50 protein-coding genes and 2 pseudogenes (2 of these 52 only partly in view) are annotated in these 57671 nt (G+C 65.5%); 31 read left to right on the top strand and 21 right to left on the bottom strand.

Going from position 1 to position 57671, the window contains the following annotated elements; translation table 11 throughout:
* From IEY07_RS15425 to IEY07_RS15390, 8 genes and pseudogenes are all read left to right on the top strand, one after another.
* A protein-coding gene (locus IEY07_RS15425; RefSeq protein WP_188896278.1) for an FHA domain-containing protein crosses the window boundary here: on the top strand, positions 1–367 show its 3' portion. The gene continues 362 nt to the left of window position 1, outside the view; the window shows 367 of its 729 coding nt (coding positions 363–729); its start codon lies off the left edge, out of view; its stop codon occupies positions 365–367.
* An 11-nt stretch (positions 368–378) separates the two neighbouring features.
* Positions 379–852 carry an FHA domain-containing protein FhaB/FipA gene (locus tag IEY07_RS15420; RefSeq protein WP_188896277.1) on the top strand — a complete coding sequence of 158 codons (474 nt, stop codon included), beginning with the start codon at positions 379–381 and terminating at the stop codon, positions 850–852.
* Between the two features lie 4 nt (positions 853–856).
* On the top strand, positions 857–2533 hold the full coding sequence (locus IEY07_RS15415; protein ID WP_188896276.1) for a PP2C family protein-serine/threonine phosphatase: 1677 nt from the start codon (positions 857–859) through the stop codon (positions 2531–2533).
* A 2-nt stretch (positions 2534–2535) separates the two neighbouring features.
* Positions 2536–3885 (top strand): annotated as a pseudogene (locus IEY07_RS15410) (FtsW/RodA/SpoVE family cell cycle protein); the annotation flags it as partial.
* Positions 3886–4022: 137 nt separating this feature from the next.
* A complete protein-coding gene (locus IEY07_RS15405) occupies positions 4023–5471 on the top strand; it encodes a peptidoglycan D,D-transpeptidase FtsI family protein (protein WP_188896274.1) in 1449 nt (482 codons plus the stop codon).
* A gap of 133 nt (positions 5472–5604) precedes the next feature.
* Complete coding sequence (gene pknB, locus IEY07_RS15400) at positions 5605–7488, top strand: Stk1 family PASTA domain-containing Ser/Thr kinase (RefSeq protein ID WP_188896273.1); 1884 nt, start codon at positions 5605–5607, stop codon at positions 7486–7488.
* A 58-nt stretch (positions 7489–7546) separates the two neighbouring features.
* Entirely contained in the window at positions 7547–8215 is a 669-nt protein-coding gene (locus IEY07_RS15395; protein WP_188896272.1) for an alpha-ketoglutarate-dependent dioxygenase AlkB, read from the top strand.
* A 138-nt stretch (positions 8216–8353) separates the two neighbouring features.
* The gene (locus IEY07_RS15390; protein WP_188896271.1) at positions 8354–9214 is read left to right on the top strand and encodes a sugar phosphate isomerase/epimerase family protein; all 861 of its coding nucleotides are present in this window, start codon (positions 8354–8356) and stop codon (positions 9212–9214) included.
* A gap of 106 nt (positions 9215–9320) precedes the next feature.
* Here the strand turns inward: IEY07_RS15390 and IEY07_RS15385 are convergent, their stop codons facing one another.
* A complete protein-coding gene (locus tag IEY07_RS15385) occupies positions 9321–9968 on the bottom strand; it encodes an aminodeoxychorismate/anthranilate synthase component II (protein ID WP_188896270.1) in 648 nt (215 codons plus the stop codon).
* 30 nt (positions 9969–9998) lie between these two features.
* The gene (locus tag IEY07_RS15380; RefSeq protein ID WP_188896269.1) at positions 9999–10799 is read right to left on the bottom strand and encodes a DUF881 domain-containing protein; all 801 of its coding nucleotides are present in this window, start codon (positions 10797–10799) and stop codon (positions 9999–10001) included.
* Positions 10800–11041: 242 nt separating this feature from the next.
* Here IEY07_RS15380 and IEY07_RS24480 point away from each other — a divergent pair.
* The 10 genes and pseudogenes from IEY07_RS24480 to IEY07_RS15335 form a co-directional block, all read left to right on the top strand.
* Positions 11042–11359, top strand: a pseudogene (locus tag IEY07_RS24480) (cell division protein CrgA); the annotation flags it as partial.
* Between the two features lie 15 nt (positions 11360–11374).
* A complete protein-coding gene (locus IEY07_RS24220; protein WP_268239227.1) occupies positions 11375–11605 on the top strand; it encodes a cell division protein CrgA in 231 nt (76 codons plus the stop codon).
* Between the two features lie 115 nt (positions 11606–11720).
* Entirely contained in the window at positions 11721–12887 is a 1167-nt protein-coding gene (locus IEY07_RS15370; protein ID WP_188896267.1) for a thiolase family protein, read from the top strand.
* A gap of 33 nt (positions 12888–12920) precedes the next feature.
* Entirely contained in the window at positions 12921–13688 is a 768-nt protein-coding gene (locus IEY07_RS15365; protein WP_188896266.1) for a 3-hydroxyacyl-CoA dehydrogenase, read from the top strand.
* Between the two features lie 5 nt (positions 13689–13693).
* Entirely contained in the window at positions 13694–15022 is a 1329-nt protein-coding gene (locus tag IEY07_RS15360; protein WP_188896265.1) for an MATE family efflux transporter, read from the top strand.
* A gap of 121 nt (positions 15023–15143) precedes the next feature.
* Positions 15144–16580, top strand: coding sequence for an Ig-like domain-containing protein (locus IEY07_RS15355; RefSeq protein WP_188896264.1), 1437 nt, complete (start codon positions 15144–15146; stop codon positions 16578–16580).
* Positions 16581–16645: 65 nt separating this feature from the next.
* Complete coding sequence (locus tag IEY07_RS15350; protein ID WP_188896263.1) at positions 16646–17551, top strand: aminotransferase class IV; 906 nt, start codon at positions 16646–16648, stop codon at positions 17549–17551.
* Between the two features lie 459 nt (positions 17552–18010).
* Positions 18011–18937, top strand: coding sequence for an ABC transporter ATP-binding protein (locus IEY07_RS15345; protein WP_229670155.1), 927 nt, complete (start codon positions 18011–18013; stop codon positions 18935–18937).
* The gene (locus tag IEY07_RS15340) at positions 18934–20520 is read left to right on the top strand and encodes an ABC transporter permease (RefSeq protein WP_188896261.1); all 1587 of its coding nucleotides are present in this window, start codon (positions 18934–18936) and stop codon (positions 20518–20520) included. The genes IEY07_RS15345 and IEY07_RS15340 overlap by 4 nt, the downstream gene beginning before the upstream one ends.
* 64 nt (positions 20521–20584) lie before the next feature.
* On the top strand, positions 20585–21085 hold the full coding sequence (locus tag IEY07_RS15335) for a GbsR/MarR family transcriptional regulator (RefSeq protein WP_188896260.1): 501 nt from the start codon (positions 20585–20587) through the stop codon (positions 21083–21085).
* A 16-nt stretch (positions 21086–21101) separates the two neighbouring features.
* Here the strand turns inward: IEY07_RS15335 and IEY07_RS15330 are convergent, their stop codons facing one another.
* On the bottom strand, positions 21102–22028 hold the full coding sequence (locus IEY07_RS15330) for an NAD(P)H-binding protein (RefSeq protein ID WP_229670154.1): 927 nt from the start codon (positions 22026–22028) through the stop codon (positions 21102–21104).
* A gap of 51 nt (positions 22029–22079) precedes the next feature.
* Here IEY07_RS15330 and IEY07_RS15325 point away from each other — a divergent pair, with 51 nt between their 5' ends.
* The gene (locus IEY07_RS15325; protein ID WP_188896259.1) at positions 22080–23060 is read left to right on the top strand and encodes a LysR family transcriptional regulator; all 981 of its coding nucleotides are present in this window, start codon (positions 22080–22082) and stop codon (positions 23058–23060) included.
* Here the strand turns inward: IEY07_RS15325 and IEY07_RS15320 are convergent.
* Positions 23014–24036, bottom strand: a complete 1023-nt coding sequence (locus IEY07_RS15320; protein WP_373288861.1) for an SGNH/GDSL hydrolase family protein — start codon at positions 24034–24036, stop codon at positions 23014–23016. The genes IEY07_RS15325 and IEY07_RS15320 overlap by 47 nt on opposite strands.
* 62 nt (positions 24037–24098) lie before the next feature.
* A complete protein-coding gene (locus IEY07_RS15315; protein WP_188896257.1) occupies positions 24099–25586 on the bottom strand; it encodes a sulfatase-like hydrolase/transferase in 1488 nt (495 codons plus the stop codon).
* A gap of 70 nt (positions 25587–25656) precedes the next feature.
* Here IEY07_RS15315 and IEY07_RS15310 point away from each other — a divergent pair, with 70 nt between their 5' ends.
* Positions 25657–27057: a sulfatase family protein gene (locus tag IEY07_RS15310; protein ID WP_188896256.1), complete on the top strand. Its 1401-nt coding sequence runs from the start codon at positions 25657–25659 to the stop codon at positions 27055–27057.
* A 40-nt stretch (positions 27058–27097) separates the two neighbouring features.
* On the opposite strand, the gene IEY07_RS24215 is transcribed toward IEY07_RS15310, so the two are convergent.
* The 6 genes from IEY07_RS24215 to IEY07_RS15280 form a co-directional block, all read right to left on the bottom strand.
* Positions 27098–28195, bottom strand: coding sequence for a glycoside hydrolase family 2 TIM barrel-domain containing protein (locus tag IEY07_RS24215; protein WP_229670153.1), 1098 nt, complete (start codon positions 28193–28195; stop codon positions 27098–27100).
* A gap of 764 nt (positions 28196–28959) precedes the next feature.
* Complete coding sequence (locus IEY07_RS15300; RefSeq protein WP_229670152.1) at positions 28960–30480, bottom strand: sulfatase family protein; 1521 nt, start codon at positions 30478–30480, stop codon at positions 28960–28962.
* The gene (locus IEY07_RS15295; RefSeq protein ID WP_229670151.1) at positions 30477–31373 is read right to left on the bottom strand and encodes a carbohydrate ABC transporter permease; all 897 of its coding nucleotides are present in this window, start codon (positions 31371–31373) and stop codon (positions 30477–30479) included. Before IEY07_RS15295 ends, IEY07_RS15300 begins: the two co-directional genes overlap by 4 nt.
* Positions 31370–32323, bottom strand: coding sequence for a carbohydrate ABC transporter permease (locus IEY07_RS15290; RefSeq protein WP_188896253.1), 954 nt, complete (start codon positions 32321–32323; stop codon positions 31370–31372). Before IEY07_RS15290 ends, IEY07_RS15295 begins: the two co-directional genes overlap by 4 nt.
* A 58-nt stretch (positions 32324–32381) precedes the next feature.
* Complete coding sequence (locus IEY07_RS15285; protein ID WP_188896252.1) at positions 32382–33836, bottom strand: ABC transporter substrate-binding protein; 1455 nt, start codon at positions 33834–33836, stop codon at positions 32382–32384.
* Between the two features lie 112 nt (positions 33837–33948).
* Entirely contained in the window at positions 33949–37884 is a 3936-nt protein-coding gene (locus IEY07_RS15280) for a glycoside hydrolase family 2 protein (protein ID WP_188896251.1), read from the bottom strand.
* Between the two features lie 349 nt (positions 37885–38233).
* Here IEY07_RS15280 and IEY07_RS15275 point away from each other — a divergent pair, with 349 nt between their 5' ends.
* Positions 38234–39238, top strand: a complete 1005-nt coding sequence (locus IEY07_RS15275; RefSeq protein WP_188896250.1) for a LacI family DNA-binding transcriptional regulator — start codon at positions 38234–38236, stop codon at positions 39236–39238.
* A 25-nt stretch (positions 39239–39263) separates the two neighbouring features.
* On the opposite strand, the gene IEY07_RS15270 is transcribed toward IEY07_RS15275, so the two are convergent.
* The gene (locus IEY07_RS15270) at positions 39264–40334 is read right to left on the bottom strand and encodes a zinc-dependent alcohol dehydrogenase family protein (protein WP_188896249.1); all 1071 of its coding nucleotides are present in this window, start codon (positions 40332–40334) and stop codon (positions 39264–39266) included.
* 164 nt (positions 40335–40498) lie between these two features.
* On the opposite strand from IEY07_RS15270, the gene IEY07_RS15265 reads away from it, so the two are divergent.
* Together IEY07_RS15265 and IEY07_RS15260 are read left to right on the top strand one after the other, a co-directional pair.
* A complete protein-coding gene (locus tag IEY07_RS15265) occupies positions 40499–40660 on the top strand; it encodes a hypothetical protein (protein ID WP_188896248.1) in 162 nt (53 codons plus the stop codon).
* A 146-nt stretch (positions 40661–40806) separates the two neighbouring features.
* Positions 40807–40974, top strand: coding sequence for a hypothetical protein (locus tag IEY07_RS15260; protein WP_188896247.1), 168 nt, complete (start codon positions 40807–40809; stop codon positions 40972–40974).
* Positions 40975–40979: 5 nt separating this feature from the next.
* On the opposite strand, the gene IEY07_RS15255 is transcribed toward IEY07_RS15260, so the two are convergent.
* Entirely contained in the window at positions 40980–42641 is a 1662-nt protein-coding gene (locus IEY07_RS15255) for a tetratricopeptide repeat protein (protein WP_188896246.1), read from the bottom strand.
* A gap of 104 nt (positions 42642–42745) precedes the next feature.
* Between IEY07_RS15255 and IEY07_RS15250 the strand changes: the two genes are divergently transcribed.
* A complete protein-coding gene (locus IEY07_RS15250; protein ID WP_188896245.1) occupies positions 42746–44233 on the top strand; it encodes an amidase family protein in 1488 nt (495 codons plus the stop codon).
* A gap of 33 nt (positions 44234–44266) precedes the next feature.
* Here IEY07_RS15250 and IEY07_RS15245 read toward each other — a convergent pair whose 3' ends face one another.
* From IEY07_RS15245 to IEY07_RS15235, 3 genes are all read right to left on the bottom strand, one after another.
* A complete protein-coding gene (locus IEY07_RS15245) occupies positions 44267–44719 on the bottom strand; it encodes a dihydrofolate reductase family protein (RefSeq protein ID WP_229670150.1) in 453 nt (150 codons plus the stop codon).
* A gap of 6 nt (positions 44720–44725) precedes the next feature.
* Entirely contained in the window at positions 44726–45295 is a 570-nt protein-coding gene (locus IEY07_RS15240) for a Uma2 family endonuclease (protein ID WP_229670157.1), read from the bottom strand.
* 87 nt (positions 45296–45382) lie between these two features.
* The gene (locus IEY07_RS15235) at positions 45383–46060 is read right to left on the bottom strand and encodes a GntR family transcriptional regulator (RefSeq protein WP_188896243.1); all 678 of its coding nucleotides are present in this window, start codon (positions 46058–46060) and stop codon (positions 45383–45385) included.
* 194 nt (positions 46061–46254) lie between these two features.
* Between IEY07_RS15235 and IEY07_RS15230 the strand changes: the two genes are divergently transcribed.
* The 6 genes from IEY07_RS15230 to IEY07_RS15205 are packed head-to-tail and all read left to right on the top strand — an operon-like array spanning position 46255 to position 53044.
* A complete protein-coding gene (locus tag IEY07_RS15230) occupies positions 46255–47973 on the top strand; it encodes a GH39 family glycosyl hydrolase (protein ID WP_188896242.1) in 1719 nt (572 codons plus the stop codon).
* 35 nt (positions 47974–48008) lie between these two features.
* Positions 48009–48848 carry an aldo/keto reductase gene (locus IEY07_RS15225; RefSeq protein ID WP_188896241.1) on the top strand — a complete coding sequence of 280 codons (840 nt, stop codon included), beginning with the start codon at positions 48009–48011 and terminating at the stop codon, positions 48846–48848.
* A 27-nt stretch (positions 48849–48875) separates the two neighbouring features.
* Positions 48876–49856, top strand: coding sequence for a carbohydrate ABC transporter permease (locus IEY07_RS15220; protein ID WP_188896240.1), 981 nt, complete (start codon positions 48876–48878; stop codon positions 49854–49856).
* Positions 49853–50773 carry a carbohydrate ABC transporter permease gene (locus IEY07_RS15215; RefSeq protein WP_188896239.1) on the top strand — a complete coding sequence of 307 codons (921 nt, stop codon included), beginning with the start codon at positions 49853–49855 and terminating at the stop codon, positions 50771–50773. Before IEY07_RS15220 ends, IEY07_RS15215 begins: the two co-directional genes overlap by 4 nt.
* A gap of 44 nt (positions 50774–50817) precedes the next feature.
* Positions 50818–52266: an ABC transporter substrate-binding protein gene (locus IEY07_RS15210; RefSeq protein ID WP_188896238.1), complete on the top strand. Its 1449-nt coding sequence runs from the start codon at positions 50818–50820 to the stop codon at positions 52264–52266.
* Positions 52267–52276: 10 nt separating this feature from the next.
* Entirely contained in the window at positions 52277–53044 is a 768-nt protein-coding gene (locus IEY07_RS15205; RefSeq protein WP_188896237.1) for an SDR family NAD(P)-dependent oxidoreductase, read from the top strand.
* Position 53045: 1 nt separating this feature from the next.
* Here the strand turns inward: IEY07_RS15205 and IEY07_RS15200 are convergent, their stop codons facing one another.
* The 3 genes from IEY07_RS15200 to IEY07_RS15190 are packed head-to-tail and all read right to left on the bottom strand — an operon-like array spanning position 53046 to position 56159.
* The gene (locus IEY07_RS15200) at positions 53046–54203 is read right to left on the bottom strand and encodes an ATP-binding protein (protein WP_188896236.1); all 1158 of its coding nucleotides are present in this window, start codon (positions 54201–54203) and stop codon (positions 53046–53048) included.
* A gap of 58 nt (positions 54204–54261) precedes the next feature.
* Entirely contained in the window at positions 54262–55119 is an 858-nt protein-coding gene (locus IEY07_RS15195) for a Gfo/Idh/MocA family protein (protein WP_188896235.1), read from the bottom strand.
* A gap of 2 nt (positions 55120–55121) precedes the next feature.
* A complete protein-coding gene (locus IEY07_RS15190; RefSeq protein ID WP_188896234.1) occupies positions 55122–56159 on the bottom strand; it encodes a Gfo/Idh/MocA family protein in 1038 nt (345 codons plus the stop codon).
* Positions 56160–56274: 115 nt separating this feature from the next.
* Here IEY07_RS15190 and IEY07_RS15185 point away from each other — a divergent pair, with 115 nt between their 5' ends.
* A complete protein-coding gene (locus tag IEY07_RS15185) occupies positions 56275–57039 on the top strand; it encodes a glucosamine-6-phosphate deaminase (protein WP_229670149.1) in 765 nt (254 codons plus the stop codon).
* 64 nt (positions 57040–57103) lie between these two features.
* Here IEY07_RS15185 and IEY07_RS15180 read toward each other — a convergent pair whose 3' ends face one another.
* Together IEY07_RS15180 and IEY07_RS15175 are read right to left on the bottom strand one after the other, a co-directional pair.
* Entirely contained in the window at positions 57104–57346 is a 243-nt protein-coding gene (locus tag IEY07_RS15180) for a hypothetical protein (protein WP_188896232.1), read from the bottom strand.
* 2 nt (positions 57347–57348) lie between these two features.
* A protein-coding gene (locus IEY07_RS15175) for a hypothetical protein (RefSeq protein WP_188896231.1) crosses the window boundary here: on the bottom strand, positions 57349–57671 show its 3' portion. Its footprint extends 55 nt past the window's final position; 323 of the gene's 378 nt are visible here — the last part of the coding sequence; the start codon falls outside the window, past its right edge; the stop codon is at positions 57349–57351.

Below are 57671 nucleotides of genomic sequence, written 5' to 3'. Positions count from 1 at the left end.
GGTCGACGCCCGTACGGATCCGGCGCCCCGCACCGCCGGCCCGGCAGCGGTCCCGGTGTCGCAGCTGCGCAGCCGGATGGTGCTGGAGGTCAACGGGATGCGGCATCCGCTGAAGCCACCGGGCCTGGTGATCGGCCGGGGCACCGATGCCGACCTGCGAATCAACGATCCCGGCATCTCGCGCCGGCACGCCGAGATCCAGGTGACCAACCGCGGTGGCGGCCTGGACCTGGAGATCATCGACCTGGGATCGACCAACGGCGTGCTGGTCGATGGCCGTCGGGTGCAGCGGGCCGCGATCGGCGAGGGGTCGCGGATCGAGATCGGCAACACCCGGATGCTGGTGCACACACCGGCCGGGGCCTGAGGTATCAGCCCATGTCCGAGATCACCCTCACGATCGTCAAGGTGCTGTTCCTGGCGCTGCTGTGGCTGTTCATCCTCTTCGTCGCCTCGGTGATTCGCAGCGACCTCTTCGGTCGTGCCGTTCCGTCCGCCGACGGGGCCCGTCAGCTGCAGACGCCGGACCGGCCACGCCGGGCCAAGCGGACGAAGGGCCAGCCGCGGGTGATGACGATCACCAACGGGCCGACCGCGGGCACCCAGGCCGAGCTCGCCGGCGGGACGATCATGATCGGACGCGGCGCGGACTGCCAACTGCTGCTCGACGACGATTACGTGTCCACCCGGCACGCGCGAGTCGTGGCAGGCGGCGAGAACGGCGTCTACATCGAGGACCTCGGATCGACCAACGGCACCTACGTCAACGGCATGCGGATCACCGCGCCGACATCGATCACGCTTCAAGACACCGTCCGCATCGGCAAGACGGTCTTGAAGCTGGAGACCTGAGTCGATGGCCACCGACGACAGCGCTCGGCGGCTGACCTGGGAGTATCTGGCCCACTCCGAGATCGGCCTGGTGCGCAAGAACAACCAGGACTCCGGCCTGGTCTCGGCCGATCTGCTGGTGGTCGCCGACGGGATGGGCGGGGCCGCCGCCGGTGATCTTGCTTCGGCGGTTGCGGTCGACACCATCGCCGATGTCGACCTGAGTGATCACCACGACTCGGAGTCGGGCGGGGAGGATTCCGAGCCTGAGGGTCCGGCCGAAGCCGACACCAAGCTGCAGCGACTGACGGCGGCGATCTCGGCGGCCAACACCAGGATCGCCGACCTGGTCACCACCGATTACACCCTGGAAGGCATGGGGACGACCGTCACGGCCGTCGTGCGCGAGGGCGACGGCATCGGGCTGGTACACATCGGCGACAGCCGCGGCTATCTCTTCCGCAACGGCCGCCTGGAGCAACTGACCCATGATCATTCCTGGGTGCAGTCGCTGATCGACGAAGGCAAGATCAGCGCCGAGGAGGCCGCGGCCCATCCGCACCGATCGCTGTTGTTGAAGGTGCTCAACGGACAGCCCTCCAACGAGCCCGACCTGAGCACCATCCCGCTGCACGCCGGTGACCGCTTGTTGTTGTGCAGTGACGGACTGTGCGGATTCGTGGACGACGACGAGATCGCCGACGCGCTGGATGGCACCAGCCGCCGGGAGGCGATGGACCAGCTGGTCGACGCTGCGCACATGGCGGGCGGACTGGACAACATCACGATCATCATCGCCGACCTGTTGGAGGCCACCGACGACGATCCGGAGTCGACGGCCATGCGCTCGCCGATCGTCGCCCGGCCGGTCGGTCGACGGGCCGCCGCGGGCCCTGCTGATGCCCGCGCCGCCGGTGTATCCGCTCAGGAGGCCGACGGCCCGCTGGACCATCCGCAGCGGCTCGGAGCGGCGTCCGACCGGGACGTCCCCGGCGAGGAGGAACAGATCCGCGAGCGGGCCAGCCGCCGCGCCGCCGATGCGGATGACGACGATTTCATCGACTCGGACTATGAGGACGCCGACGACGGCGAGGACGAAGATCGCTACGCACCGCAGCCGCCGGCCAAGCGCCGCTGGCGGCGTCCGCTGATCCTGACCCTGGTCGTCGTGCTGGTGCTGGCCGTCGCCTCTGGCGCGGGCTTCGCCTGGACGCGTACGCAGTATTACGTCGGAGCCGACAAGGACGCGGTCGCAATCTTCCAGGGCCTCAACGAGTCCATACCGGGCTTGCCGTTGTCGCGGGTCTACGAGGTGCAGCAACTCGCGGTCTCGGACCTACCCGCCTACTACCAGGGGATGGTCCGCGACGGGATCGAGGCCGGCACCCTTGACTCGGCCCGTGCCACGGTGTCGCAGCTGAAGGAGACCGCCGCGCGGTGCGCGCTGCCGACCGCCCCACAGACCCCGAAGTCCAGCCCGACGCCGACCCATTCGCCGTCACCGACCCACAAGCCGACCCACAAGCCGACCCACAAGGCCACCGGCGAATCGACGACCAAGCCGCACACGTCGCCCTCGCCGACGACGACCCATACTCCGACCGCGAAACAGACGCACAGCACCCCGGCGCCGACTGTGCTGGCCACGCCCACCCAGTCCCCGACGGCATCCGGTCAGCTGCCCGGCGACGGGAAGTGCTGATCATGAGCGCAACTGACAATCCGGCCATGGTCACTGTGGTGCCGCGCAAGCGCCGCACCGTCGAGATGTTCCTGGTGCTCTTCGCCTCGGCGCTGTCACTGGCCGCCTACGCCCAGGTCGACCTGAATGTGCAGGGCCATCTGCCGACCAATCTCACCCTGGTCGCGGTGATCGCGTTCGTCCTGCCGCTACTGGCCCATGCGGCGATCCGCTGGCGGGTTCCTTACGCCGATCCGGTGATCCTGCCCTGTGCGACACTGCTCAACGGGCTCGGCCTGACGATGATCCACCGGATCGACCTGATCAACGATCCGCCCAGCACCGGCGCCACCCAGCAGTTGCTGTGGACCGTCCTGGGCATCGCCTTGTTGATCGTCGTGGTGGCGGTGATCCGTGATCATCGGCCACTGCAGGGATTCACCTACACGCTCGGCCTGGTCGGCCTGGTGTTGTTGCTGCTGCCGCTGGTTCCCGGCATCTCCTCCGGCGATGTCGGTGGGGCCCAGATCTGGATCCACCTCGGCCCGCTGAGCTTCCAGCCTGCCGAGGTCTCCAAAGTGCTACTGGCGATCGCCTTCGCTTCTTACCTGGTGGAGAAGAGGGACGTGCTGGCGTTGGCCGGCTGGCGGGTGCTCGGCATCGATCTGCCGCGAGCCCGTGATCTTGGTCCGATCCTGTTGGTCTGGCTGACCACCCTCGCGGTGCTGGTCTTCCAGAATGATCTTGGTACGTCGCTGCTGTTCTTCGGACTGTTCGTGACCATGTTGTACGTGTCCACCCAGCGGCCCGGCTGGGCGGTGATCGGCCTGGTGCTGTTCGCGGCGGGAGCGGTCTTCGGCTATTTCGCCCGTGGCCACGTACGGATCCGGGTGGCCATCTGGCTGCACCCGTTCGCCAACATCAACGAGTCGTACCAGCTGATCCAGGCCCAGTTCGGCCTGGCCTGGGGCGGCCTGCTCGGCCGCGGGCTCGGCGAGGGGCGTCCCGGTCTGACCCCGTTGGCCCGCAGCGACTTCATCGCCACCTCGCTCGGCGAGGAGCTGGGCATGGCCGGGCTCTTCGCGGTGATCATGATCTACGGACTGATCGTCTCCCGCGGCCTGCGGACCGCCCTGGCCTGCCGGGAGCCGTTCGGGAAACTGCTCGCCGCGGGATTGTCCTTCTCCTTCGCGCTACAGGTGTTCTTGATCATCGGCGGTGTCACCCGGCTGCTGCCGCTGACCGGTCTGACCACGCCCTTCATGTCCCAGGGCGGTTCGTCCATGATCGCCAACTGGGTGGTGATCGGCCTGTTGCTGATCATCAGCCACCAGGTCAGGCGTCCGGTGGCGACCACCCAGGATGTCGACCCCGGCGGCGAGTTGATCTTCGAGCGTCCGGGCCAGGTCTCCGATTCCGAGGAGACGCAGGCGATCCCGGCAACCCGAGGCACGGGCGGTACCGCCGACGATGACCAGCCCACCCAGATCCACGTCCGAGGAGGCCACCGATGAACAAGCCGATCCGGCGAGTGTCGATCCTGGTGATGGCGCTCTTCGCGCTGTTGCTGGCCAACGGCACCTACATCATGGTCTTCGAGCAGTCGTCGCTGAATGCCAACCAGCTCAACCGTCGGGCACGCGACGAGGACTTCGCGCAGAACCGCGGATCGATCCTGGCCGGGGATACCGCGATCGCCTACAGCAAGCCGTCCAACGACCGCTTCAAGTACCAGCGGGTCTATCCCGACGGGAAGATGTACGCCCCGATCACCGGCTTCTTCTCCTACGACCACGGCACCACCGGACTGGAGAATTCCTACAACACCCAGTTGGCGGGCACCGACGACAGCCTGTTCGTACGCCGGATGGTCGACCTGGTGACCAACCAGCCGCCGCAGGGCGCCAGCATCCAGACCACGATCAACCCCGCGGTCCAGAAGGCGGCCTACAACGCCCTGGGCGACCAGAAGGGCGCAGCCGTCGCGATCGATCCCAAGACCGGCGCGATCCTGGCGATGGTCTCCAAGCCGAGCTTCGATCCGAACACCGTCGCGTCGCACGACATCGAGTCCGCGAACAAGGCGTACACGAAAGCCGTGAAGGACCCCGACAACCCGATGTCCAACCGGGCCGCGCGCGAGATCTATCCTCCCGGCTCGACGTTCAAACTGGTGACCACCGCCGCGGCACTGGAGAAGGGCGGACTGACCCCCGACAGCAAGGTCGCCTCGCCCAACCGGCTGTTGCTCCCGGGCACCTCGACCTATCTCTCCAACGAGAACGGCGAGTCCTGCGGCGGCGCCAAGATCACCATGACCCAGGCTCTCGACGTGTCGTGCAACACCGCGTACGCGGGCATCGGCCTGAAGCTCGGCGCCGACACGCTGAGCAACGAGGCGGGCAAATTCGGCTTCGGCTCCCGGCATCTGAGCGATCTCGGCGCTGCGGCCAGCGTCTTCCCCGACGACATCAACGAGTCCCAGCTGGCGTTGTGCTCGATCGGCCAGTACGAGGTCGCCGCGAGCCCGCTGCAGATGGCGATGGTCTCGGCGGCGATCGCCAACGACGGGGTGCTGATGGATCCCTACATCGTCTCCGAGGTCCGATCCCCTGATCTGCAGGTGCTGTCCCGGACCAAGCCGCAGGAGCTGGACCGCCCGCTGTCGGCGGACAACGCCAACAAGCTCAAGCAGATGATGGTCAGCGTCGTGCAGAACGGAACGGGTACTGCTGCCCAGATCCCCGGGATCGGCGTCGGCGGCAAGACCGGGACCGCGCAGTCCGACCCGACCCGCAAGCCGTACGCGTGGTTCACCGCGATCGCGCCGTCGGACGATCCGCAGATCGCGGTCGCGGTGTTCATCGAGGACGCCAACATCCCGCGCGAGGACATCGCCGGCGGCGCCCTGGCCGCCCCGGTGGCCAAGGCCATGATCGAGGCGGCGGTGAAGAAGTGACTGGCGGGATCAGCGCTCCGGTACGGGCCGCACGGCTGGGACGCTCAGCTCGACGGTTGTCAGCAAACCCGGACCCAATGAGACTATGGCCGCGAACAAGGCGTGACCGGCGCCGGCGAAAGGAAACCACCCGATGACAGAGTCCGAAACGCCCGCACACCGATTGGTGGGCGGACGGTACGAACTCGGTGAGCTTCTGGGCCGCGGGGGCATGGCTGAGGTACGCCGTGCCATCGATCAGCGGCTCGGCCGGCCGGTCGCCGTCAAGCAGCTGCGCACCGACCTGGCGACCGATCCGACCTTCCAGGCCCGGTTCCGCCGCGAGGCTCAGTCCGCAGCCGGCCTGAACCACCCCAACATCGTCGCCGTCTACGACACCGGCGAGGAGCCGGATCCGGTGACCGGCGTCCTGGTCCCGTACATCGTGATGGAACTGGTTGAGGGGCCGACGCTGCGCGACGTATTGCGCGAGGGACGCAAGATCCTGCCGGAGCGGGCTCTCGAGCTGACCGCGGGCGTGCTGGACGCGCTCACCTACAGCCACCGGGCCGGCATCGTGCACCGCGACATCAAGCCCGCCAACGTGATGCTGACCCAGGCCGGCAACGTCAAGGTGATGGATTTCGGCATCGCCCGGGCCGTTGCCGACACCTCGGCCACCATGACTCAGACCGCAGCGGTGATCGGCACCGCGCAGTATCTGTCGCCGGAGCAGGCCCGCGGCGAGACCGTGGATGCGCGGAGCGACCTGTATTCGGCCGGCTGCCTGATGTATGAGCTGCTGGTCGGCCGGCCACCTTTCACTGGCGAGTCCCCGGTCAGCGTCGCCTACCAGCACGTGCGAGAGGCGCCGGTGCCGCCAAGCCGGATCGATCCGTCGATCCCGCACGACATCGACACCATCGTGCTCAAGTCGCTGGAGAAGGAGCCAGACGACCGCTATCAGTCGGCACGGGAGATGAAGGCCGACATCAACCGGGTGCTGGCCGGCGAACAGGTCACCACAGCGCTGGCCGCCCAGACCACCGCCGTACGTCCTGCCGTTCCGGTCGGACCGGATCCGGATGCCACCCGGCTGGTGCCGGCGCAGGCCGCACCCGTGGCCCAGACCCCGAGCCGGATGCTGCCGGGATCCGGACCCGACGACTTCGACGAGGACGAACCGCCGCGCAAGAAGCGCACCGGGTTGGCGGTGCTGTTGGTCGTGCTGATCGTGCTGGTGCTGGCCGCACTCGGGGCCGGCGGCTACTACTGGTGGCAGAACCAGAAGCCGCAGGCCGCACGTCCGCCAGTCAAGATCACGGTTCCCAGCGTGCTCGGGATGGACCGCACCCGGGCCGAGACGGAGATCAAGTCCAAGGGCCTGACGCCCAACATCACCAGCGTCAACGGTCCCGACGACGACACCAAGAACACCGCGACCGACCAGGATCCGAAGTCGGGCGTGAAGGTCGACCCGAACAGCACCGTGAAGGTCGAGATCAACGTCGGGCCCAAGCAGGCGACCATCCCCGACGATCTTGTCGGTGAGAACGTCAAGAAGGTCGAGGCAGCGCTCAAGGACGCCGGCTTCAGCTCCGACGACATCACCCGTCAGGACGCCCAACAGCCGGAGCCGCTGGACGCTGAGAAGGGTGACGTGCTGGCCATCGATCCCGACGAGGGCACGACGGTGTCACTGGACACCAAGATCACCCTCACCGTTGCGACCGGCAAGTCCGAGGTGCCCAACCTGATGGGCAAACAGGCCGGGCCGGCTGAGGATGATGCCGCGGCCGCCGGGTTCAAGACCTCGACCAAGCAGGTCGTCAACAAGGACAATCCCCCGGGAATCGTGATTGCCCAGAGCTACGACGAGGGCACGCTGCTCAAGCGCGGCACGACGATCGTGCTCACCGTCGCCAAGGCTCCGCCAAGCCCGTCGCCGACCCCGACGCCTCCGGCCTCGACACCGCCGGCGACCCCGAGCAGCCCGACACCGGGCAGCAGCCCGACAGACACCCCGACCAAGGGGTAGCGTTCGGCTCCGGGGAACTATTCGAACAACTGTCCGATAGCGGTGTTAGGCTCGATGCATGAGCGCGATCACCGTAGCGACGACATCTCGTACCCGTAGTGCGGATCTGCAGGATTCGCTGCTGGACTTCGCCGAGGACATCGACCTCGCACCGCTGGACGGTGCGGTCGAGCGCCGGACACTGACCCGGGGCGCCTGGGTCGACATCCGGCCGGGGTGGCTCCAGGGTGCCGACGCATTGATGAGCAAGCTGGTCGAGGGGGTGGGTTGGCACGCCGAGCGCCGGCAGATGTACGAGCGGGTGGTCGACGTGCCGCGGATGCTCTGCTTCTACGACGAGGACGACGCGCTGCCCGATCCGGTCCTCGACCGGGCCAAGACGATGCTGAGCGACTACTACGGCGCCGAGCTGGGTGAGCCGTTCCGTACGGCCGGGATGTGCCTGTATCGCGACGGCCGGGACTCGGTCGCCTGGCACGGCGACACCATCGGACGCGGCAAGAGCGAGGACACCATGGTCGCGATCCTGTCGGTCGGTGCCGCCCGGGTGCTCTCGCTGCGACCGCGAGGCAGCACAACGACCTGGGCCAGATATCCGCTCGGCCACGGCGACCTGATCGTGATGGGCGGCTCCTGCCAGCGCACCTGGGAGCACGCGATCACCAAGACCGCCAAGCCGGTCGGACCGCGGATCAGCATCCAGTTCCGCCCCCGCGGCGTCCGCTGATCGCCGAGGGGTCACAAACTCCCTGATTTGTGCGGCGAGTCATGCGTTGGCGATCTGGCAATCGGTGGCAATCACTGGGCAGCTCACCGGCGGTCGGTCTAGGTTGACGGCACCGAAAATCGTGTGAGGAGACAGACCGTGGCCAAGATCGGCGTGCAGGCGATGATGCTCAAACAGCAGGTTGCCGACCGCGGGGCGTACGACGTCTGGAAGCAGCTGGCCGACATCGGCTTCAGCGTGGTCGAGGTCTCCCAGATCTCCCTGACCGACCAGACCCGCGACGACATCGCCCGCGCCAACGACGAATTCGGGATGAGCGTCGCGGCGATCTCAGCCGGGATGGGTGCGACCGGCGGCGGTGGCAACGACTCGCTGCGAGAGTCCTTCGACAAGATCGTTTCCGACTGCCAGGCTCTCGGCGCTAACCGGGTCCGGATCGGCATGCTGCCGATGGAGGCACTGGAGTCCAAGGAGACGTTGATCAACTTTGCCGCGGACGCCAACGAGATGGCCCGGCGGATGTCCGATCACGGCATCATCCTGAGCTATCACAACCACCACATCGAATTCGCCCGGGTCGACGGCGTCCACATCCTCGATCTGATCAAGGACAACGCTCCCGAGCTCAAGCTGGAGGTCGATGTGCACTGGGTGCAGCGCGGCGGGATGGATCCGGTCACCGTGCTCACCAAGTACGTCGGCCTTGTTGATCTTGTGCACCTGAAGGACTACCGGATCGCCGTGCCGCCGGCCGAGGCGTTCGCCGCCCTGAAGTCCGGCGATCGCGCCACCTGGCAGAAGCACTGGACCAACATCGTCCAGTTCGCCGAGGTCGGCAGCGGCAACCTCGACTTCGCCGGAGTGATCGAGGCCGGAATCGACGCCGGTGCCGAGTACCTGCTGATCGAGCAGGATGATCAGTACGGCCGCGACATCTTCGACTGCCTGACCGACTCCCGCGAGCACCTGATCTCGCTGGGCTACTCGGACCTCCTCTGACGCCGAGGAGTCAGTAATTCCCTGAAATATCCCGCGTGTCGCGAACGACCGCGACAACACACCGCAGAGATCAGGGAATAAGTGACCCCTCGGCGATGGGGGGAGATCAGGACCGCGCGGACATCAGGGGCGCGAGTCCGACGGCACGAGACGGGGCATCCTCGTCGCCGCAGATCTTCAGCCAGTTGGCGAGCAGCTGGTAGCCGTGTTCGGTCATCACCGACTCCGGATGGAACTGCACCGCCTCGACCGGGAGCGACCGGTGGCGTACGCCCATGATCACGCCGCTCTCGGTGACGGCGGTCACCTCAAGATCATCCGGCACCGAGTCCGGCTTGATCGCCAAGGAGTGATAGCGGGTCGCGGTGAAGGGCGACGGCAGCCCGGTGAAGACGCCGACGTCGTTGTGCTGGACCAGCGAGGTCTTGCCGTGCAGGATCTCCGGCGCCCGGCCGACGAATCCTCCGTACGCGACCCCGATCGCCTGCAGTCCGAGGCAGACTCCGAAGATCGGCCGCTTTCCCGCCTGGTCGCCGATCAGGTCGACGCAGACGCCGGCCTGTTCCGGGACGCCGGGACCGGGCGACAGCAGGATGCCGGCGTACGGCTCGGCGTAGTCGGGATCGCTGAAGCGGGCGTCGTCGTTGCGCCAGACGTCGACCTCGGCGCCGACCTGGGCCAGGTAGTGGGCCAGGTTGTAGACGAACGAGTCGTAGTTGTCGACGATCAGAATGCGCAACGGGCGTCCGGACACGGCGTCATTCTTCCATGGGGCGCCTAACGCTCAGCGGGTCGGCGATGCCGACGGCAAGCCGGGGGCGTGGGCGTACTGCAGGTCCAGAGCGCCCGTGTAGGCGGAGAACTTCGCCCGCGAGGTCGTACGGACCGAATAGCCCATCCGATAGCGCTGGACGTACTGCTGGAAGATCTGCACGAAGGACGAATTCTGCAGAGTCGCCTGGAGGCGGGCGGTGTTGCCGATCGCCCTGATCCTGTACGGCGGTGCGTACGGGATGCCACGCAGGATCACGGTGTTGCCGACGCACTTGATTCCGGTGGTCGAGATCACCCGCTGGCCCTGGATCGTCATCGCCTCCGCGCCGCCCTCCCAGAGCAGATTGACGATCGCCTGGATGTCCTGCTGATGCACCACCAGCAGATCCGGATCGATGCCGTCGGAGGCGACGTCGGACGGTGCATCGTCCAGGGTGACCGTGACCGCCGGACCGGTCACCGCCTGCAGCCCGGCCTGCTCGGTCCGCTGCGCGAGCGCGGCATCCTGGCCGGAATCGCCCTGCTGGGCCGCCAACTGATCGACCTGGGAGCGCAGATCGGTGACCTGCTGGGCAAGCTGGGCGTTCCGTTTGGACTCCGACTGCACCAGGCTCACCAGATCCGTGTTGCGGGCCGGGCGCAGGTCGATCCCGCGGGCGTTGATGGCGCTGACCGTGATCATCAGTGAGGCGGCCAGGCAGACCACGCCGGTGAGGACCCTCCCCGAGCGGTGCCGCCGGTTCCGCAGCCGCTGCCGGACCCGGGCACGGACGAGCGCCCGCCGTACCCTTTCGACGACCGGCCGTTCCACGGCTCTCCTTTTGCTGTGCCCGGTTTGCTGTGCCCGGTTTGCTGTGTGTGGGGCTGCTCCGAAGGCAGGAAATGTGGCTCTGCAACCGGGATTGACTACGCTACCTGTCAGGCCCCTGCTAGGAGAGATCGTTGCCTGAATCGAGAGTCCGCAAGTCCGTCGACGACAAGCGCAAGCGCGTCGAGGCTGCGAAGTCCGCCTCCAAGGCGCCGTCGTCGACCGCGAGAACCGGCACGCCGAGCGTGAAGAAGGCGACCTCCGCGGCCGACAAGACCGACTCCACGACGTCCGGTTCGGCGACGTCGGATGCGAAGTCCGCCACCAGCAAGACCACCAGCAAGACCGCCACCAGCAAGAGCACGGCGAGCGCCACGGCCAAGCGGGTGTCCCGCCGGATCGAGCAGGAATCCAAGCCGAAGGGCCGCCGCTGGCTGCTGCCGGCGGCGATCGTGCTGGCCGTGCTCGGTGCCGCCTGGGGTGTGGCCCACTTCGTCACGCCCAAGCTGATCCCGGGCGAGCACGGACTCGGCAAGTGGAACATCCTGATCGGCGCCGGCGCGATCCTGGTCGCGGCGATCGGCTACCTGGTGCTGCGGCCGCGGACCACCTCGCCGTACGCCATCGGCACCCGGCGATGGGTCCCGCCGACCTTCATCACCGTCGGCCTGCTCGGCGTCGCGTGGCTGATCGTCTACTACATCGCCGGGTCTTCGGTGCCGTTCATGAACACCCTCGGCAACTGGAACATCCTGATCGGGATGGCCGGGATGGCCGGCGCGTTCATCATCGCGACGCTCTGGAAGTAGCGAATTACACGGCTGTAGTTCTCCCCATCCGGGGATAACCCTGTGGATAACCATTGCGCTCCCAACCACCTCGCCCGGTGGTCGGGGCACCCTGAGGTGCCGTAGGTTCATGACCATGAGCAACGCTGTCATCGTGGACGTGGTCCGGACCGCGTCCGGCAAGGGCAAGCCGGGTGGCGCACTGTCCGGAATCCATCCCGTCGAACTGCTGGCCACGACCCTGCGTGGACTCCTGGAACGCAGCGACCTCGACCCCGAACTGATCGACGACGTGATCGCCGGCTGCGTCAGCCAGTCGGGTGAGCAGGCCGCCAACACCGGGCGCAACGCGGTCCTGGCCGCCGGCCTGCCGGAGTCCATCCCTGCGACCACGATCGACCGGCAGTGCGGTTCCAGCCAGCAGGCCGCCCACTTCGCCGCCCAAGGCGTGATCGCCGGGGCCTACGACGTCGTCATCGCCTGCGGTGTCGAGTCGATGAGCCGGGTGCCGATGTTCTCCAACTTCGCCGGCAGGAATCCGTACGAGCCCTTGGACGGCCGCTATCCCGACGGGCTGGTGCCCCAGGGCGTCAGCGCGGAGTTGATCGCCGCCCGGTGGAAGCTTGACCGGCAGACGCTGGACGAATACTCGGCTGAGTCCCACCGGCGCGCCGCGGCCGCCACCGCATCCGGCGCCTTCGGCACCGAGATCCTGCCGATCGGTGATCATGACACCGACGAGACGATCCGTGCCTCGACGACGGTCGAGAGGTTGGCGGGACTGAAGCCGTCCTTCCAGGATCCGACACTCTACGAGCGGTTCCCGGAGATCACCTGGTCGATCACGCCGGGCAACTCCTCGCCGCTGAGCGACGGCGCGTCGGCGGCGTTGATCATGAGCGAGGAGAAGGCGAACGCTCTCGGCCTCACCCCGCGCGCCCGGTTCCATTCCTTCGCCGTCACCGGGAGCGACCCGCTCTTCATGCTGACCGGAATCATCCCGGCCACCCACAAGCTGCTGCAACGCAGCGGACTGACCCTGGACGACATCGACTCCTACGAGGTCAACGAGGCCTTCGCGCCGGTCCCGCTGATCTGGCTGCAGGAATTCGGAGCCGACCCGGCCAAGCTCAATCCGCGTGGCGGCGCGATCGCCCTCGGCCACCCGCTCGGAGCCTCGGGTACGAAGTTGCTGACGACCCTGGTCAACCAGCTCGAGGCGACGGGTGGCCGCTACGGTCTGCAGACGATGTGCGAAGGTGGCGGTATGGCCAACGCCATGATCATCGAGCGGTTGGGCTGAAGAGCACTGATCCTGGGTCTAGAGAGGACAGCGATGGAGATCAACTCCGACACCGTGGCCATCGTGACCGGAGGGGCGTCCGGTCTCGGCAATGCGACAGCGACCCGGCTGGCCAGTCTCGGCGCCAAGGTCGTGCTGGTCGACCTGCCCGGCCCACGCGGCGACGAAGCGGCAGACAAGATCGGCGATCAAGCCGTCTTCGTACCCACCGACGTCACCTCCGAGGAGCAGGTCTCAGCAGCACTGGACACCGCGCTGGGCCTGGGAGCGTTGCGGTTCGTGATCAACTGCGCCGGGATCGGCACCGATGTCTTCCGGGTCGTCGGCCGCAAGGGCCCCTTCCCGTACGAGGCTTTCCAGCGCACCGTCACGGTCAATCTGATCGGCACCTTCAACGTGATCAGGTTGGCGGCCGAACGGATGATCACGCTTGAGCCGGTTGGCGAGGAACGCGGCGTGATCATCAACACCGCCTCGGTCGCCGCCTACGACGGACAGATCGGGCAGGCGGCCTATTCGGCATCCAAAGGCGGCGTGGTCGGGATGACGCTGCCGATCGCTCGTGATCTTGCCCAGCACAAGATCAGAGTGATGTCGATCGCGCCCGGAATCTTCCAGACGCCGATGATGGCCGGGCTACCGCAGGAGGCCCAGGACTCGCTGGCGACCCAGGTCCCACATCCGAGCCGGCTGGGCCGACCCGAGGAGTACGCCCAGCTGGTGGAGTCGATCATCGCCAACCCGATGCTCAACGGCGAGACCATCCGGCTCGACGGCGCGATCCGAATGGCCCCGCGCTGAGTCCGGTGCCCGGCTCGGGCCGGACCGGCTCCCGGCCGAAGGGAATCGACCGGGAGATTTTCGCGCTGGCCGTGCCGGCCTTCGCGACCCTGGTTTCCGAACCGGCGCTGCTGCTGGCCGACTCCGCGATCATCGGCCATCTGGGCACCACCCAGCTGGCCGGCCTGGGGATCGCCGGAAACCTGCTCGGCATCCTGACCGGATTGAGCATCTTCCTCGCCTACGGCACCACCGGCACGGTCGCCCGCCGACTCGGGGCCGGTGACCTGCGCGCCGCGTTGTCCGGCGGGATCGACGGGATGGCGCTGGCGGTGCTGCTCGGTGCGGTGCTCGGCGGTGTCCTGCAGGTGCTGCTGCCGACGGTGATCAACTTGTACGCGGCCGGCCCCGGGGTCGCAGCCGCAGCCACCAGCTATCTGCGGGTCGCGGCCTGCGGGTTGCCGTCGGTGCTGCTGATGCTGGCGGCCACCGGGGTGCTGCGCGGGCTGCAGGACACCAGGACACCGTTGATCATCGCGATCACCGCGAATCTGCTCAACATCATCCTCAACATCACCCTGGTCTACGGCCTGCATCTGGGAATCGCCGGTTCGGCGACCGGCAGCCTGATCGCCCAGACCGCGAGCGCGGTCGTGCTGGCCACGGTCGTCATCCGGGGTGCGCGCCGCAATGGCGTACGGATCGGTTTCCATCCGAGGGGCGTGCTGAGCGCCGCCCGGTCGGGCGTCTGGCTGGTGCTCCGGACCGCCTCGCTGCAGCTCGGCATCACGATCACGACGGTTGTGGCAGCGGGGCTGGGCGCGGTCGGGCTGGCGACCCATCAGGTCGCCAACAGTCTGTGGACCTTCCTCACCTTCGCCCTGGATGCGATCGCGATCGCCGCCCAGGCGGTGATCGGGCGCTACCTGGGCGCCGGCGACGTATCCATGGTGCGACGGCTGACCGACCGGATGATGGCCTGGGGTGTCGCCTGCGGCGTGGCCTTCGGGCTGATCATGGCCTTCGCCCGGCCGCTCTACGACCAGCTCTTCTCCCCCGACCCGCACGTACAGGCGCTGTTGGCCCGGGTGTTGCTGGTGGTGGCCTGTATCGCTCCGGTGGCGGCGGTGGTGTTCGTCCTGGATGGTGTCCTGATCGGCGCCGGCGACGGGAAGTACCTGGCGCTGGCCGGGCTGATCGCCGTTGTCGCCTACCTACCGCTGGCACTGCTGGTCCGCGGTCTGGACGCCGGTCTGGTGTGGTTGTGGGTCGCCTACGGCGGCTACATCGTGGCGCGTCTGGTGACCCTGGTCGTACGCGCCCGGGGCAGCGGCTGGATGCGCACCGGTATGTGACCGGACGCACCGAGACCCGCTCACCAACCAGACGCACCGAGGAAGGGCCTTCGGTTGCTATCGACCGTGACGCTCGCTAGCGTGCAGGCCTGATGACGAGTCGGCAGCCGAGGGAGAGCAGATGAAGCGCACGATCGCAGCCGTCCTCGCCGGCAGCCTGGTGGCCACCGCCGTTACCGCGCTCACTGCCCAGATCGGACACGCCGATCCGATCCGGATCCCCGTTCCGGCGGATCCGATCGCACCGGTGACCGCTGCCGAGACGAGCATGGTCGACTACTGGACCAGGAACAACTTCAGCAACATGCGCGCGGCCAAGGACATCACGGCGGTGCAGCGCTCCAAGCCCGCAGCCGCGGCGAAGAAGCCGACCATCCATCGGACCGCCGGCACCGGCAAGGACGACCCTGCGGTGACCGGCAAGCAGCGGATCATCAAGGCGGCGGCCGCATCCAGCACGACCGCGACCAAGACCGGCGGCAAGTGGACCAAGGGCGGCAAAGTCGTCAAGACCACCGGAAAGGTGTTCTTCGTCGTGCCGAAGGGCCGCCCTGGTGCCGGCAACTATGCCTGCTCGGCCAGCGTTGCGCCGGCCAACAACAAGGCAGTCGTGATCACTGCCGGGCACTGCATCAACGACGCCGACCAGAAGACCCCGGGCAAATATGTGACCCACTGGATCTTCGTCCCCGGATTCAAGGGCACCGCCAAGAATCCGGCGCCGTACGGCGAATACCCGGCGGTCAAGCTGCGCGCGTCGGTGCACTGGGTGAAGGCCGCCAACTTCAACTACGACGTCGGCATGGCGATTGTCGGCGGCCAGATCAACGGCCCGCACAAGGGTTCGCTGGTCGCCAACGCCCAGGGCAGCCAGGGCCTGGGATTCAACCTCGGGCGGCACAAGCGGGTCGTCAACTTCGGCTATCCGCAGCTGTCGCCGTACAACGGCAAGGTGCTGGACTATTCGGCCGGCAACGCGATCAATGCCGACGCCAACGGCTCGGGCAAGGGCAACAGCAGCGCGACCGACGATCCCAACGGCAGCCATGATCAGGTTGTCAAGAGCAACCTGACGGCCGGCGCCTCAGGCGGCCCGTGGTTCTACAACTTCAACGCGAGCAAGGGCACCGGAACCCAGATCTCGGTGAATTCCTTCAGCTACACCGTCACCGCCGCCCAGCGCAGCACGTACAAGATCCCCAAGTACAACATGTGGGGACCGTATTTCGGGTCCAAGATCGAGCACCTGTTCGACGTCGTCCAGGGCGCGAAGCCCAAGGCCACGGCAAAGTCGGCCAGCACCACCGAGAACAAGAAGGTCAAGATCAAACTGTCGGGCACCAAGACCCCGACCCCGAAGGGCGTGCCGAAGGATCCGACCGCGCTGGCCTTCAAGATCAAGAAGCAGCCGGAGCACGGCAAGGTCACCCGGTCGGGCAGCACCGCGATCTACACGCCGAACAAGAACTTCCACGGCAAGGACAAATTCACCTTCACCGTCGGCAACGGGATCAGCACGTCGTCCGCTGCCGGAGTGACCATCACCGTCAAGCCCTGATCGCGGTGCACCCGGTCACCGGGACCGATGCTGACAACACGACCGGACCGTGATTCAATCGCCGCGTGACCAAACCCGTCCTGGTGATCATCGATCCGGCGATCAAGCTGCCTGCGGGCGCCGAGCGTTCCACGGTCGAACAGTCCGGTGACCGGTTGCGGCTCGCCGATCCCGACCAGCCGCAAATCAACGTCACCGACCTCGGAGTGACCCGCGGGGACGGCATCTTCGAGGCGTTCGGGGTGTCCCACGGCACGGTCCAGGCGGTGGAACCACACCTGAGCCGGCTCGCCCGCTCGGCCAAGCTGCTCGACCTGCCCGAGCTCGATCTGGACGTGATCGAGCAAGGCGTCCGGCTGGCCGCCCGGGAGCACGAACAGGTGCCGTTCTTCATGGTGAAGCTGATCGTCACCCGCGGCATCGAGGGGGTCGAGGAGCCGACGGCGTGGGCGCTGGCCTTCGTCGGCGACGACTACACCGCGCGTCAGCAGAGCGGCGTCAAGGTCGTCACCCTGGATCGCGGCTACCGGCACGACGTCGCTCAGACCTCGCCGTGGCTGCTACAGGGCGCCAAGACCCTCTCCTACGCCGTCAACCGCGCCGTGATCCGCGAGGCCAAGCGCCGCGGGGCCAACGAGGTGATCTTCATCAGCTCTGACGGATACGTTCTCGAGGGGCCGAACTCGACCGTCATCCTCAAGTCCGGCGACACGTTCGTCACACCGCGGACCGATCAGGGCATCCTGGTCGGCACCACCCAGCACGCGCTCTTCGGGATCATCGAGTCGATGGGCTACGCGACCGACTATCGCTACGTCGAACAGCACGAGCTGACCGCGGCCGATGGTCTGTGGATGGTGTCCAGCGGACAGCAGATCTCGGCGGTCGTCGAGTTGGACGGCAATCCGCTGGACCACGATCACGAGCTGACACAGGAACTGCTGAAGCGCCTGGTCGAACGCTCGCTCTGACCGTCGCTTCCCCCAGCTCGTCCGCCGCTTCACTACAACGCGTTCCGCCGCGGGTTGCCTGCTTCCCGCACCAGTTCGTCGATCCAGCACCAGTTCGTCGATCCGGCACCAGTTCGTACGGAGCCCGCCTCCCGACGGCGCCCCATTCACGCCCGACGCCCTGTTTGCCTCCCTTCCAGGCGCCCTTGCTTCCGTTCGGGCCGTGTCGAGAGACCCTTGCTCCACTGACCTACCCCTGCTCCCGTTCGAAGGGAGGCTGGCGTACGGAGCTGAGGCAAGGGGCTCCTGAGGCGGCGCCGAAGGGAAGCAAGGCTCGGACGATCAGAGACGACAAACCAGGACGACAAACCAGGACGACAAACCAGGACGATGGAGCGCCCGATCGCGGCGATCGGCGATGTGACCCACCAGGCAATTCCCGATCTTCACAAATGTGTGAAGAGTGCTAACGTCAGTGACGTGACTACTGAACACGTCATCGACGTACGGGGTCTGGTCAAGAATTTCGGTCGCTTCCGTGCGCTCGACGGACTCGACCTCAGCGTCACGGCCGGCGAGGTGCATGGCTTCCTCGGACCCAACGGGGCCGGCAAGTCCACCACGATCCGCGTGCTCCTCGGTCTGCTGCGCACCGACGGCGGAAGCGCCCGCGTCTTCGGGCTGGATCCCTGGCGGGAGGCGGTGCCGATCCACCGGCGGCTGGCGTACGTCCCCGGCGACGTGGCGATCTGGCCCAACTTGAGCGGCGGCGAGACGATCGACCTGCTGATCAGGATGCGCGACGGCGACCCGAAATCCTCCCGACGCGAGGAGCTGATCGAGCGATTCGATCTTGATCCGACCAAGAAGGGCCGGGCCTACTCCAAGGGCAACCGGCAGAAGGTGGCGCTGGTGGCCGCCTTCGCGACCGAGCCCGACCTGCTGGTCCTCGACGAGCCGACGTCCGGTCTGGATCCACTGATGGAGCAGGTGTTCAACGAGTGCCTCGGCGAGCACAAGGCCAGGGGCGCGACGGTGCTGTTGTCCAGCCACATCCTGAGCGAGGTCGAGCGGCTCGCGGACCGGGTGACGATCATCCGGGCCGGCCAGGCGGTCGAGTCCGGCACCCTCGAGTCACTGCGCCGGCTACGCCGCTCCAAGATCACCGCTGTTGTCGATGGTCAGGTGCCTGACCTGATGGCCGATGGCGTCCATGATCTTGATGTTGACGGCCAGAAGATCACCTGTACGGTCGATCCGGACGCCCTGCCCATTGTTCTCACCTCCCTCACCGCCGCAGGTATCCAGTCCCTGACATCGGCCCCTCCGAGCCTCGAGGAGCTCTTCCTGGACGCCTATCGCCAGGACGCGACAACCCCTGAGCTCGTCGACGAGGCTCGCAGATGAGCACCTACACCGGGACCGGAATCCTCACCAGGCAAGCACTTCGTCGCGATCGGTTGATCGCTCCGATCTGGATTGTCCTGCTCGCGTTGTTCGTGTACGTCTCCGCCGCGGCAGTCCCGGCCCTCTACAAGACCACCGCAGAACGAGTCCAGGCGGCGCAGGCGATCAACAGCAACCCGGCCATAGTCGCGCTGTACGGGCCGATCCTCGACGTACACAGCATCGGCGAACTCGCGATGACCAAGGCAACCGTGTTGTACGCGATCTTCGTCGCGATCCTGATGGTGATCCTGGTCCGCCGTCACACCCGGGTCGAGGAGGAGAGCGGGCGGTTGGAACTGATCGCCGGCACCGCCGTCGGTCGCAACGCCCCGATGTTCTCGGCGATCGTCGAGGGCGCGGTCGTCAGCCTGGTCCTCGGCCTGCTCGCTGCCCTCGGTGCGATCGGCGGAGCACTGCCGACAGCCGGTTCATTGGCTTTCGGCGCGACCTGGGTCGGGATCGGACTGGTCAGCACCGGTCTGGCCCTGGTCTCCTGTCAGCTCGCGGCCAGCGCACGGACCTGCGCCGCGATCGCCGCCGGCGCGATCGCCGTCCTCTTCGTGGTGCGAGCGATCGGTGACATCTCGGCACAGTGGCTGTCCTGGCTGTCGCCCTTCGGCTGGAACACCCGCTTCCGCGCCTGGTCGGAGCCGCGCTGGTGGATGCTGGCCCTCTACCTCGGCTCGTTCGTCCTGCTGGTCGCGGTCGCCCAGCTGTTGCGATCCCGTCGTGATCTTGGTTCCGGCATGGTCGCCGCCAGACCCGGTCGCGCGACCGGCTCGCCTCGGCTCGGCGACGCCATCTCGCTCGCGGTCCGCGTCAACCAGGGTGCGATCGGCGTATGGTCCTTCGCCTTCGCCGCTCTGGGAATCATCTTCGGTGCCATCGCGCCGGGTGTCAGCAACCTGCTCGATAGCCCGGACGCGGAGCAGATCATCGCCCGGCTCGGCGGCCCGGGAGCGATGGCGGACACGCTGATCACCGCGGTCCTGTCCCTGGTGGCGATCATCGTCGTCTGCTTCGCGATCTCGGTGATCGCACACTCCGGCGGCGACGAGGCCGACGGACGCACCGAAGAGGTGCTGGCGACCGCAACCTCGCGCAGTCGCTGGTTCGCCGCGACCACGCTGGTCGCCTTCGGCGGCGTGCTCTGGTTGCTGCTGGTCGCCGGATTCTTCCTCTGGATCGGTGTCGGTGCCGCCGGTGCGCCCGCCGGATCGCACACCGGCAGGATCGTTCCCGCGGCGCTGGTCTACACACCAGCAGCCTGGCTGGTCATTGCTGTTGCGGCGGCACTGTTCGCGCTGCGCCGCAGCTGGGCGGTGATCGGCTGGATTCTGCCGGCGCTCTGTCTGGTGATCAGCCTCGTCGGGGAGCTCCTCGATCTGCCGGACTGGTTCGTCAGGATCTCTCCGTACGCCCACGTGCCGCAACTTCCCGCTGCCGCCATGAACTGGACACCACTCCTGGTCATGACCGGGATCGCCCTCGTCGTGACGGCTTTCGGCTGGTGGCGCTTTGCGCGGCGGGACATCGGCTGAGGCACAATCGAGCGACCATCGATCAGCAATCGATCAACGCCGTACGAAAAGAGACGATCACACTGTGACTGCCACCGACCCGCCCACCGGCACTCCTGCCGGGACTGACGACGAGCGGGTCTCGCAGTGGATCGAGGAGTTCGCCGGTTTCATGGTGCTGTCCGGCATCCCGCGGATGCCGGCCCGGGTGCTGGTGTGCCTGATGGCCGAGGATTCCGGCGCGCTGACCTCGGCCGAGCTGTCGCAGCGGCTCAAGATCAGCCCGGCTGCGGTGTCCGGTGCGATCCGCTATCTCACCACGGTGCACATGGTGCACCGGCGACACCAGCCCGGCGGCCGCCGCGAGGTCTACACGGTCGACAAGGACGTGATCCCGCAGTCGGTGACCGGCCAGATCCCGACCATGATCCGCTGGGTGGACATCCTCAATGCGGGCGTCAGGACGCTCGGGGCCGAGACCGAGGCCGGACGACGACTGGCCGACGCCGCCGACTTCATCCAGTTCGTCACCGGCGAGTTCGAGGGGCTGATGCAGCGCTGGGAGGAGCATCGTCGCCGGCCCTGAATCTCCGCATCCCGGCTCATCCCACAGCAGGCTTGAGAACCTCCTCGCACCACTGCCGGAAACTCGTCGGCGTGCTGTTCTGCGACGTACGGGCCGCTCCTTGATCAAGCCCTTCCGCCTTCGCGATCGCCATCTCGACCATGCCTTCGGCGATCGGCTCGGAACGACCTTGCGCCATCATCGCCCGGTAGTCGTCGTACGAGATCTGCCGATACTCGATCCTTCGGCCGAGCACCTCCGACATGATCGCCGCCATCTCGTTCTGGGACAGGTCTTCCGGGCCCAAAACCGGCACCTCGGCGATACCGGTCCACTCCAGATCGAGCAACAGGTCGGCTGCAACGGCTGCGATGTCGCGGGTGGCGACGCGTGGCAGTCGGAGATCACCCGGCTGCGGATCGCCGAAGAAGCCCTGGTTCTTGATCAACTCCGTCTGCCACAGCAGGTTGTCCATGAAGCCCGGCATCATCAGCGACCGCAGGTGCGCACCGGACCCGGCGAGCACATCGTCCATCGCCAGCGAACCGGTGACGATGCCGGCCCGCTTCTCGTACGCCGTCCCGCGGCCGAGGCCGGAGATACTGACGACCCGGGCGACGCCGTGCTCGCGGATCGCCTCGGCAGCGGGCTTGGTGAAGTCGACGAACCCTGACTCGACGCTGCTGGCCTGTGGATCGACGAGCAACAGCCAGAAGACCGCGTCGGCGCCGACGAAGGCCTTACGGACGACCTCGGGGTCGCCGTGCGAACCGGTGACGATCTCGACGCGCTCGCGGACTGCCGGGTCGAGCTTCTCCGGATGCCGGGCGATCACCCGGATCTCGGCGTCGGCCTGCAGCAGGTGATCAAGTAGTTGGCCGCCGATCTTCCCGGTCGGTGCGGTGACAACGATCATGTTCTCTGTCTCCTCGGTGATCTTGGTACGCCTCGATGGTGCGGCCACCGGGTGGGTGAAGGGAAAGACCGATTCGGCACGGATTGATACTCTGGCGGTATGAGTGATCCGGACGTACGTCAGCTGCGCTATTTCGTCGCAGTCGCCGAGGAGCGGCACTTCGGACGGGCGGCCGAGCGGCTGGGGATCGCCCAGCCCCCGCTGTCGCGGGCGATCCGGGAGCTGGAACGCCAACTCGGCGTGGAGTTGCTGCAGCGTACGACCCGGCAGGTGACCGTCACGCCTGCAGGTGAGACGCTGCTGCGCGACGCCAGAGTCGCGCTGGACGCGGTCAGTGCCGCCGCCCGGCGAGCGCGCAACGTCGGCAGCGACCAGCCGTTGCTGCGGGTCGCGATCAAGGCCGACTTCGACGCCGGACTGCTGCCGTCGATCCTGGAGGCGTACAAGGCCGAAGCCGAGGCGCTGCCGGTCGATCTGCTCTTCGGGACCAGAGGGGCACAGGTGCCCGCGCTGCACGACGGCCGTGCGGACGTCGCGATCCTGCCGCTGCCCTACGACGATTCCGGAGTGGATTGGGAGCCGTTGCTCACCGAACCGCGACTGCTGGCCGTGGCGGCGACCGATCCACTCGCCCGCAATTCCCGGTTGCGACTCGCCGACCTCGCCGGACGGCTGCTGCCCGACGGATCACCGGCCGAGCTGGGCGAAGCCGCACCGCCGCCCGCGCACCGGCGCACGGACCGGCCGGGCGTCGACCTGGCGATGATCTTGAATCTGGCCGAGCTGGGCGAGACCGTCTTCTTCGCACCGCTGTCTGTGGCTCAACGGCACATTCGCCCGGGCATCGCCTATCGCGCGGTTGAGGACCTGGGCCCGTCCACCCTGACCGTCGCCTGGCCGGCCGTCTCCCGCTCGCCAGCCGTGGCGTCTTTCGTCCGGGTCGCCGCCCAGGTTGCTGCGATGATCTATCGAGAGAACTCTGGACTGCCAGCCGCCGGCAGCGATGCGGGCGGTGTCACTGACCCACTCGTGATCACTGAAGCAGGTCCTTCAAAACGGGCGAAAGCCGCGCGGCCATGAGATCGTAGCCTGCACCGCTCGGGTGCAAACCGTCGGCTAGCAGGTACTCGTCTGCGGGCCGGAAGATCGAGGGACCAGCGATGAGGCTGAGTCTGCTGTCTCCGAACTCGAGCATGGTGTGCGCCGCCTCCGTGATCACATCTCGGACGTCCTCCAGCGTCATGCCTACCTGATTGGGTGTCTTTTCCCCTTGTGGATAGATGATCGGCGTCATCAGTGCAATGGGCGCCTCTGGATGCCGCTCGCGGATCGTGGAGACGAATCCCATCAGCGCCGGGCCCAGGCTTCGGGCCGAGAACGAGCCCGCCGCATAGATGTTGATCCCGACACAGAGAACGATGATGTCGGCGGCCATGTCGCCGATCGTGTGCGCTATCAGCGGGTCGAGGTGGCATTGTCCGCCGAAGCCGAGGCAGCGGAGGTCGAGGCTCAGTTCTCGGGCAACCCGCGCCGGCCACGTCGCGGTCGGCGAGGTCGCACCTCGGCATTGTGTGATCGAGCTGCCGTAACAGACGAGTGCGGGATGCGCAACCGGCGCCGCCCCGGCAAGGACGGCGTCGCTGTCGACGTAGAGCTCGGCGAGCCAGATCAAGCCGAACTGAGGAAGCCACACCTCCACGTCCGCAGGCTGTCGCCCCGCGTCGGCGATGCCGTCAATCCCGAATCGACCTTCGGCGTCGACAGGACAGCTGTGCACCACACCCGCAGCAACGATGTCGACGACATATGCGATGTCAGCCGCGGAATCCACGATCAGCTGCCCACCGATGTGATCGGAGTCCGTAGCAAAGCAGACCCTCACGCCAGCCTGCATGGCGGCTCGGTGTCGAAGATCATCCGGACCGAAGAGCCGGATTCGATCATGCGGCAACCGCCAGCCCCGGGCGGCTCCGTGGCGCGACTCGACCGATATGCAGCCGTCCCACCGCAGGAGCGGATCGAGCGGGCTGATGAGCCGCCTCGATTGCCTAGCCATGGCCCACCGTTGCGTTGTGAGGATCGGAAAACGAGCGCCGAGATTCCACCGAATGTCTCGTTCTACAGGGCCGCAGGAGCGCGGAGCGTGTCGGCTACTTCGGGGAAGACGTCGCAGACTTCATCAGCCAACGTCTGCCGACACCCCGCGACCAGCATCTTCTGGGTGGACGCGAGGTTCACAGTCTCTGCGGGATCGGCGATCAAGTCGAAGAGCTCGTCGTGCCCCTGGGACCGGTAGATGTAGCGGTGGGTCGGATTCCGGATGGACAGGTTAATTTCATCCTCAACAAGGGAGAACGTCGACGGATCCTTGTGTTCTCCGTGCGCGTTCTCGGAATCATGGTTCCACAGCAGGGTCTCTGCCGTGACGAACTCGCGCAGTGTCCGGGTCGTCCCACCCACGGCATCGGCGAAGCTTCGGCCGTCCAGGCCGCCGGGTACTGTCACCCCGGCCAACTCGAGTAGCGTCGGCGCGAGATCGACCATGCTGACCAGACCATCGCACGTGGATTGGCCGGCGTCGGGATGGCGGATGATCAGCGGGATGTGCACGGCTTCCTCGTAGTGCAGCAGATGTCCCTTCTCCATGAGCCGGTGGGCCCCCATCATGTCGCCGTGATCTGAGGTGAAGACGATGATCGTTCGATCGAGCTCGCCGCGACTACGCAGCAGATCCACGATGGCCCCGACCTGGTCATCGACCAGGGCGACGAGTCCGAGATAGTGGGCGATCGCGTCGCGCCAGCCGTCCTCGTCGAGATCGGCGAAGTCGCGCGCGAAGTGGCTCCTCTTGACCTGTGGCGGGAGCGACTCGTATCCCGTGGCCCAGCTTGGCGGGAGGGTGATCTGTGATCTGTCGATCAGCGTGTCGAAGGGGGCAGGCGGGAGCAGCGGGAAGTGCGGCGCGTTGTATGAACAGATCCCGAACCAGGGCTGATCGTCCGGGGTGCGATCCAGCACCTGGGCGAACTGTCCCGTCTGCCACGTCTCGAGGTAGTCGGCGCGACTGATCGCAGCCGTCGCTCGATGGGGAGATCGTGGATCGCGAAGCGCGAGCTGATCAGCCGCGGTGAGGTTCTCCAGCGATCCGGGAAGGAGTTCGTATCCGGCCGCGCTGGCGAAGTCCCGATAGTCCTCGATGTAACGGCCGCGGTCCTTCCCCTCGATCACGGCGGGGATCGCCGCGGTGTCGGAGAAGCCCATCGTCGTAGGGTCCGTTCCGGGCACGTGCCACTTTCCCACGTAGAAGCTGTGGTAGCCGGCCTCGCTGAACCACGATCCAATGCCGGCCGTCCGGAGATCCGGACGAATTCCGCGCCAGTTTCCGAGCACATCGTGGTGTCGCGGCATGAGGCCGGTCATCAGGCTAGAACGCGACGGACAACACAACGGGAAAGGGGTGTAGAACCCGTTGAAGCAACTGCCGGATCCGGCGAGCTCGTCAAGGTGCGGCGTTCTTGCCGCAGGGTTCCCGGTGCACCCCATCGTGTTCCAGCTCTGTTCATCGCTCATGATCACCAGAACATTCGGTGATCTTGGATCAGACATCAGCGGAATCCCTTCTGACAAAGTGAAAGTCATGCTTTACATAGACGTTACAACGTTGTAGAACAGAGCCATGACTCGTCTTGCCATCGTCTTGATCACTACCGACCAACTCCGCGCCGATGCGCTCGGATGCTACGGCCAGCAGGCCGTAGCGACGCCTCACCTCGATGCGCTGGCGGCTGAGTCGACCGTTTTCAATCAGGCAATGACGGCAAGCCCGTACTGCATGCCGAGCCGATCGACGATCATGACCGGCCGCTACCCGCGGAATCACCGTGCGTACAGCAATTTCCGCGATCTGCGATTGTCTCCTGACGCCCCGAACCTGTACAACACGATGAGCTCGCTCGGCTACCACGTCACGCATGTCGGGAAGTGCCACTACGCACCGGTTCCCTATGCCAGCACGCGTCCGGACCAGACCCAACCCTACGACGAGTTCCGAGACTATTACCTCAGTCTCGGCATCGATGATCTTGATCTTCAGGACGACAAGCAGGTGTCGGTATGGTTCCGAGACGACTACGCCGAGGAGCTTGATCGGGCCGGGCATCTGGAGGCCTATCGGCGGGCCGTCTGGGACAAGGAGTCGGCGAAGGTCTTCACCTTCCCTGGCCCGTCGGAGTGGCATCCCGATGCCTGGGTCGGTCGCAAGGCTTGTGAGCGCATCGCGGCCTCCGACCCGACCGTGCCCCAGTTCTTCTGGATCTCCATCAGCGGGCCACACTTTCCCTTCGACCCGCCCGAGGAGTACCTCGACCGGGTCGACCTCCAGGCCATGGGAGCGCCTCGGGTCTTCGGCGAGTTGGAAGATCCGCAGCGGATCCACTATCGCAGTCTGCACGGGGCAGATGCCAGTTGGATCGAGAGCGGTAGCAATGATCGATACATCCCTGAGTACTGGCAGCGTCTCCGCCACCACTACTTCGCCAACGTCGCGCTCATCGATGATCAGATCGGGAGAATCAGGACTGCGCTCTCCGAACGCTTCGGCGATGACGTGATGATCATCTTCACGCCCGATCACGGCGAGATGCTCGGCAACCACGGGATGTGGGGTAAAGGGCATTGCTTCTACACCGACGTCATGCGGGTCCCGCTGCTGGTTCGCAGCCCGGGCGTCACTGCATCGAGGAGCGATGACCTGGTCAGTCTTGTCGACCTCTTCCCAACGATGGTGTGCGCTGCGGGTGGCGACCCGGGCCCCCAGGTCGACGGGATCGACCTGCTCGGGGGAAAGCGCGGTCATGAACTGGTGTTTAGCGAGGCCGAGGGGATGACGGTGGTCACCGACGGGCGGTACAAACTCGTCACTATCCATGCCCGCCAAGGCAGATGGACCGAGCTGTTCGATCTGGCTGAAGATCCTGACGAACTCACCGACATCTCCGGACTGGCGCGGACTGCCGAAATCCAACGCGATCTTGAGGCGGCGATCGCCGGTGCGATGATCGACACAACGCTGCCGTGATCGGATGTCGGCAGGCGCGGTAGTCATTGCCCCGGCGGGACTAGGCGCCAGCAGGACCATGAAGCCGGCGTTCCTGGGCTGCACGACGGTAGCTGTCTACTTCCTCGGCCGGTATCGCCTTGGCCGGTGTCGTGACCACCGCCCGGATGCGCTCGACGGGAAGTTTGGGGGTGCGGTCGGCGTGCAGCAGGCCGTTGTTCTCCTGCAGCGTGTCGGTGAGCTGGGTGTAGCAGAATCCCATCAGCGCCGGCTGCTCGGTGATCGCCGTAACAAGGTCCTCGAATCGATCCAGGTATTCAGCTTCGCTGGTGACGGTCGAGTATCCGAACCAGTGCTGGCCGACCTCGGGTGCGTATGAGAGCCCGCCGAACTCGGTGATCATGACCGCCTGTCCACGGTTTTCGCGGTCACCCACCAAGATCCGGCGTCGGCCGGGGCCTCGGTCGGTCAGGGTGCGCGGCAAGGCTTGGTCGCTGTACCGAGCCCTGATGCCGTCCCCTGAAGGGGTGTAGTCGTGGATGCCCCAGATATCCGATTCAGTGTGCTCCCATCCTTCGTTCGACATTGCCGGTCGGGTCGGGTCGATCGCCTTCGTCAGGTAGTACATCGCGGTCGCGAAATCCTGCTGTGCCGGATGTTCGGAGATCTCGGTCACTCCCCAGCTCTCATTGATGGGGACCCAGCCAAGGATGGAAGGATGCGATCGGTCGCGCCGGAGAACCGCAGGCCATTCATGGAGCAAGAGTTCGCACGATCGTGCCGAGTAGGCAAAGGCGTTGGCCATCTCACCCCAGACCGCAAGGCCGAGCCGGTCGCACCAGTACAGGAAACGCGGGTCCTCGACCTTCTGATGGATTCTGGCAGCGTTGAATCCGAGTTCCTTGATCAGCTCGACTTCCGTGCGTAGAGCCGCGGGATCCGGAGCGGCCAGCTGCGATTGTGGCCAGTAGCCCTGTTCCAGCACCATGCGCAGGAAGTAGGGCCGGCCGTTGAGCATCAGTTGCCCGTCGCGCACCTCGATCGAACGGAGGCCGAGATAGCTCGACACGCGGTCGCTGTCTGTCCCGTGAGTGACCTCGATGTCGGCGTCGATGAGGGTCGGCCGCTCCGGTGTCCACAGCAAGCGTTCGGTCGCCATCCGCTCATGCAATGCGCCGAGGTCGATGACGACGGTCTGCGTCCGCGCGGTGGCGCCGACCGTAACCCAGCTGAGTGTGCTTCCGTCGGGTCGGCGCAACCCGATGGTGATCGTAGTCCCAACGGCGGGTTCGGCCGACAGCTCCAGCTCGGCCGCGACACAGCCTCGTACCAGATCAGTGGACCATCCGAGCCCAGTCAGGTGGACATCCGGCACCCACTCGAGCCATACAGGCTGCCAGATTCCGGACGTACGGTTGTAGAAGATGCCTTCCGGTGCCGCCCTCCAGTCCTGCTTGCCGCGGGGCTGGGAGAGGTCGTGGGGATCGTCCTCCACCCGGAGCGTGATCACATGATCTTCGATCCGGCCGGTGAGTGCATCGGTGATGTCGACCGCAAATGAAGTCATGCCTCCGACATGGTCTGCGGCATGCATGCCGTCGATGTACACGCTGCAGCGGTAGTCGACCGCCCCGAAATGAAGAATCAGCCGTCGCCGATCACGGGCGACGGCATGGATCGTACGTGAGTACCACAAGATGCGGTGGTACCCGGGATCGTTGATACCGGACAACTCCGACTCCGGCGGAAAAGGCACCACGATCGTCCGGTCGAATCGATGTGTGGCATCCGCCCAACCTTGTGACCGACCTCGATCCTCGTCGTCGTAGGCGAAACTCCACTCGCCAGTCAGGTCGATCCACTCGGTTCGCTGCAGTTGGGGGTTGGGAGCAAGCGTGTCGGTGGATGCGCTGGGCTGCTGGTTCACCAGTGGGCCTTTCGGGGTTGTGATCGGTCTTCTGTCGCGACCAGTGTGTCCAACAGCAGCGCGGTGAGGTCGCGCTGAAGTTGGGCGTGATTGGGGTCGCCCCACAGATTGCTCAGCTCGTGGGGATCTTCGGACAGGTCGTAGAGCTCGCCGGTCCGCTCGCGTCCCGAGCTCGGGGGTCCGTGATGCCAAATGATCTTGCTGTCGCCGGCTCGGAGCATCGTCACGTGCACTGCAGGGTCGTAGGGGTGACCCGAGTTGCGGTACTCCGACAGCACCCAGCCTCGATGATCATTGGTGTCCCCTTTGGCAAGCGGGAGCAGACTCGCGCCCTGGCTGCGGGGCAGACTGGCGCCGCTGATTTCAAGGATCGTCGAGGTCAGGTCGATCCATTCCACGAGCTCGTCGATTCGGCGGCCGGCGGGAATGACACCTGGCCACCGGATCAGAAGGGGGACCCGCAGCGCGCAGTCGTACATGAACGGGCCCTTGAGCATCAGCTGATGATCTCCCAGCATCTCTCCATGGTCGGAGGTGAAGATGACCACCGTGTTGCCGGCCAGTCCTGTCGCGTCCAGTGCATCGAGGATCCTGCCCACCTCGTCGTCGACCAGGCTGACCATTGCGTAATAGTTCGCCTTGATGTTCTGCAGGTCATCACCCGAGTACGAGACGTAGCCGGGCGCGTGCCCCGCGTAGGACTCCCGGGAAGCCTCGGCCATGATCGGCGGCTTCGTCGCCAGCTCACCGGGCACGGTTCGCGGTCGGCTCAGTTCGTCGGCCCGGTATCGGTCGATGTACTCCTTGGGCGCCCCGAAGGAGTGATGTGGGTCGAAGAAGTTGGCGATGAAGAAGAAGGGGCGGTCGGTGAGTCGGTCGCTGCGGAGGAAGCTGATGGCTTCGTTGCCGACCCAATGCGAGTAGTGTGCCTCGGTGGGCAGCACGTCGAAACTGTCCCCCGCGACCCCCGCCGTACGCGTGGCGTGCCGGCCCGCGCGCAGTCGGTCGTAGATGTCCGGATACGCGGCCGCAAGCCAACGGTGGTAGGCGTTCTCGCTGCTTCCCCAGTATGGCGCGTGCGACCATCTCCAGACCCGGATCCCCTCGGGCTGGGGCTCTGTCCGTGGCCCGAAGCACGCGTCCAGATGCCACTTCCCCACCAGCCCGCAGTCGTAGCCGACGGCTGATACGACTTCGGGCAGCAGCCGTGTTCCCGCGGGCAGGCCCACGCCATTAGCCCACAAGCCATGATTGTGGACATACTGGCCGGACATGAGCGACGCCCGCGATGGCGCGCACACCGACGACTGTACGTAGCAGTGGGTGAACGTCGCGCTCTGCCCGGCAAGGCGGTCGAGGTTCGGCGTGCTGATCTCGGGATTGCCCGACGCGCCGAGTGCGTCGAACCGTTGCTGATCGGTGCAGATGAGCAGGATGTTCGGCCGGGGCGTGCTTCCGGACCGGTCTCCAGCCGGGGCGGTCCGAGACATGCCGACGTGGGGTGGGTAGTTGATCATGACTTGACGGCTCCAGCGATACCCTCGACGAAATAGCGTTGTAACAGAATGAACAAGATCATCACCGGCAGCAATGAGATCGTCGCTGCGGCGGCCATGCCCGACCAATCGGTCGAGTTCTCCCCGATGAAGGCGAGCATGCCGACCGAGACCGTCCTAAGGTCGGGCCGGGAGAAGGTGAAGACCAACGGCAGGAAGAACGAATTCCAGGTCGCCAGGAAGGTCATCAACGCCACCGTTGCGGTCACCGGCCCAGCGAGCGGGAGCATCACGCGGAAGAAGGTGCGGAAGAAGCCGGCGCCGTCCATGGTCGCCGCCTCTTCCAACTCCTTGGGGATCTGGTTGAAATAGCCCATGTACAACAGGATCGAAGCCACGTTGGCACCCCCCGAAAGGGCGACGACCATGCCGGCGATCGAGTTCAGCAGGTGAAGCCTGGTGGCGATGTCGACGACGGGGATGATGGTGTAGCCGGTCGGCACGAACAGTGTCCCGATCAGCACCCCCAGGATGATCTTCCTGCCGTAGAAGCGATAGCGGGCGAGGACGTATCCGGCCATCGCGCAGCGGACCAGCACGATGACAACAGTGAACACGGTGACGAGGACCGTGTTGAGTAGGTATCTGCCGAAGTTGGCGTCATTCCATGCGCGGACGAAGTTGTGCCACTGCGGTGAACGGGGGATGAGATCGAGTCCCGCGCTGAACACTTCGACCGGATCCTTGAGCGCCGCTGAGACCATCCACAAGAACGGGTACACCCATGCCATGACGATCGCCAGCATGATCAGTGCCGCGAAGTACATCGGAAGCCGCCGCAGCCAGCGACCTCGTTGACGTCGGATCGTCGATGATGCCGGTCTCGCGGGGAGTGGCTGTGAAGTCTGGCTCATCGTCCTGTCCTCGCTCGCTGAGCTGTACGGATCCCCACGAGTTGGATGACCCCGATCGCGCAGACGAAAAGCCCGAAGAGCACCGCAGCTGCAGATGCGTAGCCGAGCCGCGGAACCGTCGCCGCGAAAGCAGTGTTGTAGATGTAGAGCTCCATGATCTGCGTTGACTGCGACGGACCGCCGCCCGTCATGGTGAGCATGAGATCGAAGACGTGCAGCGCCTCCTCGAGGCTGAGCAGCGTGATGATCACTGCGAAGGGTCGCAGGAGCGGCAGTGTGATGTGCCGAGTAATCCGGATTGATGATGCGCCGTCGATTGCCGCGGCCTCGTAGGTGTCAGGTGGGACGGTCTGTAAGGCGGCAAGCCAGTAGATCAGCGTCTGACCGAACCATTTCCAGACATAGACTCCCCCGACCGTCCACAGTGCCGTCCTCGGGCTGCCGAGGAAGTTGATGCCTTGGCTGACGATCCCCAGCTTGAGCATGATGAGGTTGATCGGTCCGCTCGCCGGGTCGAAGATGAATTGCATCACGACGCCGACGATCGCCGTCGTGGTGACCACGGGAAGGAAGAGCGCGGTCCGGAAGAACCCGCGCCACGGCATCCGTGGTGAGTTGAGCAACATCGCCGCCAGGAAGCTGAGGATCACTTTGGCCGGCACTGTCACGACGGTGAAGAGGACGGTGATCTTGAACGAGTTCCAGAACTGCGGGTCATGAAGGATCTCGACGTAGTTTCCAAGGCCTATCCAGGTTCTGACGGTGTCGAAGCCATTCCAATCAAGGAATGAGTACCAGTACGATCCGATGATCGGATACACCGTGAATACGCCGTACAGCACAACCGTCGGCAGCAGGAACAAGTATGCGAAGAGCTCTGTTCTCCGGATCCGGCGACGCCGGGTTGAGCGGACTCTGGGCGACGCGGGTCGCGCCGTCACGGCTGACATGTATGCATTCCTTTTCGAAGGTTGTGTGGGCCTTTGAGAGTCCGTCGGTCAGTCTCGGTCAGGCGCTCTTGTACATCGCTCGGGTGTAATCGGCGGCCGGATTCCAGTTACCGAAGACGTAGTCGTCTCGCGATACCTTCGCGCCCGCCTTCTTGGCTGCAGCGATGGCGCTGTCGAGTCCCTGGTTGGACTGGCTCGTCAGCGTTGTCAAGGCCTTGCGCCAGTTGTAACTTTCGTCTGCCACCATGCTGCGGAAGATATCCCCGACTTGGTTGGTGATCGGCTTGGTCTGGGCGGCCACCTTGTAGACCTCCGGGTTCTTGATGTTGGCCGATGGTGAGGAGTACACCTGCTTGAGATATCCGGCGCAGAGTTCCTTGTACAGCGGGGCTGCGTCGGGCGACTTCGCAACCACCGTGAGGTCGCGGGGTGGCTGGTCCATCGCGCCCGCCACACCCTTGTAGTAGCTGTCGGTCGTGAACTCCGCGAGCAGTTTGTCGGCCAACTTCGTGTGAGCACTGGATTTGGCGAGGAAGAGCGTCGCATTGGATGGGGGACGGTAGTTGACTGCGGTCTGTCCGGCCTCCAACGTCATGAGCCCGGCAACCTTCCCGGCGAGTTTCGCCTTGGAGAGGAACTGGGGGTAGTTCTGCTTGAGTGCACCGACCTGCCATGGCCCGTCGAAGAAGAACACGCCCGCGCCTGCCACCCAACGGCCGCGGGACGGGTCACCGAGGGTGGTCGTCGCACCGGAAAAGGCTGCCTTGTCCTTGACGATCCCTTCGAATAGCTCGAATACCGCGATGTACGCTTCGTGGCTGTAGTTGTACGTCCCGGTTGCGAACTCCAGCCCGAGGTAGCCAGGGAAGCCGGCCGCTTGCGCAAGACCCTCGAGGACACCGGAATACGGGTTGGACGGGGCGTTGAGACCTGCGACCCAGCCGGCCACGTTGTCCCCCAGCTTCTTGGCCTTGGTGCACGCCGTCCTGAACTCGTCGAATGTGGTCGGCGGAGCGATGTCGAGCTTGCTCAACATGTCACTGTTGTAGAAGAGCGACGAGTTGTGTTGCCGGAAGGCGAACAGCGGGAAAGAGTAGACCTTGCCGTCGAACATGTTGATTCCGTCGTAGAGATCCCCACTCAGGCGCTGCTTGACGTCGGCTGGCAGATCCATCGGCTGGAACCAGCCGTCGTCGATGAGCTGTGGGACCGGCACACCGAGCCCGGTCGTCGTGCTGATGTCGGGTTGCTGGTTGCTGCGCTTGGCTAACTGCAGCGCCTGCCCCATGGAGGCATTGCTCTGGTACTGGTAGGTGATCTGCACAGCATTCGCTGTGGCGAAGTCGGCGATCATCTTCTTGTGCAGGCTTTGCAGGGCAAGGAAGTTGTCCCACCACTGCATGGGTTTGCCTGCTGTCGCGGTGGTGCCTCCGGACGAGCTGCAGCCGGTCGCGGCTGCGAGCCCGCCAACAGCTGCCATCCCGAGGATGGCCCGACGGGGAAATCTGCTCACTGTGACCCTCCATGATCAACTTTGTTCAAACGAGGACTGACCTCTGCTGCGCACACAGGTCCCGGATGACTCCTGCCTGCGCGGCATCGGGTTGCGGTTCCACCGCCGTTGCTTATCCGGACCGACCGATCAAGTGCGAGACCGCAAGCGTTCCGCCTTGGCCACGGAACCCCACGGCGTGGCGATACTGCGAAATCACGGTGGAGTCCGCGAGATTGACCAGGTGGCTCACATCGGTTCCGGCGATGGGGGTCCACGCATCATCGTGGTTCAGCCACAGGGACACGTCATTTCCGACAGTCATAAGCGCCATTTCGTCTCCGGGGACGGCGATAGGTGGATTGGGGAAGGTAAGCGCGGTGAGGGTCCCGCCGACCCGGATGTCGATGCCGCACGACGCCAGCTGATAGCCCATCCAGGCGAGCACGTAGTCACCTGCGTCCTTGGCGAGCCCGACGAAGAAGACATCTTGTTTCACGCGGGGGACGATGAACTGTTTGATATCGATCGTCGTCAGCGTCTGCTTGCCCGACGCCGCCGCCTTGTTCGCGGCGAGAACGTAGAACGCGCTGGACTTCGTTGCCGCCAGTTCACCGCCTCCGGAGGACGTGGCGGGCATGGTCTCCGTCGCGGGAACGGGGAGCCAGAGGTCATAGTTGGCGCTAGTGTCGGTGGCGAAGTCGTCATCGACATCGACAGTCGGGAACTGATCGAGATCGACTGCTCCCCCGACCTGAGCTCCGGCATCGATCCGGTTCGTCACCCGCCGTGAGCCGACGGTGGCATCGACAATCGCAGTCAGCTGGAGCATCTGTGCAACGCCAACAGGCCCGGCGTCAACGGAAAAGCGGATCTGGGCGGACGCGCCCGGTTTGAGCTTGCTCAACATCGGAGCGTCCAGCGCGGTCGACGTCCCGCCGTTAGCCGAGATGAGTGATACCTGCACGGCGCTCATCGTGTGGACGGTCGGGTTGGCGATGGAGACGACCGCGACGCCTGCGGCACCCGTAGAGAGGTCCGGCGCGGCGATCGTGATCGTGGGACGCAGGGCGAAGGTCGGCAGCTGGCCAGGCCTGATCGTCTTGGGAATCGCGAGTTGCATAGCCGGGACCAGCTGAGCGTCGATCCCGTATCGGCCTGTGCCCGGGCCGAAGAGGGACAGTCCTGCCAGGCTCGCGAGTCGCAGAGTGACCTGCTGCTTGCCGGAAAGGTATCGCCCTGGAATGCGTACCGAAACCGGATATCCGTAACGGATCTGCCCGGGCGCCCGCCAGCTTCCCACGCGACCGCGGGCATCAGCCGGGTCATCGGGAATGTGGATCGACCCCGCGACGACCCCGTCGACGCTCACGGCGATCGTTGCAGGATGTGGTGAGGACTTGCAGGTAGTCATTCCGGTCCCGGCGTTCTTGACGAGTTCTTGGCTCTGTCCCGCGAGTTCGGTCGTCATATCGGCATAGGTCGCCAGCTCACAGATGAGCGACGCGTCGCGGCCCGTCCGGCAGTTGGCCGGCACGTCGACCTGGTACTCCGACCAGCCGAATCCCACACCCGTGTAGGTTCCGGTCGTCCCTGCTTCGTCGATGATCCCTACGGTGCCGCCTGACCAGGAGGCATCCGAGGGTTTGGCGACGTCGAAGAGCGTTGCGCCGGTGAGCTGGATGGACGTGCCGACACTGGACTGGTCCACGACGATCTGGCTCTCGGCGATCGACTCCCCGTGGTCCTCAAGCCACACGTAGAGTCGAGCGACCCGCAGGTCCTTTGGTGCGGCGATCGTGACCGAACCCACCTCCGTCACCGTGAAAGGTTCGGCGTTGACGACTCTCGATCCGCCGACGGTGGTCTTCTTCTCTCGCCCGGCTGCATCCGTACCAACCACCTGCCATCGCAGTCGGGCGGCGCTGAGGTCCCTGCTGGAGAAGTGGCTGATCGAGACCGGGACGCTCAGGGGCGAGCCCGGCGCCAGCTGGATTCCCGGGTCACTGTCGAGGCAGACGACATCGTCGGTGTTGAACAACTCAATCCCGCGCAACGCTCCCGTGTGATCGAGGTAGCCGGTTTCCGTTGGCAGCCGGCAGTACGTGAACGGCAGCCCGCGTTCGTGTTCCTCTGCCGCGATTTCGGTGTAGACGTAACCGGACATCTTCGCGTACGACCGGAACAGTCCGACATGCATGACGAACTTGTCAGGTCCGTTGCCGAATTCCGCGTTCATCCACGGCTGGCCAGACTGGGCCTTCGAGTCGAGGAAGTTCCAGGTGGACCCGGGATACACCTGAGACGACTGCTGGTCGAGCATCGTCTTCCATTGCTCCCGGATGCCGCTGTACCAGTGGAAGTCGTTGATGTCGCCGCCGAGATGGCCCTGAACAAGCACCGGTGAGTTGTCGACCACCAGGCGGTTCGGATCGAGGTCGCGGATCATCGCGACCATGGCCAGCACCCAGCTGTACTGGTCCGGATCGAGCGCCCCGCCACCACCGATGCCCCAGCCTTCGTTGAAGGTGACCCAAGTCACGATCGATGGATGGTTCGCGTCACGCGCGATCGCGGCGCGGGTGTTCTTCTCCCAGTTCGCGTGCGCGTCGTCGCCCAGCGCGTTGTAGGGGTTGTTCGGCATGTCGTACCAGACGAGCAATCCGAGTTGGTCGCAGAGGTGGTAGTACCACGGGTCATTGATCTTGACGTGCATGCGCGTGGTGTTGAAGCCGAGCTGTTTGATGGCGGCCACGTCATGCCGGATCGAGCCTGGTTGCGGATGCGTGTCAGTGCCGGTGCGGAAGTCAGGTCCGGTGTTCACCCCTGGATAGGTGTAGATGCCCCACGGCGTGTAGCCCTGATCGAGAACGGCGCGAACGAAGTAGGGACGATTGTTCAAGTAGAAGTGCTGGTATTGATCATGGACGTCTGCGGTGTCGTCCGGACCGTGGCCCGGAGCCCAGTCTCGCCGGAACTCTCTTAGGCCGAGGTACAGCGCGGCCCCGTCGGTGCCATCGTCAGCCGCGTCCACGCCGAGCAGCAGTCGGTAGAGCTGCGGAGACTCGGGCGCCCACAGCTTGGGGTCGGGGACATCAAGCACCGCTGAGACGCTGCCGTCAGTGACAGGCAGACTCGCGGACAGAACATGATCGCCGTCCGGACCGATCAGTCTGGCGGTCACCGCCGCACTGTCGGTGCCTGTGATCGTTGCAGCGACCTGAAAGGAGGCTGCGATCACCGTAGTCGTCGATCCCGCGAACGTGAGCTTGGGGACGGCACGGACCTCACTCAGTCGGACGGCGTCGACAGGCTCGATCCACACCGACTGCCAAATGCCGCCCATCGCCGAGAACCAGCCCATCTGCTTCCCCATCGGGTAGGGAGCGGTGTGATTCCCGGGTGGTGTGAAGACCTTGATCGCCAGCGTGTGCGTGCTGCCAGCGGCAAGGCGGCCAAGATCAACAAGGACCTCGGAGTAGCCGGATCCCAGATCAGTGGCCATCTTGATGCCGTCGAGCCACACCGTGGCCGACCAGTTGACGGCGCCGATCCGCAGCCGGGTGTTGCGCCCGGCAAACGACTCCGGGACCGTGAACGACCGCCGGTACCAGAACAGGCCGTTGCTGCCCGCGAACTGATCGACCCACATCCCGTCCGTGGCCCTGTCCTCCTCGCCGATCGAGGCGAGTGACTGCACCGGGAACGGAAGGCGGATGGCCTGACCGAACTGATGGGACGGATCGAACCAGCCCTCGGTCTCCCCGATGCCCTTGGGATCGGGGTCGAAGGACCAGGTTCCGTTGAGGCACGCCCACGCGCCGTCGGTGAATGGACGGCGGTCGAGATCCGGACGGGGATATTCCGGACGTGGCAGCTGCGACGGGTCATCCGGGGATATGACGATCCGAACCGTCTCGGCCAGGGACACACTGCTGAACCGAAACGCCTCCTTCGCCGCGTGGACCGTACGCGCCGCGGCCGGAATATCGGTAAGGGTGAAGCGCCCCAGCGAGTCGGTCAGCACGAAAGCAGTTGAGAGTGCAGCGTGCACGGCAGCGCCACTCACCGGCAACCCGCGCGGATCGACGACAAGACCCTCGACCTTCGCCGGCTGTGAATCGGCGGACCGCGAATCGGAGGGGTGTGAGCCGGACCCCCGAGTGCCGAGAGGGGTTGCTGAGGCCGGCAACGAGCAGACCACCATCGGCGCAGCGACCGCTCCCCCAGCCGCGGCCATGAAACGCCGACGAGAAATCAGTCGATCGAGCACTTCGTCGTCCTCCGAATCTGATGCGCCTCTACATCTCGGGTCAACATATAGTGAGTTGCAGTCGAGTGCAAGACACTCGTGCAAACCGCATGCGACCGTGCCCACGACTTATGCTCGCGCCACCACTGTGTGCGACGCTGGACCAGTGCCCGCCACCCTGAGAGACGTCGCCACCCGGTCAGGGGTGTCGTTGCGGACGGTCTACTACGTGCTGTCGAGGACCGTACGGATCGCGCCCGACACCGAGGCCAAGGTCCGTCAAGCGATGGACGACCTCGGCTACCGCCCGAACCTGCTCGCGCAAGGCCTCCGCAAAGGCCGGACACAAGTCCTGGCGATGATGGTTCCCGAGCTCGACGTGCCGTATTTCTCCGAGCTCGTCAGGATCGTCATCCACGCCGCGCGCGAACGCGGCTACATCCTCATGCTCGACCAGACGGACGGACACGCCGCGCGCGAGCGCGAGATGCTGGACGATCTCGCGCGGACCGGTCTGTTCGACGGAATCATCGTCAGTTCACTCGGTCTGACTCCCGAGGACATCGCCGACCAGAAGGTTCCGATCGTTCTGCTCGGCGAACACCTTGTCGGCGAACTCCACGATCACGTCACCATCGACAGCGCAGCCGCCGCCAAAGATGCGACAAACCATCTACTCGATCTCGGCCGGACCCGGATTGCTGCCATTGGCGACCAGAAGAGCCGGACCGCGAGCCTACGCACCCAGGGATATCTCGAGGCCCATCGCGACCGCGGAGTCGCGGTCGATGACAACTTCATCGTCAAGGCCCGGCGGTATCACCGCAGCTACGGCGCGGACGCAGTACAGCGACTCTGGCAACAGAACGCGCGGCGGCCCGACGGCTTGTTCTGCTACAACGATCTACTCGCACTTGGTGCCATGAAAGAACTCCACCGGCTAGGACTCCGAGTTCCCGACGACGTCGCCGTCATCGGATTCGACGACATCGAAGAGGGCGAATACTCGATTCCAGGCCTTTCGACCGTGTCCCCTGACAAGGCCCAGATCGGCACCACTGCAATCGATCTCTTGGCCGACCGGATCGCCGGCCGCCGCACCGGTCCCGGAGAGAAGGTAGTGATCGATCACAACCTGGTCATCCGTGGCAGCACAAGCGGGACCGACTGAGCACCAAGACGGCGCCCGTATTCAGTCAGCTGAAATCCGACTGACCGCTGGGTGCTAGTTCGGCACTATCGGGCCAGACGATCCCGATCTTGCCGCTGGCTCCGGCGTCGGCGATCTCGTACGCCTCGGCGGCACGTTCCAACGGGAAAGTGTCGCTGACCACCGTGTCGGGATGCAGACCCCAGCGAACGAGATTCTCCAGCAACTCGGCCATCCGGACGGTTGAGGTGACCCAGGAGCCGTGGACGGTCAGCTGCCGGTGGATGATCACCTCGCTGACGTCGACACTCAGCTGACCGCCCTCACCGACCAGCGCCGTACGCCCCCAGCGGCGGGTGTGCCGGAGTGCGGCGAGCTGGCCGATGCCGTTGCCGGAGCAGTCCATCGCCGCCTCGGCGCCGTCCCCCAGGATCTCGTCGAGTTGATCATCGTCGCCGGCAGCAACCGCGATGTCGACCGCACCAAGATCAACAGCCAACTGCCGTCGCTCCGGGCTGACATCGACACCGACCACAGTCGACGCTCCCATCGCCTTCGCCATCAGGCCGGCCGCATTGCCGACCGCGCCCAGCCCCACCACCAGCAACCGGTCGCGACCGGACACATCGAGCCGACACAGCGCCTCGTACGCGGTCCCGAAGCCGCAGGCAACACAGGCGCCGTCCACGAAGGTCAGCTCGTCCGGCAGCACCAGCAGGTCGCGTTCCTCGGCCAGCAACAGATCCGCATGGCCACCGTTGCGCTGCCAGCCGTACGCGGCCCGCTTGGGTGAGGTGCAGCTGATCTGATAGCCGCGGCGGCAGTCGTCACATTGGCCGCAGCCGCTGATGTGGTAGACGACGACCCGGTCGCCGACCTTGATCCGGTCAACGCCCTCGCCGATCTCGATCACCCGGCCGGCCGGCTCGTGCCCGCCCGCCACGTCCTGGTAGGCCTCCGGCCCCTCGCCGAGGTGCTCGCGATAGATGGCCCGCAGGTCGCTGCCACAGATCGTCGAGGCCCGCATCGCCACGACGACCTGGCCGTGGCCGGGCCTGGGGTCGTCGATCTCCTGCAGATCGACCTTCCGGCCGCCGGGCAGAAATGCTGCGCGCATCAGGGGTCCTCAATCTCACAGTGCTAGAAACGTCATCCTGGATTCAGATTCGACCCCAAATCCGGCTCGATCAGGAATCCACGTCGACATTCTTAGCAGGTAGATTCGCGACCTCCGGCCGGGGGACGCGAACAATCCCGTTCCGGTCCGACCAGGAGACATCGATGTCCCGCCTGACCCTCGGCCTCGGCGCCGCCGTCCTGTCGGTGGCTGCGCCGACCAGCAGTGCCCTGACAGCGGAGGCCACGCCGATTCCCCAGCCCTATCTCGCCATCGACCGCGACTTCCCCGATTCCGGACTGCTGCACGCAAACGGGAAGTACTAGCTGTATTCGACCAACACCGGAGGCGTCAACCTGCCGGCGTGCTCGGCCACCGACCCATACGGCAGCTGGAGCGCGATCAGCGAGGGGATGCCGACCCTCGGCGCCTGGGCCAAGACGGGCTGTGAACGCGTGGCAGTGAGCCGTTGATGTCGACCGCCGCTATGGGCGGCACCGTCGTCGGTCCCGGAGGGGCCTCGATCCTCGGTGATCTTGTCGCCTTCAACACGGTGACCCATCAGCCCGGGCTGGTCCGGCCGACCTACTTGATCAATCTGGAGTGGCGCGGAGCGACGCCGACGGTGCAGCTGCACTGATCACGTCAGTGGCAGCGATGGTCGGAGACGTCGAGCCGGCAGAAGCACGATGACTCGATCGGTACATCGGCATGGGCCAGTGCGAGGGTGAGCTGCTGGTCGATGATCGCAGCGCTGTCGGCCTTGCCCAGCCGCATCAGGCATTCGTGGTAGCCGTGCAGTGACCAGACGTTGTTGGGATGGTGCTGCGACCGCGGCACGGTCGGGTCGAGACCGAGGTCGGCGCGGTAGACCGCCTCCGCCTCCTCGAGCCTGCCTTGCTCCAGGAGCAGCGCGCCGTAGGCGTGGCGGGTGGGCTGCATCCAGCCCCACGGTTCGTCGTAGGGCAGATTGTCGTCCAGTTCGACGGCCCGCCGCAGCGCGGCGAAACCCTCCTCGACATTGCCGGACCGGTAGGCCAGCTCACCATCCAGCATCGAGCCCGCGACGGCGAGGATGTCCTGGCAGGTGTTGTTGAACAGCGTGCGGCTCTGCGGCACTCGAGCCGCCACCTCCTCGAAGAGCCGCCGCTCGGTCGCAGCTCGATCATGATCATCGGTGATCGCGAAGGCAAGCCCGCGGGCGTAGTGCAGCATGGCGGTGGTGGTGCAGTACAGCTGCTGATCATCGGGGAGCGGCAGCTGCAGGACCTCGGCCCAGCGGCCGAATCGCACCAGCACGTGCACCCGCATGGCGACGAAGCTCTCCAGCCAGTCGGCCATCGGCGGTGACTGGACCCGCAGCAGCTCCTCGGGAACAGCACGATCGATCAGGTCCGCCGTCTCGAACGCGACCCCACTGGCGCCGAGGAAAAGCGCACCGTACAAGCGGAAGTGCAGGTTGTGGCAACGGTAGAGCGTGTAGAAGTTCATCGCGCCGGCGCGCTCGACGTAACGGGCATCGGCCCGGATCGCGGTGTCGTTGGAAGTGATCACTCGGCGGTAGTCACCGACGAGCACGTCGAGGTGGGTGGGCATGTGTTCCAGATGGCCCCCGTCGGGAACCAGTCCACGAAGATCATCCGCAATCGGCAGCGCCGCCTCCGGCGATCCCGACATCTCCATCAGGTGGATGAAGAAGTGCAGTAGCCCCGGGTGCTTGCGACCGCCCGGGGAGGCCAGGGCCCGGTCGAGCACCTGCTTCGCTCTGAGCGTCCCGGCACCCGGTGCCGGCTCGCCGGTGAAGACGTCCCACAGCGCCCACGGAGTCAGATTCATCAGGGCATCGGCGTAGAGCGCGGCAACATCGAGATCATCAGGGAATCGGTCATAGACCTGCCCCATCGCCTCCGCGTAGTCGGCGTTCCAGACGCCAAGATCATCGGCCGGATCGGCGGCGGGATAACGGGCGTGGATCGCGCCGATCAGCGCGGCCTCGACATCGCCGGCACCCGGCAGTTCGGCGGCCCGGGAGGTCGCCGCGAACACCTGGTCGACCGTGCTGCCGAGCTCGTCGGCATCGAACGCCTCCCACGGCTTGTTGTAATTCGGGCCCAGGGCGTACGCGAGCCCCCACCAGGCGATCGCCAACTCGGGATCGGCCTCAAGCGCCTTGCGGAAGCAGACCGCAGCCTCCTCGTGGTTGAAGGCGTACGTCCAGATCAGTCCGCGGTCGAACCACGCCTGCGCCTCGGCCGAGCCGGTGGACACCTGGCGGCTGTAGTCGCCGAGGTCGAAGTAGTCGGACACGATCCAGAAATACCATGTGAGTGTGACCGGCGGCACTCGTTGTGGACAATCCACGGCGAGCACCCTAGGGTCGCGTCAAGATCATCAACACCAGGGAGACCACCATGGTTGATCGGCCCCGGATCCCCGACCTCGCCACCGCCGGCGCTCCAGAGCTCACGGCCGGACTCGCGGCCGGGCGCTTCACCTCGGTCGACCTCGTCGTCGCGTACCTGGAGCGCATCGAGGCCATCAGCATCGGCGGCCCGCACCTGAACGCCATCCGATCGATCAACCCCGACGTCTACCTTGAGGCCGAGCTGCTCGACCGGCAGCGTGCACTCGGCGAGCTCCGCGGTCCGCTGCACGGCATCCCGGTGTTGATCAAGGACAACATTGACGTCGCGGGGATGCCGACCACCGCCGGTTCCATCGCACTGGCGAATTCCTACCCGGTCGCCGATGCGCCGATCATCACCCGACTGCGCCAGGCCGGGGCGGTCATCCTCGGCAAGGCCAACCTGACCGAGTACGCCAACTTCACCGCCGACAACATGCCGTCCGGCTACAGCTCGCTCGGTGGCCAGGTGATCAATCCGTACGACGCCAGCCAGACTCCGAGCGGGTCGAGCTCGGGCTCGGGCGTGGCTGCAGCAGCCGGACTGGCTCCACTGACGATCGGCAGCGAGACGTCCGGCTCGATCCTGAGCCCGGCGCAGGCGAATTCGGTCGTCGGGATCAAGCCGACCGTCGGCGCGGTGAGCCGGACCGGGATCATCCCGATCTCCGCGTCCCAGGACACCGCCGGACCGATGACCAAGACCGTCTACGACGCCGCTGTGCTGCTGTCCGCGATCATCGGCATCGACCCGGAGGATCCGGCGACGGCCGACAATCCGCTGGTCGGTGTCGATCTTGTGTCCGGGCTCTCCTCCAACGCGCTGGACGGCGTACGGCTCGGCTACGTCGAGGACGACCAGCGCTTGTATGCCGATGCTCTGGAGGTGCTCCGCACGCTGGGAGCGGAGTTGATCAAGGTGACCGTCGGCGACACCGAGGCCGACGGGATCCTGGCGCTGGAGTTCCAGCGGGACCTGAATGCCTACCTGGCCCGGCTCCCTGAGGACGCACCGATCAAGAGCTTCGCCCAGATCCGGCAATACAACATTGATCACCCGCAGGGCCGGAAATTCGGCCAGGCCCGATTCGACCAGGGCGCTGCGGTCGACCTGTCCGACCCGGAACAACTGGAGGCGTACGAGAAGCTGCGGGACCAGGGCATCCGGGAGACGCAGAACAGGATCGACTCGGTTCTGGATGATCATGATCTTGTCGCGATCGTCTCGTGTTCGGCGACGGTCGGGGTCGGTGCCCGGGCCGGCTATCCGTCGGTGAGCGTGCCGATCGGCTACCAGGCAGAGAACCTGCGACCGGTGTCGATCACCTTCCTCGGCACCCGATGGGCCGAGCCGACGCTGCTGCCACTGGCGTACGCCTACGAGCAGGCCAGCCGGCTCCGGAAGACGCCGGAGGAGATCAATCCGTCCCTGTTCCGCGGCTCCATCCTTCATGATCAGTGGGACGCGACGGTGATCCTGCCGGAGCGGCCCTGACCGTCGATCAGCGGATGGCGTAGCGGTGCAGCGTCACGCCCTGCTCGAAGGAGCCCTGCTCGAGGAGCTCGAGATCGAGCCGGACGTCGGGATCGTCGAAGAGCGGACGACCCGTACCGAGGATGGCTGGATGCGCAACGCCGCCAGTTGATCAATAGCGTTGTCGCCGATGATCCCGGTGTTGTGGTCGGCCGTCGTCCGCGTCCGGCTGACCAGCACCTTCGGCATCGAGGTCCAGATCTCCCCGTACTCCCGCATGAAAGCTGGCAGCGACTCGTCGGTGCGAGCATCGGGCCAGAACGGGTCCATCAGTTCGTAGGTCACCCGGCCCTCGATCGACACCGACAACGCTTTGGCCCGGGCATTGAACTCCCGGTGCAGCGACTCGGTGATCCGCAGCCAGCCGCCGGCGCCGTGATCATCCGGAGCACCGGCGATCTTCAGGTCGAGTGAGACATTCATCCAATAGACGAAGCGTGCTGACATCGGCTGTCAGCTCCGGATGACCAGCAGGTCGGCCAGTCGCAGCACGACGGTGGTACCGAGCACCTCAACCTGCCCGTCTGGTGCATGATCGTCGAGGTGCAGCAGCGGAGACCAGCCGTCGGACTCGTTGGCGTAGATGTCCAGGGCGTACAACTCCGGATCCAGTAGCCAGTACTGCCCGATCCCGGCAGCGGCGTATTCGCCGGACTTCCGTACGGTGTCCTCGCCTCGGGTGCTCGGCGAGAGGATCTCGACCACCAATCGCGGCGCAACGGTCACCACGAAGCTCTCAGGGGCATGATCGAGCACTGAGATGTCGGCGATCCGGATCCGGTTGTTCGGCAGTTGAACGTTGACTTCCTGGACTACCAGCAGACCAGGCAAGGCCACCCGCAGCACCGACGTCAACCGGAACGACGCATCCTGGTGTGGGACGGACGCACCGGGGTTCATGACAACCTCGCCGTCAACCCACTCAGCTTTCGGCCCCTCGGGAAGCGCAAGCCACTCGTCGTACGACATCCGTACGCGTTGCAGACCCGGCATAGTCGTTTCCGATCCGATCGACTGGGACACACTCAAGCACCCTCATTCTGCTCCGGCCTCGGCACTTCGGCCAGCCTTGCAGAACCGCGCCCATCGGTGGCCGCGTTGCCCACAGACCTATCGCTCGGGCAGATCCAGCCGCTTCAACCTCTCGTACGCACCCTGGATGTGCTTGTCGATCCCGTCCTGCGCGGCCTGCGGGTCGCCCAGCGCCAACGCGTCGCGGAGTTCCTTGTGCTCGCTGTAGCCGACGTCGAGGAAGTCCGGGAAGCTCGCGTTCCTGGCCCGCAGGAAGACGGTGACCTGGCCGCGGATCGACTCCCACACCCGCTGCACGCGACCATGATCACAGTAGCGATACAGGATGTCGTGGAACTGCAGGTCGAGGCGTACGGCGTCCTCCGGATCGATCTTGGTGTCGACGCTTTTCATCTGCTCGAGGACGGCATCCATCTCGGCAAAACCGCGATCACCCATCCGGGTGCAGGCCCGGCTCGCCGCCAGCCGCTCGATCGCACCGCGCAGGGTGTGCACCTCCTCGATATCGGTCTTGGTCAAGGTGCTGACAAACGCGCCCCGGTGCCGGCGAAGCTCGACGTGGCCCTCTTCCTCGAGCCGGGACAACGCTTCGCGGATCGGGCCGCGGCTGACCTTGAGGGCATCGGCGAGCTCGGCCTCTTTGAGGTGTTGGCCCGGCTGGAACTTGCCTCCGGTGATCATCTCCCGGAGCACGTCGGTGACCAACCCGCCCAGGGCGCGCTGCGACGGCAGCGGGGACACAACATCGTCGGGCATCACGCCGACCACCTCCTCTAGCCGGCTGACACCGGTACCAAGCAGGACGAACTCTAGTACCCGAGATCCACATTGCAGATTGTAAATGATTTGTCATTGACAGTCTGCAATTGGCGCGGCAGACTCGGGAACGTCCCCTCCACCAGCCGTTCAGCAGCAGCCCGATCACGCGGGCAGAGAGGTCAACGACGACGATGACCACGGATACAGCGGTCCACACCGGGCGCCACAGCCTCGGTCCCTTCCCCGGCGCCGCTCCGCGAAATCCCGACGCTCCCCACGTCACGCACGCGACCATCGAGGTCGATGCCGCCGCCTCCGCTGGCAGGCTGGCGCGGGTGTGGGAAAGCATCGGCTACGACGAGTTCAACTGGACCTACCGGCCCACGGGCAAGCGTCTGTTGCAGACCTTCGCCGACTTCTCCGGCGGCGGCTACTACGTCCGGCCGCACTACATGTATTGCTCGGGCAGCGGTTTCGGCATCCCGCACTGGAGCTCAGGCAACGTCTACCACGAGGATGCCGACGGAAATCCGCACTACGACTTCAGCCTGATCGACCAGGCCTACGACGCGATCGTCGGCGCCGGTCACCATGTGCTCGTCGAGCTCGGCTTCACCCCGCGCGACCTGTTGCCGCCCGAAGCCGCCGAGCTGACCGTGGTGCCGAGCCCGACTGCCTACACCAACTACGAGGCGGGCGCCTGGGGCTACCCGCCGAAGGACTACGACAAGTGGGCCGGCCTGCTCGCCGCCACCGTCCGGCACAGCATCGAGCGCTACGGCGAGGCCGAGGTGAGCAGTTGGCTCTGGGAGTTGTGGAACGAGCCGGACGGCAGCTACTGGCGCGGCACCCTTGATCAATTCAACGAGCTCTACACCGTGACCGCCCGGGCGATCCGCGAGGTGCTGCCGAATGCCAAGGTCGGCGGACCGACGGTGACCAGCGGCGGATTGGACTTCCTCAAGGGATTCCTCGAATACACGTCCAGCCGCAACGAGCCGATCGACTTCATTTCCTATCACACCAAGGGATCCCGCTGGGAGACCCGCGACTACCGGCCATTCGCCGCGGATCCCGAGGAGCAGCTCAGCCCCTCGTCGACGAAGATGCTCTACGACCTGCGCGAGTTCAACCGGGTGATCGACTCGTACGGCTACGGTCAGCTTCCTGCGATCGTCGACGAGTGCGATGCCGGCGTCCCGGCACACTTCGGCGTCTACGACAACCGCAACTACGAATTCCAGAACACCGAGTACTACCCGGTCTTCCAGGCCAAGCTGATGAAGAAGATCCTGGACCTCAACGCCACCGAGACCGTGCAGGTGGAGCAGGCGACGTCCTGGAGCTTCTACTTCGAGGGCGAGCGCTACTTCGAGGGCACCCGGTCCTTCGTCACCGCCGGCGGTGTCGAGAAGCCACTGCTGAATGCGTACCGGATGCTGTCCCTGCTCGGTCCGGACCGGCTGCGTACGACCTCCGACGCGGCCTGGCAGCTCGGCGAACTTGATCACACTGACGGCAGCGCCATGGGTGAGGAGGTCGACGCGCTGGCCTCCCGCAGCGAGGACGGCACGGTCGCCGTGCTGGCCTGGCGGCACATCGACGATCAATACCAGACCGACGACGCCCAGACCCCGGTCACGGTGACCGTACGCAACCTGCCGGCCGGTTCCTACCAGCTGAAGCACCTGCGGATCGACGCCGACCACAGCAACTCCCACACGGTATGGAAGTCGCTCGGCTCACCGCAGGATCCGACCGACGAGGAGCTCGCCACGATCACCGGGCGACAGGGACTCGAGGAGTTGGAGCCGGCCCGCCAGGTGACCGCCGGCGACGGGACCCTCTCCGTCGAGGTGACACTCCCCCTTCCCTCCGCATCGCTGCTGATCCTGGAACCGGCCAGCTGACCGGTAGCAGGCAGCTCAACGACGAGAGGCTGATCATGAACACCACAGACCTGATCACGCTCACCAACGGCGTCCGGATTCCGCAGCGGGGCTTCGGCGTCTTCCAGGTGCCGCCGGCCGAGACCCAGCGGGCGGTCGAACTGGCGCTGGAGATCGGCTACCGGCACATCGACACCGCGGCGGCGTACAACAACGAGGCCGGAGTCGGCGCCGCGGTACGGGCTAGCGGGCTGCCTCGCGAGGACGTCTTCGTCACCACGAAGCTGCGCAACGGCGAGCACGGACACGAGTCCGCGTTGAAGGCGTACGACGACACACTGCAGCGGCTCGGACTGGACTATGCCGATCTCTACCTCGTGCACTGGCCCAATCCGAGCGTCGATCGTTACGTCGAGAGCTGGCAAGCGCTGGAGCACCTGTACGCCCAGGAGCGGGTTCGGGCGATCGGCGTGTCGAATTTCCTGCCCGAGCACCTCGACCGGCTGGCCAAGGAGAGCGAGATCACCCCGGCGGTCAACCAGATCGAGGTGCATCCCAGCTTCCAGCAGCACGAGCTGACCGAGTTGTGCCGGGAACGCTCGATCGTGATCGAGGCCTATTCGCCGCTCGGCCAGGGCATCGATCTTGATCACCCTGCCGTCACCGGGATCGCCGGCCGCCATGGCGTGACGCCCGCCCAGGTGGTGTTGCGCTGGCACCTCCAGCTCGGCCACGTCGTCATCCCGAAGTCGGTCAACCCGGACCGGATCCGATCGAATTTCGATCTTGACGGGTTCATGCTGGCCGAGGACGAGGTGGCCTCGATCTCCGCCCTGGAAGCGGGAAACCGGGTCGGCGGCGATCCGCGCACCTTCGCGCTGAGCCAGATCAGGTAGACCGATGATCACGACCGGATGTGACCGATGACGATCAGATCAGTCGACGTGTCGAGCCGACAGGGCCGGCTGCGGAGCGCGGCCTCGCGCGCCGAGGACCGTGGCCGCCCCCGTCGCAACTGGAAGCGGACCACCTGGATCTGGATCTTCCTGGTGCCGACCGTGGTGCTCTACGGGCTCTACACGATCTACCCGATCATCGCGAGCTACTGGTATTCGCTGGTCGACTGGAACGGCTTCGACCAGAACCAGAGTTTCGTCGGGTTGGGCAACTACCGTGCGGTCTTCTCCGATCCGCTGTTCTGGAACTCGTTCAAGATCACGTTGCTGTTCATGCTGCTGGTGGTGCCGGCCCGGGTGCTGCTCAGCCTGCTCCTCGCGATGCTGCTCAATTCGCCCAAGCTGCCGCTGATCGGCGTGCTGCGGTCGGCGTTCTTCATCCCGGTGGTGACCACGACGGCGATCATCGGCGTCGTGATGCGGCTGATCCTGGATCCGGCCAGCGGACCGATCAACTCGGTGCTGCTCAAGCTCGGTGGCGGTGGTGTCGACTTCCTCGGTGACCAGCATCTGGCGCTGCCGACCGCCGCGGTGCTCTACATCTGGAAGTTCTTCGGCGTCACGATGATTTACTGGTTGGCGGCGCTGCAGACGATCTCGTACGAGTTGATCGAGGCTTCCAAGATCGACGGTGCCGGCACCTGGCAGATCTTCCGGCACATCACGTTGCCGATGCTCAAGCCGTTCTTGATCATCATCACGGTGCTGACGGTCGAGGAGACCTTCCACAATTTCGACCTGATGTACACCCTGACCGGCGGTGGACCGTACTTCCACACCGAGATCATCGAGATCTACATCTACCGCTGGGCGTTCGCGGCCTCCATTCCGCAGCTCGGGCACGCCTCCGCCGCGGCAGTGATCTTCGGACTGCTGGTCGCGGTCGTCGGCGCGATCCAGCTGTGGGCTGTCTACACCAGCCGCCGGATGAGAGGAGCCGACCGATGACCGCGCTGGCAACCGGAGGCGTACGACGCAAGGACGTACGGGATGGTGACGGGCGGACTGGTGACGGACGGACCAGCCGGCAGCGTCGCTTCCTGCGCCGACTGCCCTGGTGGATCGCGACGATCCTGTTGATCGGTGTCGCGGTGCTCTGGATCTTCCCGTTCCTGTGGATGCTGTCCGCCTCGCTGAAGGACAACCTGCAGATGTTCACCGGCGGACTGCAGCTGTGGCCGAAGAAGTTCGTCTGGGCCAACTATGCCCGGGCCTGGAACGACGCCCACTTCGGCCGCTATCTCCTCAACACGATCGTGGTGACGGTGATCACCGTCGCGGTCGTCACGATCCGCTGTGCGACAGCAGGATATGTCCTGGCGCGCTATCGGTTCCGCGGTTCGCGGATCTTCCTCGGCGTGCTGGTCGCAACGCTGTTCGTGCCGACCGGCTACACGATCATCCCGGTGGTCAAGATCTCCCTGCAGTTGCACCTGATCGACTCACTGGCCGGGATGATCCTGGCACTCAGCGGTGGTGCCTACGTGTCGGCGATCCTGATCTATTACGGCTACTTCCGGCAGATTCCCAAGGAGCTGGAGGAAGCAGCGGTCGTCGATGGCGCCGGTTTCGTCCGGACCTTCTTCTCGGTGATGCTGCCACTGGCCATGCCGGTCACGGCAACGGTTGCCGTGCTGACCTTCATCACCACCTGGAATGCCTTCTTCCTGCCGCTGGTCTTCACCTTCAGCCGACCGGACCTGCGGACGGTCAGCGTCGGGATGCAGGCCTTCGTCGGTGAGACCGCGACCGACTGGTCCGGGATGGCCGCCGCCGGCGTGATCTCGATCCTGCCGGTCGTCATCCTCTTCATCATCCTGCAGCGCTACTTCGTCGAGGGCATCTCCGGGGCAGTGAAGTCCTGACGTCACACCACAACAAGTGATCACCACGAAGGAGTGAAACGATCATGACCAGATTCACCCGCCGAGGACTGCTCGGCGCATCGGCCCTGGCGGCCGTCGGTGTCGCCACCGGCTGCAGCAGTTCCGACGGCGATTCCGGTTCCGGCGGCAAGGTTGCCGGCGCCACGGGTTCTGTCGACTGGTGGGACCACTTCAGTTCCTTCCAGTCGCTCAACGACGACTGGGCCAAGACCGAGTCGACCGCCCTGAAGACCAACATCAGCCATCAGTACTACGACGCGTCCAAGGCGCCCGAGGCATTCCAGCTCGCCCACCAGGCCAACAAGATGCCGGATGTGTATTCCAACGTCATCGGGCTGCCGCTGTCGGCGCTGGTGAGCGGCAAGTGGGTGCACGAGCTGACGCTGGCCGACGACGTCAAGTCCAAGATCCCGGACGGAACGCTCACCGAGGGCATCACCGGCCTGGACGGCAAGCTGTACGGCTTTCCGCTGTTCAGTCTCCGGCAGAGCTCGACGCTGGTCTGGACCAACAAGGGCCTATGGACCAAGGCCGGGTTGGACGGCGCCAACCCGCCCCAGGACTTCGACAGTTTCAAGGCCGCGCTGACCAAGCTGAAGGGAGCCGGCGTCCAGCCGCTGACGCTGGCGATCGGCGCCGACGGCGGCCGGATCCGTGATCAGATCGACGACATGGCCCAGACCGCCGGCTTCCCCGGCTATCAGGGGCTGATGTTCACCACCGGTGAATACCAGTACCACCACGACGCCTACGTGACGGTGATCGAATACCTCAAGGAACTCAACGATTCCAAGCTGATCCTGCCCGGCTCCAACAACTTCAGCGTCGTCGATGCCCGGACCCGGTACGCGACCGGTGTCGTCGCCACGTTCATCGATGGGATCTGGTGTGCCGGTGGCGCGAAGGCGCTGTCGCCGGCGATCGTGCCGAAGATCGGCGCGGGGCAGATCCTGGTGCCGACAGCCGGCACCAAGGCGTACTGCTATCGCGGCCGGCCGGGTGCGTCGTACTTCGTGGCCGCAGGCAGCAAGGATCCGGAGGCGGCAGGCAAGCTGATCGGCTCCTTCATGACCGAGGACTATCAGAACGGCATGATCGCGGCGATGGACCAACCGCCGCTGAATCTTGATCTTGTCGCTTCGTCGAAGGCGATCGACCCCTACAAGAAGATGGTCGCCTTCTGCAAGGACAACGTCTTCCAGATGCCGCAGGCGATCGTCAAGAATCCCGCCCAGGCCGCGGTCGACGCCCAACGCAAGCCGGTCACGCCCCATGTCGGCAACATTCTGCAGGGCTACTTGAGCGGTTCGATCAAGGACCTCAAGGGAGCACTGAAGAAGCTGAGCGATGCGACCGAGGCGGATCGCCAGCAGGCGATGACCAAGGCCAAGAGCTCGGGTGCCAAGGTCTCGCTGGACGACTACGCCTTCAGTGATTGGAAACCCGGCCAGGACTACGAGAGCAAGAGCTGAGGAGCTGAGAGTGGGAAACGATCAGGTGGAGCGGACCGCGGTTGTCACCGGAGCGGCGTCGCCGCGCGGGATCGGCCGTGCGACCGCGAGGCTTCTGGCCGAACGCGGCTGGAGCATCGGCATCCTCGACATCGACGAGCGTGGTGGCCAGGCGCTGGCGGAGGAGATCACGAACGCCTTCAACGTCAAGACCTTCGCCGTCTCGGCCGACGTGTCGGACGAAGAGCAGGTACGAGCGGCGATCGACGAGTTGGAGGCGGCCCTGCCACCTCTGGCCGGGCTGGCCAACATCGCCGGGGTGAGTTCACCGGTCCCCTACCTCGAGCTCACCTCGGAGGAATGGCACCGGGTGATCAACATCAACCTGAACGGTGTGCACTATGTGTGCCGCCGGGTGGCCGAGAGCATGGTCAAGCACGGCTTCGGCAGGATCGTCAGCGTGTCCTCGATCTCGGCGCAGCGGGGCGGCGGCACCTACAGCAAAACCCCTTATTCGGTGGCGAAATCGGGCGTGATCGGGTTGACCCGGGCGCTCGCCCGCGAGCTCGGGGCGTACGGGATCACCGTCAATGCGGTGGCGCCAGGTCCGATCGACACTGACATCATGGGTGGTCCGCTGACGCCGGAACGGCGGGCGGAGATGATCGACGAGCTGCTGGTCGACCGGGTCGGCGTGCCGGGCGATGTGGCGTCCTCGATCGCGTTCCTGATGTCGGACGAGGCGGGCTACATCTCCGGACAAACGCTCAACGTCGACGGCGGCCTCTACATGCACTGACCTATGACGTCACGAAAGTGTCCAGCGGACTGGTCAGGAGTTCATCGGTGGCGACGGCTGTGATCCGCTCGCCGAGGCGAAAGCTCTGACTGCCTGCGTGAGCAACCAGGATGTGATCGAGCTCCAGGTCTGCCAGAGCATTGCGCATGGATGGTGTGACTCCGGGACGGTCAGTCAGTTTGATCTCCAAACCGAGGCGTTGACGCTCCCAGCCGAAGACAAGATCAATCTCGGCGCCCCCATGAGTTGCCCAGAAGGCCGGATCAACAACAGGATGGGCCTGAAGGAACTGCTCGATGACGAAGCCCTCCCAGCTGGCGCCAGCCTTCGGGTGACCGAGTAGGTCATCGCGATCCCCGATCTGCAGGAGGCGGTGCAAGAGGCCTGTGTCGCGGACATAGACCTTGGGTGCCCGAACCTGACGCTTCGCAAGGTTTGCGAACCAGGGTTGAAGTTGCCTGATCACCAAGGCGTCCGTGAGCGCATCGAGGTAACGGTCCACCGTCGGGCGGCTGACCCCTAGCGACCGCGCCAGCTCGGACGCATTCCACACCTGACCGTGGTAGTGCGCGAGCATGGTCCAGAATCGCCTCATCGTCGTCGATGGCATGCGGAATCCCAAGCCGCCAAGATCGCGCTCGAGGAACGTCGCGATGTAATCGTCCCGCCACGCCGCCGAAAGCTGATCGGAGTCAGCCAGATAGGACGGCGGGAGTCCGCCACGGAGCCACAGATCCATTCTGCTTGACAAACCGACATCCGCCATCCGGAGTCCGGCAAGTTCGAGAACGGTCACGCGTCCGGCCAGCGACTCGGACGAGAGCCCGACCAGATCCGGGGATGCGCTGCCGAGAACGAGAAAGCGGCCTGGCCGTCGGTCCTCGTCGACGAGCACACGAAGCACCGGAAAGAGATCCCGGCGATGTTGGGCCTCGTCGATCACCACCGTCCCGTGGGCTCCGGGAAGGGTCAGGGTCGGCTCACCAAGTCGGGCCAGGTCCCGGGGATCCTCCAGGTCGAACAGGTTGCTTCGCGCTGGTTCGACAACTTGGCGCGCCAGAGTGGACTTTCCCACTTGCCGGGGGCCAGACATCAGGACCACGGGCGACCGTTCAAGCGCGGCGCGAAGCCGGTGTGCGTCAATCTCCCGTTCAATCATGCATCCGATCCTACCGTGAAAATTGCACATCTGGAGTGCATTTTTCAAGATAGGATTCTCATCCGGACGGTGTGTCAGCGGCTTCGATCACCGCGACCGCCCGTAGGATCTCCTCGTACGCGACCGGTGGAACGCCGCTGTCGAGCATGCCGAGGAACTTCTCGATCCCGGGCTCGACGTAACCCGGTCCGAGAGCGATCTCGGTGGAGATCACATCGTGCCTCCCGGTGAGGGTCGCATGGAACGGGACGCGCTGATGATCATCCGGCTTGACCAGTTGCAACGTCACGTCCGTACCCGTGCAGCGGTAGCGGATGATCACGGAGTCGCGGACGCGGGTGACCTGCAGGTCGCTCGGCTCGCCAGGGACGAGCCGCTGGGCGACGTCTGCGCAGTGGATGCCGTAGAAGAAGAGCCCGCCGTACTCGCTTGCGGGATCCGCGGGCCCGGTCACCGTCACTGCTTGCAGATCGCCGACCTGATCCTTGGCCCGTACAAGATCATCCACTTCGGGTGCCCAACGCAACGGGGAGTACGAGGTCAGTGGCGTACCCGACCTGGTCGCCTCGGCGAGGATCGACTCGGCGTCGCCCGTGCCGCAGGCCAGCGGTTTGTCCACCCAGATCGGTACACCGGCGGCCAAGAACGGAATCGCGTACTGCGCGTGCAGGCCGCCGTCCCGGTTCGTCACGATCAGCCCGTCGACCGACCCGATCAGGGACGACGCGTCATCGACCCGCTGCACAATCCCGCCCAGCTTCAGGAGTTCGGCCATGTGATCATCATCCGCGCCGATCAGCGCGACGACCTCGGCGCGCTTCCCCTCGGTGGTGACATTGAGATATTCGATGATGTGGGTCGCGTGGCTGTTCTCGATCCCGACGATCGCGATCTTGTGCGGCTTCGTGTTCACCATGATCACTCCTCTGCGCTGAGCTCGACGGGATGTCCGGTCCTGGCGGACTTGTAGATCGCCAGCACCACCTGGAGCGAAAGCCGCCCGTCGGCGATGGTCACGAACGGTGGTCGGTAATCATCGATCGCGTGTAGGAAGTCGGCGTACTGGGCACGGTGGGCTGTGTCGACCGACCCTTCGACAAGCTCGGGGCTCTCCTCGATCCCTGAGCTTGTCGAAGCCCTTGTCGGAGCGCCAGGGACCGTCGAGGTGAAGCGGGTGATCTTGTCGTCGTCCATCACCACCACGCCGCGATCACCCGTGAACGCGAGCCGGATCGGAAGGCCGGGATTGGCTGCTGTGGTTGCCAGATACGTCCCGATGGCGCCCGACTCGAAGGTGATCGTCGCACCGACGACGTCCTCGACCTCGATGTCGGTGTGGGCGACGCAACCGCTGTGAGCCGAGACCAGCGCCGGCCTGCCCATCAGCCAGATCATCAGGTCGAGCGCGTGGATGCCCTGGTTCATCAGGGCACCGCCGCCGTCAAGGGCCAGCGTTCCACGCCAGTCACCGGACTCGTAATAGGCCTGGGAGCGCCACAGCGGCGACTCGACAACGGCCGACGTGAGATTGCCGAGCAGGCCGTCGTCGATGGCCGATCTGATGAAGCGGGCGGCCGGCTGGAACCGTCGCTGGCTGACCACGCCGACGGTTGCCCCGGCGGCGTCGGCGGCCTGCGCGATCCGGTCGGCGCCGTCGAGGGTAATCGCCAGTGGCTTCTCGACCAGCACCGACCTGCCGGCGTTGATCACCCGGACGGCGATCTCCGGATGCAGTCCACTCGGCACACAGACCGAGTACGCCTCCACCTCCGGATCGGCGAGTGCCTCAGCAAGATCGGTATAGGGGGTGGCACCGTACTTCTGCGCCAGCGCGTTCGCCTTGTCACCATCAAGATCAATGACGGCGGCCAGGACCGCCTCGTCGGGCAGCTCGGAGATCAGCCGGGCGTGAACCGTACCGATCACTCCGGCGCCGATGATCCCGACGCGCCTCATGCCGGCTGCTTTGCAGCGGAGATTCGCATGATCCAAGCCAAGCACGGGCCAGGATTCGGCGGCACGCGGGTCGCCCGTTGTCTCGGGCGTCAGGATCTGTCGCAGAATGGCGATCATGACTGCTGACGACGCCGACCAGCTCGACCTGCGCATCTTCCCCGACCGAGAGCAACTCGGAGTGGCTGCTGCGGCCGACATCGCCGACGAGCTCCGGGCCGTGCTCCAGGCGCAGAGGGCGGCGCGGGTGATCTTCGCGTCGGCGCCCAGCCAGTCGGAAACTTTGGCCGCCCTGGCCCAGGAGCCTGGCATCGACTGGTCGAAGGTGACTGCCTTCCACATGGACGAATACCTCGGGCTGCCGGCCGATGCTCCGCAGAAATTCGCCACCTGGCTGCGCACCACGATCTTCGATCGGGTCCCGCTCGGGGCGGTGCACTACATCGATGCCGAAGGCTTGGAGCAGGAGTCGGCGGACGCGTACGCCGCCCTGCTCGAGGAGGCGCCGATCGACATCGTCTGCCTGGGCATCGGGGTGAACGGGCACATCGCCTTCAACGATCCGCCCGTCGCCGACTTCAACGATCCGGCACTGGTCAAGATCGTTGATCTTGACGAGAAGTCACGGGTGCAGCAGGTGCAGGACGGACTTTTCGCGACCGTCGACGACGTGCCGGAGCGGGCGATCACGCTGACCGTTCCGATGCTGATGAGCGGGAAGCGGCTCTTCTGCATGGTGCCCGGCGAGCTGAAAGCCGAGGCACTGCGAGCGACCGTCAACGAGTGGGTGTCGACGAACTGGCCGAGCACGATCCTGCGGACCCATCCGCGATGCACGGTCTACGCCGATACCGACGCGGCGTCACTGATCAATCAATCCTGACGAGTCCGGGTCAAGCTGAGGTGGTCTGGCCATCCGGGATCGATCCAAGGCAACAGCGAGCCACTCAAGCCAGCCGAGGGCGGTCGGTGGCCGTCGAGCGACGAGATTCGTCGGTCTTGCCGGAGGCACTCGGCTCGATCCGCACGGGCGCCTTTCCTGCGCCGGCGATCGCCAACGTCGAGCGGCGCGGCTCACGGCCAGCCTTGTGATCCAGCTCGAGCAGGATCTGAGCGGCGCGCACCTGGCTCGGCGTGACCCGTACGATTTGGACGTCGTCGGAACGCTCGGCCGTCGAATTTGCTGCCATTGTCAATCACCGTCCTCGATGTCGTCACCTTCAGTTTCTCCCGGTTCGCCGGTCTGGACAAGCAGGATCTTGGCACTCGAAGCGTCAATATCGCCCGCGGCCGGCTGCAGTGCCTCCTCGAGTGCTGCGGCGAGGAGCGCCTCATCGCGTACTGAGTACCAGGGAGACTGGCGCAAGGCGTCCAGTTGCCCGACTCCGAACGCCCGCGTGCGTTCATCGGACGACAGCGCCAGCTCCGATGCCCACTCCAGATGGCGCTGGAACATCTGTTGCCGTTGCCGGCGTCCGTTCCACCAGCCACTGATCAGCACGCCCGCCAAGGCGC

Source organism: Microlunatus endophyticus (assembly GCF_014646195.1).
Classification (GTDB): Bacteria; Actinomycetota; Actinomycetes; order Propionibacteriales; family Propionibacteriaceae; genus Microlunatus; species Microlunatus endophyticus.
Note: the sequence above shows the minus strand (reverse complement) of the source record. Positions and strands in the feature narration are given on the sequence as shown.

Bases quoted from the DNA above. Each gene is read 5' to 3' on its own strand.
- IEY07_RS15420 (WP_188896277.1), top strand. From the start codon at position 379: ATGTCCGAGATCACCCTCACGATCGTCAAGGTGCTGTTCCTGGCGCTG.
- IEY07_RS15415 (WP_188896276.1), top strand. From the start codon at position 857: ATGGCCACCGACGACAGCGCTCGGCGGCTGACCTGGGAGTATCTGGCC.
- IEY07_RS15405 (WP_188896274.1), top strand. From the start codon at position 4,023: ATGAACAAGCCGATCCGGCGAGTGTCGATCCTGGTGATGGCGCTCTTC.
- pknB (WP_188896273.1), top strand. From the start codon at position 5,605: ATGACAGAGTCCGAAACGCCCGCACACCGATTGGTGGGCGGACGGTAC.
- IEY07_RS15395 (WP_188896272.1), top strand. From the start codon at position 7,547: ATGAGCGCGATCACCGTAGCGACGACATCTCGTACCCGTAGTGCGGAT.
- IEY07_RS15370 (WP_188896267.1), top strand. From the start codon at position 11,721: ATGAGCAACGCTGTCATCGTGGACGTGGTCCGGACCGCGTCCGGCAAG.
- IEY07_RS15365 (WP_188896266.1), top strand. From the start codon at position 12,921: ATGGAGATCAACTCCGACACCGTGGCCATCGTGACCGGAGGGGCGTCC.
- IEY07_RS15355 (WP_188896264.1), top strand. From the start codon at position 15,144: ATGAAGCGCACGATCGCAGCCGTCCTCGCCGGCAGCCTGGTGGCCACC.
- IEY07_RS15340 (WP_188896261.1), top strand. From the start codon at position 18,934: ATGAGCACCTACACCGGGACCGGAATCCTCACCAGGCAAGCACTTCGT.
- IEY07_RS15325 (WP_188896259.1), top strand. From the start codon at position 22,080: ATGAGTGATCCGGACGTACGTCAGCTGCGCTATTTCGTCGCAGTCGCC.
- IEY07_RS15320 (WP_373288861.1), bottom strand. From the start codon at position 24,036: ATGGCTAGGCAATCGAGGCGGCTCATCAGCCCGCTCGATCCGCTCCTG.
- IEY07_RS15315 (WP_188896257.1), bottom strand. From the start codon at position 25,586: ATGTCTGATCCAAGATCACCGAATGTTCTGGTGATCATGAGCGATGAA.
- IEY07_RS15310 (WP_188896256.1), top strand. From the start codon at position 25,657: ATGACTCGTCTTGCCATCGTCTTGATCACTACCGACCAACTCCGCGCC.
- IEY07_RS24215 (WP_229670153.1), bottom strand. From the start codon at position 28,195: ATGGCGACCGAACGCTTGCTGTGGACACCGGAGCGGCCGACCCTCATC.
- IEY07_RS15300 (WP_229670152.1), bottom strand. From the start codon at position 30,480: ATGATCAACTACCCACCCCACGTCGGCATGTCTCGGACCGCCCCGGCT.
- IEY07_RS15295 (WP_229670151.1), bottom strand. From the start codon at position 31,373: ATGAGCCAGACTTCACAGCCACTCCCCGCGAGACCGGCATCATCGACG.
- IEY07_RS15290 (WP_188896253.1), bottom strand. From the start codon at position 32,323: ATGTCAGCCGTGACGGCGCGACCCGCGTCGCCCAGAGTCCGCTCAACC.
- IEY07_RS15270 (WP_188896249.1), bottom strand. From the start codon at position 40,334: ATGCGCGCAGCATTTCTGCCCGGCGGCCGGAAGGTCGATCTGCAGGAG.
- IEY07_RS15265 (WP_188896248.1), top strand. From the start codon at position 40,499: ATGTCCCGCCTGACCCTCGGCCTCGGCGCCGCCGTCCTGTCGGTGGCT.
- IEY07_RS15260 (WP_188896247.1), top strand. From the start codon at position 40,807: ATGTCGACCGCCGCTATGGGCGGCACCGTCGTCGGTCCCGGAGGGGCC.
- IEY07_RS15250 (WP_188896245.1), top strand. From the start codon at position 42,746: ATGGTTGATCGGCCCCGGATCCCCGACCTCGCCACCGCCGGCGCTCCA.
- IEY07_RS15245 (WP_229670150.1), bottom strand. From the start codon at position 44,719: ATGTCAGCACGCTTCGTCTATTGGATGAATGTCTCACTCGACCTGAAG.
- IEY07_RS15235 (WP_188896243.1), bottom strand. From the start codon at position 46,060: ATGCCCGACGATGTTGTGTCCCCGCTGCCGTCGCAGCGCGCCCTGGGC.
- IEY07_RS15230 (WP_188896242.1), top strand. From the start codon at position 46,255: ATGACCACGGATACAGCGGTCCACACCGGGCGCCACAGCCTCGGTCCC.
- IEY07_RS15225 (WP_188896241.1), top strand. From the start codon at position 48,009: ATGAACACCACAGACCTGATCACGCTCACCAACGGCGTCCGGATTCCG.
- IEY07_RS15220 (WP_188896240.1), top strand. From the start codon at position 48,876: ATGACGATCAGATCAGTCGACGTGTCGAGCCGACAGGGCCGGCTGCGG.
- IEY07_RS15215 (WP_188896239.1), top strand. From the start codon at position 49,853: ATGACCGCGCTGGCAACCGGAGGCGTACGACGCAAGGACGTACGGGAT.
- IEY07_RS15210 (WP_188896238.1), top strand. From the start codon at position 50,818: ATGACCAGATTCACCCGCCGAGGACTGCTCGGCGCATCGGCCCTGGCG.
- IEY07_RS15200 (WP_188896236.1), bottom strand. From the start codon at position 54,203: ATGATTGAACGGGAGATTGACGCACACCGGCTTCGCGCCGCGCTTGAA.
- IEY07_RS15195 (WP_188896235.1), bottom strand. From the start codon at position 55,119: ATGGTGAACACGAAGCCGCACAAGATCGCGATCGTCGGGATCGAGAAC.
- IEY07_RS15190 (WP_188896234.1), bottom strand. From the start codon at position 56,159: ATGAGGCGCGTCGGGATCATCGGCGCCGGAGTGATCGGTACGGTTCAC.
- IEY07_RS15185 (WP_229670149.1), top strand. From the start codon at position 56,275: ATGACTGCTGACGACGCCGACCAGCTCGACCTGCGCATCTTCCCCGAC.
- IEY07_RS15180 (WP_188896232.1), bottom strand. From the start codon at position 57,346: ATGGCAGCAAATTCGACGGCCGAGCGTTCCGACGACGTCCAAATCGTA.